Source organism: Vreelandella gomseomensis (assembly GCF_031451645.1).
Lineage (GTDB): Bacteria > Pseudomonadota > Gammaproteobacteria > Pseudomonadales > Halomonadaceae > Vreelandella > Vreelandella gomseomensis.
This window is the reverse complement of sequence record NZ_JARWAI010000006.1, coordinates 1-56,511: the sequence shown is the minus strand read 5'-3', so window position 1 is coordinate 56,511 and position 56,511 is coordinate 1. Positions and strand designations below refer to the sequence as shown.

Annotated in this window: 50 protein-coding genes and 2 tRNA genes (1 of these 52 only partly in view); 30 read left to right on the top strand and 22 right to left on the bottom strand. The window is 61.2% G+C overall.

The window, feature by feature from the left end; all coding sequences use genetic code 11:
• From dnaK to QC815_RS09065, 3 genes are all read left to right on the top strand, one after another.
• Positions 1 to 1,411, top strand: partial view of a molecular chaperone DnaK gene (gene dnaK, locus QC815_RS09075; protein WP_230447774.1) — the 3' portion only. Its footprint begins 521 nt before the window's first position; the window shows 1,411 of its 1,932 coding nt (coding positions 522-1,932); its start codon lies beyond the left edge, outside the window; the stop codon is at positions 1,409 to 1,411.
• Between the two features lie 124 nt (positions 1,412 to 1,535).
• Positions 1,536 to 2,687 carry a molecular chaperone DnaJ gene (gene dnaJ / locus QC815_RS09070; RefSeq protein ID WP_230447775.1) on the top strand — a complete coding sequence of 384 codons (1,152 nt, stop codon included), beginning with the start codon at positions 1,536 to 1,538 and terminating at the stop codon, positions 2,685 to 2,687.
• A gap of 88 nt (positions 2,688 to 2,775) precedes the next feature.
• Entirely contained in the window at positions 2,776 to 3,675 is a 900-nt protein-coding gene (locus QC815_RS09065) for a DMT family transporter (protein ID WP_230447776.1), read from the top strand.
• Here the strand turns inward: QC815_RS09065 and QC815_RS09060 are convergent.
• The 3 genes from QC815_RS09060 to QC815_RS09050 are packed head-to-tail and all read right to left on the bottom strand — an operon-like array spanning position 3,653 to position 6,583.
• Positions 3,653 to 4,402 carry an ABC transporter ATP-binding protein gene (locus tag QC815_RS09060; RefSeq protein WP_230447777.1) on the bottom strand — a complete coding sequence of 250 codons (750 nt, stop codon included), beginning with the start codon at positions 4,400 to 4,402 and terminating at the stop codon, positions 3,653 to 3,655. The two genes, QC815_RS09065 and QC815_RS09060, sit on opposite strands and share 23 nt — an antisense overlap.
• Entirely contained in the window at positions 4,396 to 5,466 is a 1,071-nt protein-coding gene (locus tag QC815_RS09055) for a FecCD family ABC transporter permease (RefSeq protein WP_230447778.1), read from the bottom strand. The genes QC815_RS09060 and QC815_RS09055 overlap by 7 nt, the downstream gene beginning before the upstream one ends.
• Entirely contained in the window at positions 5,456 to 6,583 is a 1,128-nt protein-coding gene (locus QC815_RS09050; RefSeq protein ID WP_309768123.1) for an ABC transporter substrate-binding protein, read from the bottom strand. The genes QC815_RS09055 and QC815_RS09050 overlap by 11 nt, the downstream gene beginning before the upstream one ends.
• A gap of 295 nt (positions 6,584 to 6,878) precedes the next feature.
• Here QC815_RS09050 and QC815_RS09045 point away from each other — a divergent pair, with 295 nt between their 5' ends.
• The 3 genes from QC815_RS09045 (at position 6,879) to QC815_RS09035 (ending at position 8,826) form a co-directional block, all read left to right on the top strand.
• Positions 6,879 to 7,160, top strand: a complete 282-nt coding sequence (locus QC815_RS09045) for a DUF2218 domain-containing protein (protein WP_230447780.1) — start codon at positions 6,879 to 6,881, stop codon at positions 7,158 to 7,160.
• Positions 7,161 to 7,259: 99 nt separating this feature from the next.
• Positions 7,260 to 8,066, top strand: a complete 807-nt coding sequence (gene dapB / locus QC815_RS09040; protein ID WP_309768121.1) for a 4-hydroxy-tetrahydrodipicolinate reductase — start codon at positions 7,260 to 7,262, stop codon at positions 8,064 to 8,066.
• A 19-nt stretch (positions 8,067 to 8,085) separates the two neighbouring features.
• Entirely contained in the window at positions 8,086 to 8,826 is a 741-nt protein-coding gene (locus QC815_RS09035) for a PmeII family type II restriction endonuclease (RefSeq protein WP_309768119.1), read from the top strand.
• A gap of 21 nt (positions 8,827 to 8,847) precedes the next feature.
• Here QC815_RS09035 and QC815_RS09030 read toward each other — a convergent pair whose 3' ends face one another.
• On the bottom strand, positions 8,848 to 10,260 hold the full coding sequence (locus tag QC815_RS09030) for a DNA cytosine methyltransferase (RefSeq protein WP_309768117.1): 1,413 nt from the start codon (positions 10,258 to 10,260) through the stop codon (positions 8,848 to 8,850).
• Between the two features lie 448 nt (positions 10,261 to 10,708).
• Between QC815_RS09030 and carA the strand changes: the two genes are divergently transcribed.
• From carA to greA, 3 genes are all read left to right on the top strand, one after another.
• The gene (carA, locus tag QC815_RS09025) at positions 10,709 to 11,854 is read left to right on the top strand and encodes a glutamine-hydrolyzing carbamoyl-phosphate synthase small subunit (RefSeq protein ID WP_309768338.1); all 1,146 of its coding nucleotides are present in this window, start codon (positions 10,709 to 10,711) and stop codon (positions 11,852 to 11,854) included.
• A 62-nt stretch (positions 11,855 to 11,916) separates the two neighbouring features.
• Positions 11,917 to 15,147 carry a carbamoyl-phosphate synthase large subunit gene (gene carB / locus QC815_RS09020; RefSeq protein WP_309768115.1) on the top strand — a complete coding sequence of 1,077 codons (3,231 nt, stop codon included), beginning with the start codon at positions 11,917 to 11,919 and terminating at the stop codon, positions 15,145 to 15,147.
• Positions 15,144 to 15,620 carry a transcription elongation factor GreA gene (greA, locus tag QC815_RS09015; RefSeq protein WP_230447783.1) on the top strand — a complete coding sequence of 159 codons (477 nt, stop codon included), beginning with the start codon at positions 15,144 to 15,146 and terminating at the stop codon, positions 15,618 to 15,620. The genes carB and greA overlap by 4 nt, the downstream gene beginning before the upstream one ends.
• Positions 15,621 to 15,727: 107 nt before the next feature.
• Here the strand turns inward: greA and yhbY are convergent, their stop codons facing one another.
• Positions 15,728 to 16,054 carry a ribosome assembly RNA-binding protein YhbY gene (gene yhbY / locus QC815_RS09010; protein WP_230447784.1) on the bottom strand — a complete coding sequence of 109 codons (327 nt, stop codon included), beginning with the start codon at positions 16,052 to 16,054 and terminating at the stop codon, positions 15,728 to 15,730.
• Between the two features lie 110 nt (positions 16,055 to 16,164).
• Between yhbY and rlmE the strand changes: the two genes are divergently transcribed.
• The 16 genes from rlmE to QC815_RS08930 all read left to right on the top strand — a co-directional run bounded on the left by rlmE (position 16,165) and on the right by QC815_RS08930 (position 33,161).
• Positions 16,165 to 16,815: a 23S rRNA (uridine(2552)-2'-O)-methyltransferase RlmE gene (gene rlmE / locus QC815_RS09005; RefSeq protein WP_309768111.1), complete on the top strand. Its 651-nt coding sequence runs from the start codon at positions 16,165 to 16,167 to the stop codon at positions 16,813 to 16,815.
• Between the two features lie 202 nt (positions 16,816 to 17,017).
• The gene (gene ftsH / locus QC815_RS09000; RefSeq protein ID WP_230447786.1) at positions 17,018 to 19,018 is read left to right on the top strand and encodes an ATP-dependent zinc metalloprotease FtsH; all 2,001 of its coding nucleotides are present in this window, start codon (positions 17,018 to 17,020) and stop codon (positions 19,016 to 19,018) included.
• A 107-nt stretch (positions 19,019 to 19,125) separates the two neighbouring features.
• Complete coding sequence (gene folP / locus QC815_RS08995) at positions 19,126 to 20,043, top strand: dihydropteroate synthase (RefSeq protein ID WP_309768108.1); 918 nt, start codon at positions 19,126 to 19,128, stop codon at positions 20,041 to 20,043.
• Positions 20,040 to 21,386, top strand: coding sequence for a phosphoglucosamine mutase (gene glmM / locus QC815_RS08990; RefSeq protein WP_309768105.1), 1,347 nt, complete (start codon positions 20,040 to 20,042; stop codon positions 21,384 to 21,386). The genes folP and glmM overlap by 4 nt, the downstream gene beginning before the upstream one ends.
• 83 nt (positions 21,387 to 21,469) lie before the next feature.
• The gene (gene tpiA, locus QC815_RS08985) at positions 21,470 to 22,219 is read left to right on the top strand and encodes a triose-phosphate isomerase (RefSeq protein ID WP_230447789.1); all 750 of its coding nucleotides are present in this window, start codon (positions 21,470 to 21,472) and stop codon (positions 22,217 to 22,219) included.
• Positions 22,220 to 22,223: 4 nt separating this feature from the next.
• Entirely contained in the window at positions 22,224 to 22,583 is a 360-nt protein-coding gene (gene secG, locus QC815_RS08980) for a preprotein translocase subunit SecG (RefSeq protein WP_230447790.1), read from the top strand.
• 34 nt (positions 22,584 to 22,617) lie between these two features.
• A tRNA-Leu gene (locus QC815_RS08975) sits at positions 22,618 to 22,704 on the top strand.
• A gap of 181 nt (positions 22,705 to 22,885) precedes the next feature.
• A tRNA-Met gene (locus tag QC815_RS08970) sits at positions 22,886 to 22,962 on the top strand.
• A gap of 290 nt (positions 22,963 to 23,252) precedes the next feature.
• Positions 23,253 to 23,714: a ribosome maturation factor RimP gene (gene rimP, locus QC815_RS08965; protein WP_309768102.1), complete on the top strand. Its 462-nt coding sequence runs from the start codon at positions 23,253 to 23,255 to the stop codon at positions 23,712 to 23,714.
• A 72-nt stretch (positions 23,715 to 23,786) separates the two neighbouring features.
• Complete coding sequence (gene nusA, locus QC815_RS08960; RefSeq protein WP_230447792.1) at positions 23,787 to 25,301, top strand: transcription termination factor NusA; 1,515 nt, start codon at positions 23,787 to 23,789, stop codon at positions 25,299 to 25,301.
• Positions 25,302 to 25,328: 27 nt separating this feature from the next.
• Positions 25,329 to 27,878: a translation initiation factor IF-2 gene (gene infB, locus QC815_RS08955; RefSeq protein WP_230447793.1), complete on the top strand. Its 2,550-nt coding sequence runs from the start codon at positions 25,329 to 25,331 to the stop codon at positions 27,876 to 27,878.
• 17 nt (positions 27,879 to 27,895) lie between these two features.
• Positions 27,896 to 28,309: a 30S ribosome-binding factor RbfA gene (gene rbfA, locus QC815_RS08950; protein WP_230447794.1), complete on the top strand. Its 414-nt coding sequence runs from the start codon at positions 27,896 to 27,898 to the stop codon at positions 28,307 to 28,309.
• Positions 28,309 to 29,232 carry a tRNA pseudouridine(55) synthase TruB gene (truB, locus tag QC815_RS08945; protein ID WP_309768099.1) on the top strand — a complete coding sequence of 308 codons (924 nt, stop codon included), beginning with the start codon at positions 28,309 to 28,311 and terminating at the stop codon, positions 29,230 to 29,232. Before rbfA ends, truB begins: the two co-directional genes overlap by 1 nt.
• A gap of 106 nt (positions 29,233 to 29,338) precedes the next feature.
• Positions 29,339 to 29,608, top strand: a complete 270-nt coding sequence (gene rpsO / locus QC815_RS08940) for a 30S ribosomal protein S15 (protein ID WP_230447796.1) — start codon at positions 29,339 to 29,341, stop codon at positions 29,606 to 29,608.
• Between the two features lie 138 nt (positions 29,609 to 29,746).
• Positions 29,747 to 31,915 (top strand): polyribonucleotide nucleotidyltransferase, encoded by a 2,169-nt coding sequence (gene pnp, locus QC815_RS08935; RefSeq protein WP_230447797.1) that lies wholly within the window; start codon positions 29,747 to 29,749, stop codon positions 31,913 to 31,915.
• Between the two features lie 79 nt (positions 31,916 to 31,994).
• Complete coding sequence (locus QC815_RS08930) at positions 31,995 to 33,161, top strand: MFS transporter (RefSeq protein WP_309768097.1); 1,167 nt, start codon at positions 31,995 to 31,997, stop codon at positions 33,159 to 33,161.
• 65 nt (positions 33,162 to 33,226) lie between these two features.
• Here the strand turns inward: QC815_RS08930 and QC815_RS08925 are convergent, their stop codons facing one another.
• The 11 genes from QC815_RS08925 to dksA form a co-directional block, all read right to left on the bottom strand.
• Positions 33,227 to 34,405 carry an acetyl-CoA C-acetyltransferase gene (locus QC815_RS08925; RefSeq protein ID WP_309768096.1) on the bottom strand — a complete coding sequence of 393 codons (1,179 nt, stop codon included), beginning with the start codon at positions 34,403 to 34,405 and terminating at the stop codon, positions 33,227 to 33,229.
• A 184-nt stretch (positions 34,406 to 34,589) separates the two neighbouring features.
• The gene (gene panD / locus QC815_RS08920) at positions 34,590 to 34,970 is read right to left on the bottom strand and encodes an aspartate 1-decarboxylase (RefSeq protein ID WP_066316103.1); all 381 of its coding nucleotides are present in this window, start codon (positions 34,968 to 34,970) and stop codon (positions 34,590 to 34,592) included.
• 28 nt (positions 34,971 to 34,998) lie between these two features.
• On the bottom strand, positions 34,999 to 35,868 hold the full coding sequence (panC, locus tag QC815_RS08915) for a pantoate--beta-alanine ligase (RefSeq protein WP_230447800.1): 870 nt from the start codon (positions 35,866 to 35,868) through the stop codon (positions 34,999 to 35,001).
• A gap of 55 nt (positions 35,869 to 35,923) precedes the next feature.
• Positions 35,924 to 36,715, bottom strand: coding sequence for a 3-methyl-2-oxobutanoate hydroxymethyltransferase (gene panB / locus QC815_RS08910; RefSeq protein WP_230447801.1), 792 nt, complete (start codon positions 36,713 to 36,715; stop codon positions 35,924 to 35,926).
• A 134-nt stretch (positions 36,716 to 36,849) separates the two neighbouring features.
• Positions 36,850 to 37,356, bottom strand: coding sequence for a 2-amino-4-hydroxy-6-hydroxymethyldihydropteridine diphosphokinase (gene folK, locus QC815_RS08905; RefSeq protein WP_230447802.1), 507 nt, complete (start codon positions 37,354 to 37,356; stop codon positions 36,850 to 36,852).
• 8 nt (positions 37,357 to 37,364) lie between these two features.
• The gene (pcnB, locus tag QC815_RS08900; RefSeq protein WP_309768091.1) at positions 37,365 to 38,750 is read right to left on the bottom strand and encodes a polynucleotide adenylyltransferase PcnB; all 1,386 of its coding nucleotides are present in this window, start codon (positions 38,748 to 38,750) and stop codon (positions 37,365 to 37,367) included.
• Between the two features lie 811 nt (positions 38,751 to 39,561).
• Complete coding sequence (locus QC815_RS08895) at positions 39,562 to 40,950, bottom strand: sigma-54-dependent transcriptional regulator (RefSeq protein ID WP_230447804.1); 1,389 nt, start codon at positions 40,948 to 40,950, stop codon at positions 39,562 to 39,564.
• Positions 40,928 to 43,876 (bottom strand): ATP-binding protein, encoded by a 2,949-nt coding sequence (locus QC815_RS08890; protein WP_230447805.1) that lies wholly within the window; start codon positions 43,874 to 43,876, stop codon positions 40,928 to 40,930. Before QC815_RS08890 ends, QC815_RS08895 begins: the two co-directional genes overlap by 23 nt.
• Entirely contained in the window at positions 43,866 to 44,042 is a 177-nt protein-coding gene (locus QC815_RS08885) for a hypothetical protein (RefSeq protein ID WP_027337667.1), read from the bottom strand. Before QC815_RS08885 ends, QC815_RS08890 begins: the two co-directional genes overlap by 11 nt.
• 1 nt (position 44,043) lies before the next feature.
• Positions 44,044 to 44,943, bottom strand: a complete 900-nt coding sequence (gene gluQRS, locus QC815_RS08880; RefSeq protein WP_230447806.1) for a tRNA glutamyl-Q(34) synthetase GluQRS — start codon at positions 44,941 to 44,943, stop codon at positions 44,044 to 44,046.
• 75 nt (positions 44,944 to 45,018) lie between these two features.
• On the bottom strand, positions 45,019 to 45,456 hold the full coding sequence (dksA, locus tag QC815_RS08875) for an RNA polymerase-binding protein DksA (RefSeq protein WP_027337669.1): 438 nt from the start codon (positions 45,454 to 45,456) through the stop codon (positions 45,019 to 45,021).
• A gap of 186 nt (positions 45,457 to 45,642) precedes the next feature.
• Between dksA and QC815_RS08870 the strand changes: the two genes are divergently transcribed.
• Both QC815_RS08870 and sfsA read left to right on the top strand, forming a co-directional pair.
• Complete coding sequence (locus QC815_RS08870; protein ID WP_230447807.1) at positions 45,643 to 46,803, top strand: aminotransferase class I/II-fold pyridoxal phosphate-dependent enzyme; 1,161 nt, start codon at positions 45,643 to 45,645, stop codon at positions 46,801 to 46,803.
• The gene (sfsA, locus tag QC815_RS08865; RefSeq protein ID WP_230447808.1) at positions 46,800 to 47,591 is read left to right on the top strand and encodes a DNA/RNA nuclease SfsA; all 792 of its coding nucleotides are present in this window, start codon (positions 46,800 to 46,802) and stop codon (positions 47,589 to 47,591) included. The genes QC815_RS08870 and sfsA overlap by 4 nt, the downstream gene beginning before the upstream one ends.
• Here sfsA and metW read toward each other — a convergent pair.
• The 5 genes from metW to QC815_RS08840 form a co-directional block, all read right to left on the bottom strand.
• Complete coding sequence (gene metW / locus QC815_RS08860; RefSeq protein WP_230447821.1) at positions 47,538 to 48,131, bottom strand: methionine biosynthesis protein MetW; 594 nt, start codon at positions 48,129 to 48,131, stop codon at positions 47,538 to 47,540. The genes sfsA and metW overlap by 54 nt on opposite strands.
• Positions 48,131 to 49,327, bottom strand: coding sequence for a homoserine O-succinyltransferase MetX (metX, locus tag QC815_RS08855; RefSeq protein WP_230447809.1), 1,197 nt, complete (start codon positions 49,325 to 49,327; stop codon positions 48,131 to 48,133). Before metX ends, metW begins: the two co-directional genes overlap by 1 nt.
• Positions 49,328 to 49,382: 55 nt before the next feature.
• Complete coding sequence (locus QC815_RS08850; RefSeq protein WP_230447810.1) at positions 49,383 to 49,976, bottom strand: YggT family protein; 594 nt, start codon at positions 49,974 to 49,976, stop codon at positions 49,383 to 49,385.
• Positions 49,977 to 50,005: 29 nt separating this feature from the next.
• Positions 50,006 to 50,830 (bottom strand): pyrroline-5-carboxylate reductase, encoded by an 825-nt coding sequence (gene proC, locus QC815_RS08845; RefSeq protein ID WP_230447811.1) that lies wholly within the window; start codon positions 50,828 to 50,830, stop codon positions 50,006 to 50,008.
• Between the two features lie 71 nt (positions 50,831 to 50,901).
• Positions 50,902 to 51,606: a YggS family pyridoxal phosphate-dependent enzyme gene (locus QC815_RS08840; protein WP_230447812.1), complete on the bottom strand. Its 705-nt coding sequence runs from the start codon at positions 51,604 to 51,606 to the stop codon at positions 50,902 to 50,904.
• A gap of 33 nt (positions 51,607 to 51,639) precedes the next feature.
• On the opposite strand from QC815_RS08840, the gene QC815_RS08835 reads away from it, so the two are divergent.
• Positions 51,640 to 52,683 carry a type IV pilus twitching motility protein PilT gene (locus QC815_RS08835; RefSeq protein ID WP_230447813.1) on the top strand — a complete coding sequence of 348 codons (1,044 nt, stop codon included), beginning with the start codon at positions 51,640 to 51,642 and terminating at the stop codon, positions 52,681 to 52,683.
• A 2-nt stretch (positions 52,684 to 52,685) separates the two neighbouring features.
• Positions 52,686 to 53,855: a PilT/PilU family type 4a pilus ATPase gene (locus QC815_RS08830; RefSeq protein ID WP_230447814.1), complete on the top strand. Its 1,170-nt coding sequence runs from the start codon at positions 52,686 to 52,688 to the stop codon at positions 53,853 to 53,855.
• Positions 53,856 to 53,857: 2 nt separating this feature from the next.
• On the opposite strand, the gene QC815_RS08825 is transcribed toward QC815_RS08830, so the two are convergent.
• Positions 53,858 to 55,000, bottom strand: a complete 1,143-nt coding sequence (locus QC815_RS08825; protein WP_309768079.1) for an anhydro-N-acetylmuramic acid kinase — start codon at positions 54,998 to 55,000, stop codon at positions 53,858 to 53,860.
• A gap of 114 nt (positions 55,001 to 55,114) precedes the next feature.
• On the opposite strand from QC815_RS08825, the gene tyrS reads away from it, so the two are divergent.
• Entirely contained in the window at positions 55,115 to 56,314 is a 1,200-nt protein-coding gene (gene tyrS, locus QC815_RS08820) for a tyrosine--tRNA ligase (protein WP_230447816.1), read from the top strand.
• Positions 56,315 to 56,511 lie beyond the last annotated feature (197 nt).

Here is a 56,511-nt window from a genome sequence, read left to right as displayed (position 1 = left end):
AGCGGCGCTCGCCTACGGCATGGACAAGTCGCGCGGTGACAAGACTATCGCGGTATACGACCTGGGTGGTGGTACCTTCGATATCTCGATCATCGAAGTGGCCGATGTCGACGGTGAAACCCAGTTCGAAGTGCTCGCGACCAACGGCGATACTTTCCTGGGCGGCGAAGACTTTGACCTGGCGTTGATCAACTACCTGGTCGACCAGTTCAAGTCTGACAGCGGTATCGACCTGTCCGGCGACAACCTGGCCATGCAGCGTCTGAAAGAAGCGGCCGAAAAAGCCAAGATCGAGCTGTCCAGCGCCCAGCAAACCGACGTTAACCTGCCGTACATCACGGCGGATAACACCGGGCCGAAGCACCTCAACGTCAAGGTCACTCGTGCCAAGCTGGAATCGCTGGTGGACGACCTGGTGCAGCGCTCGATGGAGCCGTGCAAGGTAGCGTTGAAAGATGCTGGTCTGTCGGCGTCTGAAATCGACGACGTGATCCTGGTCGGTGGTCAGACCCGCATGCCGCTGGTTCAGCAGAAAGCCGCTGAGTTCTTCGGCAAGGACGCACGCAAAGACGTGAACCCGGACGAAGCCGTGGCCGTCGGTGCAGCGATCCAGGGCGGCGTTCTGGGTGGTGACGTGAAAGACGTGCTGCTCCTCGACGTGACCCCGCTGACCCTGGGCATCGAAACTCTGGGTGGCGTCATGACGCCGCTGATCGAGAAGAACACCACCATCCCGACCAAGAAGACGCAAACCTTCTCCACGGCGGATGACAACCAGACGGCGGTGACCATCCATGCCGTTCAGGGTGAGCGCAAGCAAGTGTCGCAGAACAAGTCGCTGGGTCGTTTCGATCTTGCCGACATTCCGCCGGCGCCGCGCGGTGTGCCGCAGATCGAAGTGGCTTTTGACCTGGATGCCAACGGTATCCTCAACGTCTCGGCCAAGGACAAGGCGACCGGTAAAGAGCAGTCGATCGTCATCAAGGCGTCCAGTGGCCTGTCCGAGGAAGAAGTCGAACAGATGGTGCGCGATGCCGAAGCCCACGCCGACGAGGACAAGAAGTTCGAGGCGCTGGTGCAGCTGCGCAACCAGGCCGACGGCATGATTCACGCCACGCGCAAGACGCTGGAAGAAGCGGGTGACAAGGCCACCGATGACGAGAAGCAGTCCATCGAAACGGCCATCACCGAGCTGGAAGAAGCCACCAAAGGCGACGACCAAGAGCTTATCCAGCAAAAGCTCGACGCCTTGACCGAAGCCTCCGGCCAGCTGGCGCAGAAGATGTACGCCGAGCAGGCTGAAGGCGCCGAGCAGCCAGGCGAAGAGGGCGCTGAGCAGGCTAGCAAGCCCGAGGAAGACGTGGTTGACGCCGAGTACGAAGAAGTCAACGACGAGCAGAAGAAAAAGTAAGCCCTCTTTCTGCCAAGGAAAGCGGTGACGCGGGAGCTAACTCCCGCGTTGCTGTTTCCGCGGCCAACACGCACACAGTTAAATGTGCAGTTGCATGCATAGCTAACCAGGAGGCGTAGGACCCATGTCCCAGCGCGATTATTACGAAGTCCTGGGTGTCGAGAAAGGGGCTGATCAGAAAGAGATCAAGAAGGCCTACCGTCGCCTGGCGCAAAAGTATCACCCCGATCGAAACCCCGACGATGACACCGCGGCGGAAAAATTCCGTGAGGTATCGGAAGCCTACGAAGTCCTCACCGACAGCGAAAAACGCGCGGCCTACGACCAGTTCGGTCATGCCGGCGTCGACGGTCAGGGTGGTGGCTTTGGTGGCGGTGGTTTCGGCGGCGGTGGCGCCGGCGATTTCAGCGACATCTTCGGCGATGTGTTTGGCGATATCTTTGGTGGCGGCGGACGCCGGCGTGGCCCCAATGCGCCCGCACGCGGCTCCGATCTGCGCTATAACCTAGAGCTGGATCTGGAAAACGCGGTGGGAGGTACCACCGTCGATATCCGCGTGCCGCGTCATATCGAATGCGATCGCTGCGACGGCGGCGGTGCCGAGCCGGGGTCAAGCAAGGATACCTGCCCCACGTGCCACGGCCACGGCCAGGTGCGCATGCAGCAGGGCTTTTTCGCGGTTCAGCAGACCTGCCCCACGTGCCATGGCTCAGGTCAGCACATCAAGGTGCCGTGCCATAAGTGTAACGCTGAAGGGCGCGTGCGCGAGACCCGTACGCTGTCGGTGAAGATTCCGCCCGGCGTGGATACCGGCGACCGTATCCGTCTCAATGCGGAAGGCGAAAGCGGCATCAACGGTGGCCCGCCCGGCGACCTGTATGTCCAGGTGGCTATCAAGCCGCACCATATCTTCCAGCGCGACGGCAAGCACCTGCAGTGCGACGTGCCGATCAACTTCGTTGATGCCGCCCTCGGCGGCGAGCTGGAAGTGCCGACGCTCGACGGCCGTGTGAAGCTGAAGATTCCGCCCGAGACCCAGACCGGCAGGCTGTTCCGGCTGCGCGGTAAAGGCGTCAAGCCCGTGCGTGGCGGTACCCCGGGCGACCTGCTGTGCAAGGTCGTGGTGGAAACGCCGGTCAACCTCAACGACGAGCAGCAAGACCTCTTGCGTCAGCTGCAGAAGAGCCTGGACGGCACCAACAGCCACAGCCACTCGCCCAAGAAAACCGGCTTCTTCGACAGCGTGAAGAAGTTTTTTGAAGAGATGAAGCCGTAAGGCTCAGCGAGTGCCATTTAGCTAAGTGTTGGGTTCAAAAACCCCCGGTTCGTCCGGGGGTTTTTGCCGTTTGGGAAGAGTGATCGCCATGGATAACCGTCAGGAAAGACCCGTCAGGGGTATCTTGCTCAGGGTGCTGTCAGGGGCGCTGTTTACCGGCATGCTGGTGTGCATCAAGGCCGTCAGTGACGAGGTGCCGGTCGGGCAGTCGGTGTTTTATCGTTCGCTGTTTGCGCTCGTGCCCATCGTGGTGTTTCTGGTGCTGCGCCGGGAGTTTCCCGGCGGGCTGGCCACGCGTCGGCCGCTGGGGCATGCGCTGCGTTCCGGCTTGGGGGCTGCCGCCATGTTTGCCTCCTTTGCGGCGGTGGCACTGTTGCCCGTGGCGGAAACCACGCTGCTCGCGCAGCTGACGCCGGTGTTCATGGCTGTTGGCGGGGTGGTGTTGCTGGGCGAGCGCTTCTCGTTCTATCGCGCGGGCGCGCTGGGGTTGGCGCTGGCGGGGGTGGCCGTGCTGGTGCTGCCGGGGCTCGAAGCGAGCCGCGCGCATGGCCAGCTGGCCGGCTATGCGCTGGGCGGGCTGAGCGCACTGCTGACTGCCGGCGCGCTGCTGACCGTCAGGCGTATTTCACGCACCGAGACGGCAGCGTCCATCGCGTTCTACTTCATTCTGGTAGCGGCGCTGGCGGGGCTGGCAACCCTTCCGCTGGGCTGGGCATCGCTGACGCAGACAGCGTTTGCTCTGTTGGTGCTGTCGGGGTTGTTTGGCGGGGCGGCGCACATTGCGATGACGCTGGCGCTCCGCTACGCCGAAGCCTCGCGTCTGGCGCCTTATGAGTACATCGCACTGGTGTGGCCGGTGTTGGCGGACTGGCTACTGTTTGGCCTGCCGGTGTCCAGCGGCTTTATATTGGCCCTGCCGCTGCTGCTTGGCGGGGTGGGGCTGGCGACCCTGGAAGGCCGCCGTGCTAAACGGCTTCTTCGACAATAAGCTGAGGACGGCCCCTTGAGCACGGCTCGATGCGCGCTTCCACGCGGTAGACCTGGCGCAACAGCGCCGGGGTTATCACCTCGGCGGTATCGCCGCAGGCTATCAGGCGACCGTTTTCCAGCATCATGGCGGCATCGGCGAAGCGCAGCGCGTGTCCCAGATCGTGCAGGGCGACCATGATCAGCATGTTGCGTTCGTCGGCCAGGCGCCTGAGTACGCCCAGCAGGTTGATCTGCCGGTTGAGATCCAGCGCCGAGGTGGGCTCGTCCAGCATCAGGATCTCGGGTTCCTGAACCAGCGCCTGGGCGGCGCTCACCAGCTGGCGCTGCCCGCCGCTGAGGTCGCCGATATCGCGCTCGCCAAGCCCAGTAATGTTCAATTCCTCGAGCGCGCGGTCCACCTGGGCCAGGTCGTCGGGCTGCACTTTCAGGCTACGCCCCTGCATGCGCGCCAGCAGCACCGACTCATACACCGTGAGCACCGCTCTTGCGCCGGTTTCCTGGGGCATGTAGGCCACCGGGCGCTCGACGCTGGTGCCGCTGATAACCACGTCGCCGTCGCCTTTCAGCAGGCCGAGAATGCGCCGGAACAGCGTTGACTTGCCGGCGGCGTTAGGCCCCAGCAGGGCGACCACCTGCCCGCCCTGAAAGCACGGCGTGGTGATGTCCTCGATGATGGATTGACGCCCGTAGCGAGCGGAAACGCGATTCAGCTGTAGGGTTACCATGAGGCCTTCTTGTGGTTGAGCACGAGGAACAGAAAGAAGGGAATGCCCACGAGCGAGGTAATGATGCCGATGGGAATAATGGTGCCCGGAATGATGATCTTGGAAATCACCGAGCCCACCGACAGGATCAGTGCGCCACACAGCGCCGAGCCGGGCAGGAAGAAGCGCTGATCCTCGCCGAGCAGAATGCGTGCAATGTGCGGCCCGACGAGGCCGATAAAGCCGATGGTGCCGACAAACGCGACGGCAATTGCGGCGAGCAGCGACACCAGCACCAGCACTTCCAGGCGCAGCGCGCGGGGGTTCACGCCCATGCTTTCGGCCTTGGCATCGCCTAGTCGCATGGCGGTGAGCGCCCAGCCGTGACGTGCCAGCAGCGGCATCACCATGGCCAGGATGCTCAGCGCGATCCAGAATTTCGGCCAGGTCGCCTTGGTCAGGCTGCCCATGGTCCAGAACACCACCGCCGCCACGGCCTGCTGGCTGGCGAAAAACTGGATCAGCGCCATCAGCGAGTTGAAGATGAACACCATGGCGATACCCAGCAGCACGATGGTTTCCACTGTCACCCCGCGCTTGAGGCTCAGGGCGTGAATCAGAAAGGCGGTGACCATGGCCATCAGGAACGCATTGATGGGTATTACGTACTCGATGGCGGCGGGGATGATGGCCACACCAAACGCCAGTCCCAGAGCGGCGCCAAAGCTGGCGCCCGCCGAAATACCCAGGGTGAACGGGCTGGCCAGCGGGTTGCTCAGGATGGTTTGCATCTGCGCCCCAGCCACCGAGAGGCTGGCGCCTACCACCAGCGCCATCAGGGCCACCGGCATGCGAATTTCCCAGAGGATGACGCGTGCCTGCTGGCTGACGCTGTCAGGGGTAAACAGCGCGGCCATGACCTCGCCCAGGCTATAACGCGCCGGTCCCAGAGCAAGATCGACACACAGGCTGAAGAAGAGCGCAACGACCAGTACCGCCAGAATCATCTGGCGGCGGAAGACCTGGCTGCGATAGAAGGCGCGCCCCTGGGAGTCGGGCGCGGCCGTCATGGTGTCACTCGTCATTCAATGAGATCCAGTAGCCGGGTTCGTAGTCGATGGGCAAGAAGCGCTCGTGCAGCTCACGCATGGTGGCTTCCGGGTCGAGGTCTTCAAACAGCTCGGGGTGCAGCCACTTGGCCAGCTGTTGAACCGCCACGAAATAGTAGGGACTGTTGTAGAACTGATGCCAGATGGCGTGGACGTTGTCTGATTCGACCGCGCGAATCCCGGTCATGGCCGTGCGTTCGGTAAGGGCCTCGAGCTTTGCGCGGGCTTTATCCATGTCCGCGCCCGGGCCCATGCCGACCCAGTCGCCGCCGGGCACATAGGCGTCCCAGTTGCCGCCGGTGACCACCACGTGTTCTGGGTCGGCGGCAATGATCTGTTCAGGGTTCAGGTTGCCGAAGCTATTGGGGATAATGCCCTCGGCGATATTGCGCCCGCCCGCCAGGGTGACATATTCGCCAAAATTGGCCGGGCCGAAGCTCATGCAGCACTCGTCGGAGTAGCCGCCCGCCCGGTCGATAAAGACGCTGGGGCGTTCAGGGTCGGCGTCTTCGATAACGTCGGTGACCCGCGTCATCTGCGCTTCGGCAAAGTCGATAAACGTCTCGGCGGCGGCTTCATCACCCATCAGCTGGCCGATGATGCGCATGGACGGGATGGTGTGCGCGATAGGGTCTTCGCGGAAATCCACATAGACGATGGGAATATCCAGCTCGGCCAGCTTGTCGTCGTAGCCGGCATCTTCGGTGGCCGCCTTGGCTTCGATATTCATCAGCACGACGTCCGGCGTGAGGGACGCTGCCTGCTCGACATCGAAGGTGCCGTCCTTGAAGCCGCCGAAGGTGGGCAGGTCTTCGATTTCCGGGAAACGCTCGGCGTAGCGCGCATAGTTATCGGGGTCCGCCTGGGAAAAGTCTTCCCGCCAGCCCACTACATGGTCAAAGGGGGCCTCGGGTTCCAGCAGGCCCAGCAGATAAATTTGCCGACCTTCGCCCAGGATCACCCGTTCAGCCGGGGCGTCCAGGGTAACCTGGCGACCGGTAACGTCGGTGACGGTGATATCGTCGGCGACAGCGGCGCTGCAGCTCAAGGCGGCGAGTGCGCCCAGTAACAGTTTGGAAACGTGGCTAGCCATAAATCCCTTTCCCTTCATCAACCGGTTAAGTAACAAGTGGTGGAGTCGCACAGGGGTGCCCAGCGGAGGAGTGGGCGGGTAACAAAACCTGTTGTGCGTATAATTCGCATTCTCAGAAGGCGCTATTATTGCCGAAACGCCGCCGCCTGTCGATACGTCTCGCCATGGGATTGGGGGTCGCCCAAGCACGCCGTTGAACGCGCTGTTGCGGCCAGCGACCATTCGTTGCTTGGCGCCGGGCATTGCGCGCATTACGCTAGTGGGTACTAACTCGCTACCGACGCGGAGACGCCCCATGCCTTTATCCCGTGCTGAAATCGCCACGCCCTCCGGTGAACGCCTGATGAAACGCCTGTGCAACCACTGGTCGCACAAGTTTGACGTTGAACGCTCGGGGCAAGAGGCAAGAATTGCCTTTGTCACGGGCACCTGCCTGATGCGCGCCGATGCGGCGTCGCTGGCGGTGGCGATCGAGACCCTGGAAGAAGAGCACCTGGATGAACTGGAGGGCGTCGTGGAGCGCCATCTGGTGCGGATGGCCGGCGATGAAGAACTGGTCATCGTCTGGGAGAACTAACCGCCTCCGACGGCGCGGATTCCCGCCGCGCGTCTGCTATAATCGCGGCCACGTTAGATACCCACTTTGATGCTGAAAAACGCAAGCGCAGGAGTTTCGATGACCCGAGTTGCCATTGTAGGCGTCGCCGGCCGGATGGGCCGCACGCTGGTAAATGCTGTTGAACAAGAGACGGATGCGACCCTGGCGGGCGGTATTGTGGAGCCGGGCAGTTCCTTGGTTGGCGCTGATGTCGGCGAGCTGGCGGGCATTGGCAAGCGCGGCGTGGCGGCGGTGGATGACCTGAGCGATATCGTCGACGATTTTGACGTGCTGATCGATTTCACCGCCCCTCAGGTGACGCTTGCCAACCTGGCGTTTTGCGCCGCGCATGGCAAGCGCATCGTGATAGGCACCACGGGCATGAACGATGACGAGCTGGCTCAACTGGATAGCTTCCGCGATCGCGTTGCCATGGTGTTCGCGCCGAACATGAGTGTGGGCGTGAACCTGACGCTCAAGCTATTGGAAACCGCCGCCAAAGCGCTGGGCGATGAGGGGTACGACATCGAGGTGATCGAGTCCCATCACCGGCACAAGGTCGATTCACCTTCCGGCACGGCAATTAAGATGGGCGAAGTGGTTGCGGCAAGCCTGGATCGCACGCTCAAGGAGCACGGTGTGTTCGAGCGGGTGGGGCAGTGTGGTCCGCGCCGTGATAAAGAGATCGGTTTCGCCACCGTGCGGGCAGGCGATATCGTCGGCGAGCACACGGTCATGTTTGCCACCGAAGGCGAGCGCATCGAAATCACCCACAAAGCCTCAAGCCGGATGACCTTTGCCAAGGGTGCCGTGCGCGCGGCGCGCTGGGTCACGGGAAAAGAGAACGGCCGATACGATATGCAGGATGTATTGGGGCTTATTTAGCAGGCTGGGGCAGGGATAAATGATGAAGCCGTTGTGCCTTGATGACGTTACAGAATACGTGTCTGAAAATATTGGGTCTTTTCATCAAAAGCGGATTGATCGCCTTGCCCGGCTCAAGCTCAAGGATGTGTTGAAGCGAAAAAACCCTTACTTGTTTAAAGCCAAAAATGTTCAAACGGCTGAGCAGATCGTTCGAGGAATTCTGGAAGCTCATATTTCATCGAATGAGGAGACGCTGTTTGGTGATTGGCTTGAAGGCTTGGCCATCTTCATCAATGGGCAGACATACGGTGGATGGAAGTCAGGTATTACCGGCGTGGACCTCGAGTTTGACCATGATGGACGCCGCTATATTGTGGCCATCAAATCAGGCCCTAATTGGGGTAACAGTTCGCAGATTGGCCAGATGAAAGCTAATTTCAAGACGGCTCAGAGAACATTGAGAACCAGCCAGTCGGGGCTGAACATCATGGCGGTGAACGGTTGCTGTTACGGAAGGGATAATCATCCGGACAAGGGTGACTACGTTAAGTATTGCGGCCAACGGTTTTGGGAGTTCATCTCTGGCAACGCTGACCTGTATGTTGAACTGATAGAGCCGCTGGGCAGCAAGGCGCGCGAACGCAACGACGAGTTTCAGGTATCCTACAGCCGCATGGTGAACAAGTTTACCCAAGAGTTCATTGCGGAGTTCTGCACGGAAAGCGGTGATATCGACTGGGCACGGTTGATAAAACTGAATTCATCCTTGGCGGGATAGGGAGGGATGCCCCTCCCGACGTTAAAACAGGGATAGCGTGGGTTGAGCGACTTTTTGCTGACGTTCGAAGGCCTGGCGCCACTCGTAGTGAGAGGTTTCACGATATCGGGAAAATTTAAAATCATCAGGCGGTGCCGTCGCCTGATTGTCGAGCAGATCCTTGATCAGCTTGCCCACGGCATATCCCAGGCTGGCAGGTACCGCGTTACCTACCTGCTTGTACTGCTGAACCAATGGCCCGGCCAGCTGCCAGGAATCGGGAAATTCCTGGAGTCTCTTGTATTCTTCTATTGATAGAGGGCGATTTTCTTCCGGGTGTGCCAGATCCGTAGCGGGCATGGCCGGGTGGGTCACAAGAGTCGGCGCCGGTTTGTCCCAGCTCAATCGCCTCAAGAAACCGGTTTTACCACCGCCCGAGAAGAAAGACTTTCCTAATGCCTCCTGTTGCATGGCGGTGGGTAGCGCGCGCCAGTTTTGCCCGGCCTGGAGGTGCCGATAATACTTTAGGCGTTTTTCCGGAAAATGGAGGTGCGTATGGGTCTTCAAGCCAGCCACCGCCTCTCTGAAGGTTTTCCACCTGGGCAGTCCATGGGTGCCCTCTTGAGCATGGGTTGGCTGGAGGAAAGGGGCGGGGTTGCCATCCCGTGAGCAGATGATGATGACCCGTTCCCGGGTTTGCGGCGTGCCAAAATTGGCAGCGTTATAGAGGTTGAAGGTGCAGGCGTACCCGGCCTTTTTCAGTAAGCACAAGACGAAATTGAGCGCACCGCCTTTCATTTCATCCAGCGAAAGGTCGGGAAACCCTGGGCCGCGTTGGTTGTGGGGCCTGTGATCCATGGGGCATGAAAGCAGTCCGCGTACGTTCTCAATGACGAGATAGCGTGGCTGCAGCTCGATAGCTAGATTGATAAATGCGAGAAAAGCGTTGCCGCGATCATCATTGAAAGCCTTGCGCTTGCCTGCGGTGCTGAAGGCCTGACAGGGTGGGCCGCCCACCATCAGGTCAACGCTTGCGGTGCCTAGCTGTGCAGCCTCGACAATTTGCGATGCCGAATAAGCATGAATATCCCCAAGCAAGGCGGTGTTAGGGCGATTGAGTAATATTGTCTCGCGGCAGTATTTGTCGAATTCGCAAGCCAGGCGTATGTCGAATCCCGCTTTTTCAATGCCCTGGTCAAGGCCCATTGCGCCTGAAAAAAAACTCAGCGCGACAGGCTTGTCCACACTGCCGGCAGTGTCGAAGTAGGCTGGGTGATCCTCGGCGACAGCGTGCCCAGCTCTGGTTTTGTAATGTGCAACGCTTTCAGCATCGACCGCCCAGGTATTGCCGATTCTGTCTGCCTTGAGTGTTTTTTGTCGACACAGGCGGCGGGTGTATTGGGGGCTTACTTGAAGCGCTGCAGCGGCATCGTCGATGCTGATAGGGGTACCCATGACCAGTTTCCTTTGCGAAACCTATTGCGAGTACCTATGGTCGCCGTATTGATACCAGGTGTCAACTGGCGCGGGGCTAGTCTTCTGTCAGTAATTCCTGTAAAATTTCAAAAATTTTGGCCGGGTGGCTGCTGAAACGCAGCAAAATAACGGTAGCGAAAGCCCCGCGCTTGTTGCACTGGCCCCAAGTAATAAAAAGTCAGCTCATTGCTGCGCCATGACGATCGAACATGGACATGGAAGAGAACAACAAGCGGGATGAATCCGATTTATTTTTTATCGGCTTCGTCCCGCTTTTTTACGGCCCCAGTTTTATTAATAAACAGTTTTGATAATGAATGGTTTTGGTCGCGATAGTGTTACGCGTCGTGGATAACGAAGACATTGCTGAGCCTGCGCCCACAGGCTCCCACCAGCATGGGAGGATCTTGTTTTGAATAACCCCGCATTGAGCAAACCCGCAATATTGGCCCTGGAAGATGGTAGCGTGTTCCACGGCATCGCCATTGGGGCGGATGGATTAACCAGCGGCGAGGTGGTGTTCAATACGGCCATGACCGGCTATCAAGAAATCCTCACCGACCCCTCCTACACCCGCCAGATCGTCACGCTTACCTATCCCCATATCGGCAATACCGGCGTCAACGCCGAGGATGTGGAATCCGCCTCGATTGCGGCGGCGGGCCTGGTGATTCGCGACCTCCCTTTGCTGGCCAGCAGCTTCCGTTCCGAGCAAACCCTCTCCGATTACCTGAAAAGCCAGAACGTCCTGGGCATCGCCGATATCGACACGCGCCGCCTGACGCGCATCCTGCGCGATAAAGGCGCTCAGAACGGGGCCATTCTGGCGGGCGCTGAGGCCGAGGGTGAAGGCGCCGTGGCGCGGGCGTTGGCGGCGGCGAAGGCGTTTCCAGGGCTGAAGGGCATGGATCTGGCCAAAGATGTCTCGTGTAAAGAAGCCTATGAATGGTCGGAAGGCGAATGGACCCTGGGTGACGGCTACGCCGATGCGGCCCAGGGCGAGCGCCCTTACCATGTGGTGGCCTACGATTACGGGGTGAAGTTCAATATCCTGCGCATGCTGGCCGCGCGCGGCTGCCGTCTGACGGTGGTGCCCGCGCAAACGTCTGCTGCCGAGGTCATGGCGCTGAACCCGGATGGCGTCTTCCTGGCCAACGGCCCGGGCGACCCGGAGCCCTGCGACTACGCTATCAAAGCCATTCAGGACGTGCTGGAAACCGACACGCCGGTGTTCGGTATTTGCCTGGGCCACCAACTGCTGGCGCTGGCCTCGGGGGCGAAAACCGTCAAGATGGGCCACGGCCATCACGGTGCCAACCACCCGGTGCAGGACCTGGATAGCGGCGCGGTGATGATCACCAGTCAGAACCACGGTTTCGCGGCGGACGAAGCGACACTGCCGGCCAACGTTCGGGCCACGCACCGCTCGCTGTTCGACGGCACGCTGCAGGGCATTGAGCGTACCGACCGACCGGCGTTCAGCTTCCAGGGGCACCCGGAAGCCAGCCCCGGCCCGCGCGATGTGGCGCCGCTATTTGATCGCTTTATCGCCATGATGCAGGCGCGCCGCTAACGCCGCCGATTGCCGCATCGCCGAATGTTTCGCTCATTGTCACTTTTTCAGCGGGAACCGTTATGCCCAAGCGTACCGACATCAACAGCATTCTCATTATTGGCGCTGGCCCGATTGTCATCGGCCAGGCCTGCGAGTTCGACTACTCCGGCGCCCAGGCGTGTAAAGCGCTCCGCGAAGAGGGCTTCCGGGTTATTCTGGTCAACTCCAACCCGGCCACCATCATGACCGACCCGGCCATGGCCGATGCCACCTACATCGAGCCGATTACCTGGCAGGCGGTCGAGAAAATCATCGAAGCCGAAAAGCCCGACGCCATCCTGCCCACCATGGGCGGCCAGACCGCGCTGAACTGCGCGCTGGATCTGGAAAAGCATGGCGTGCTGGCCAAGCACGGCGTCGAGATGATCGGCGCCAACGCCGATGCCATCAATATGGCCGAAGACCGTGATCTGTTCGACCAGGCCATGAAGCGGATTGGCCTGGAATGCCCGAAAGCCAAAGTCGCTCATACCATGGAAGAAGCCTGGGATATCCAGGCGGAGCTTGGCTTCCCGACGATTATTCGCCCGTCCTACACCATGGGCGGCTCCGGCGGCGGCGTGGCGTACAACAAGGAAGAGTTCGAGGAAATCTGTATCCGTGGTTTCGAGCTCTCCAACAACCACGAGCTGCTCATCGACGAGTCGCTGCTGGGCTGGAAAGAGTACGAGATGGAGGTTGTGCGCGATAAGAACGACAACTGCATCATCGTCTGCGCGATCGAAAACTTTGACCCCATGGGCGTGCATACCGGCGACTCCATCACCGTGGCCCCGGCGCAAACGCTGACGGATAAAGAGTACCAGATCATGCGTGACGCCAGCCTCGCGGTGCTGCGCGAGATCGGCGTGGAAACCGGCGGCTCCAACGTCCAGTTCGGCATGGATCCCCAGACCGGCCGCCTGGTGGTGATCGAGATGAACCCGCGGGTGTCGCGTTCGTCGGCGCTGGCCTCCAAGGCCACCGGTTTCCCGATCGCCAAGATCGCCGCCAAGCTGGCGGTGGGCTATACCCTGGATGAACTGCAGAACGACATTACCGGTGGCCGTACGCCCGCGTCGTTCGAGCCGTCCATCGACTACGTGGTCACCAAGATTCCGCGTTTCACCTTCGAGAAATTCCCCCAGGCCAACGACCGTCTGACCACCCAGATGAAGTCGGTGGGCGAAGTGATGGCGATCGGCCGGACTTTCCAAGAGTCGCTGCAAAAAGCCCTGCGCGGCATGGAAACCGGCAACGACGGCCTCGACCCGATTATCACCGACTTCACGCCGGACAACATGGCGATTATCCAGGGCGAGCTCCAGGCCGCCGGTGCCGAGCGTATTTTCTACGTGGCCGATGCCCTGCGTGCCGGGATGAGCGTCGAGGAAGTGTTCACGCTGACCAATATCGACCGCTGGTTCCTGGTCCAGCTGGAAGACCTGATCGTGACCGAGGCCGCGATAGCTAAGCGCTCCTTGAGCGACTTTTCCGCCCGCGAGCTGTATCAGCTCAAGCGCAAAGGCTTCTCGGACGCCCGCCTGGCCAAGGTGCTGGGGGTGGCGGAGAAAGACTTCCGCAAGACACGCCAGGCCGCCGGCATCCGCCCGGTGTACAAGCGCGTGGATACCTGTGCGGCCGAGTTCGCCTCGGATACCGCTTACATGTACTCCACCTACGAAGAGGAGTGCGAGGCGGAGGTGTCCGACCGCCAGAAGATCATGGTGCTGGGCGGTGGCCCCAACCGGATCGGTCAGGGTATCGAGTTTGATTACTGCTGTGTGCACGCGGCGTTTGCAATGCACGACGACGGCTATGAAACCATCATGGTCAACTGCAATCCCGAGACGGTCTCCACCGACTACGACACCTCCGACCGGCTCTACTTCGAGCCGGTGACTCTGGAAGATGTGCTGGAGATCGCCGACAAAGAAAAGCCGGCGGGCGTGATCGTCCAGTTTGGCGGCCAGACGCCGCTCAAGCTCGCCCGCGAGCTCGAGGCGGCGGGCGTGCCGATTATCGGTACCACCCCCGACGCCATCGACCGCGCCGAAGACCGCGAGCGCTTCCAGCAGATGATCGACAAGCTCGGCCTGAAGCAGCCGCCCAATGCCACGGCGCGCAGCTTTGACGATGCTTTCGCCAAGGCCGAAGCCATTGGCTACCCCTTGGTGGTGCGGCCAAGCTACGTGCTGGGTGGCCGGGCCATGGAGATCGTCTACGACGCCTCCGAGCTCGAGAACTACATGACCAACGCGGTGAAGGTGTCCAACGATTCGCCGGTGCTGCTGGATCACTTCCTGAGCGCGGCGGTGGAGATCGATATCGACGCGGTCTCCGACGGCCGGCAGGTGGTCATCGGCGGCATCATGCAGCACGTCGAGCAGGCGGGCGTGCACTCTGGTGACTCGGCCTGTTCGCTGCCGCCTTACTCGCTGCCCGCCGACGTCCAGGATGAGATGCGCAATCAGGTCAAGAAGATGGCCGTGGAGCTGGGCGTCAAGGGCCTGATGAACGTCCAGCTTGCCTGGCAGGACGGCGAGATCTACGTGATCGAGGTCAATCCGCGTGCATCGCGTACCGTGCCGTTTGTCTCCAAGTGCATTGGTACCTCGCTGGCCCAGGTCGCGGCGCGCTGCATGGCCGGTCAAACCCTTGCTGAGCAGGGCTTCGATCATGAAATCGTGCCGCATTTTTATAGCGTCAAGGAGGCGGTGTTCCCGTTCAACAAGTTCCAGGGCGTGGACCCGATCCTGTCGCCGGAAATGAAGTCCACCGGCGAAGTGATGGGCTCGGGCGACACCTTTGCCGAGGCGTTCTTCAAGGCGCAGCTGGGCGCGGGCGAGGCGATCCCTGCCTTGACCGGCGAGCGCAAGGCATTTCTGTCGGTACGTGAACCGGACAAGCAGGGGATTATCGAAGTGGCCCGTTCTCTGCTAACATTAGGCTTTACTCTTTGTGCGACGCGTGGCACGGCAGCGGCTCTCGAAGCGGCTGGCCTGGCAGTGGAGCACGTCAATAAAGTCTACGAAGGTCGTCCCCATATCGTCGATCTGCTCAAGAACGACGAAATCGCCTACATTGTGAACACCACCGAGGGTCGTCAGGCCATCAATGACTCCTCGGTCATTCGCCGTACTGCTCTCGCGCGCAAGGTGCCCTATGCGACCACCTTGGCGGGCGCTAATGCTGTTTGCATGGCGCTTGAGTACGGTAGGGAGATTACGGTGCGGCGCCTTCAGGATCTGCATGCAGGAGCAAGTCAATGAATAAGGTCCCGATGACGGTAGCGGGCGAAAAAAGTCTTCGCGATGAACTGAATCAGCTCAAGGGCGAAGCGCGCCCCGAAGTGATTGCGGCTATCGCCGAAGCACGTGAGCACGGCGACCTTAAGGAAAATGCCGAATATCATGCCGCGCGTGAGCAGCAAGGGTTTATCGAAGGGCGTATCCAGGAGATCGAAAGCAAGCTCTCGGGTGCCCAGGTGATCGATGTCACCAAGCTGCCCAAGACCGGCAAGGTGATCTTTGGCGTGACCGTGTCACTGCTCAATCTGGATACCGACGCGCGGGTGACTTATCGCATCGTTGGCGAAGATGAGGCTGACATCAAGTCGGGGCGTATTTCCGTCACGTCGCCCATTGCCCGCGCGCTGATCGGCAAGGAAGAAGGTGACGTGGTCGGCGTCAAGACGCCGGGCGGCGACGTCGAGTACGAAATCGAGAGCGTCGAGCACCTGTAAGCGAGCGAAAGGCGGGGATCCGCCTTTCACTGCCCGCATGGCCAAAAAAAGCCCGCGACACGGTGTCGCGGGCTTTTAACGCTCCGGCGCAGTCGCTGAATAAATGCTCAGCGACGGCCGTGATGGTTTTCGAAGCGCTTGATGTTGGACAGCTTGGGATTACCCTTCGGGTTCGGGCGGTAGAGCAGCGCCGTCTTGCCGATGGATTGCACCAGTTCCGCCTGACTGTCGTTGATCAGCTCTTCAAGCATTGCGGCGCGGTCATCGCGCTCGGGCAGTGCGAGCTTCACCTTGATGAGCTCGTGGTCGTTGAGTGCCCGGCCGAGTTCAGCGAGTAAATTGTCGGAAACGCCATTTTCGGAAACGGTGACCACCGGATTGAGGTAGTGGCCAATGCTGCGAAATGCTTTCTTTTGTGCCTGTGACAAGCTCATGGTATCTTGCGGTATCCCAGTTTGCGCTTAACGTTCCATCTTACGGTGAAACGTCACCGAGTGAAAGCCATCGTGTGAAAGCGCCCATCGCTCCTTCAGTGTCAGATTGTATGCAGCAAACGCCTCCGGGCCGAAAACGGCCATCAAGTAAAACCAGCGCAAGCTGGATGAAAGAGCATTTTGACGATCAGTACGTCAAGCAGAGCTGGCAGGATGGTTATCGCTCTCGGGCGAGCTACAAGCTGCTGGAAATCGATGAAAAAGACAAGCTGCTGCGCCCCGGCATGACGATCATTGACCTGGGCGCTGCACCGGGTGGCTGGAGCCAGATTGCCGCTGAGAAAGTGGGGTCGCAGGGCCGGGTGATTGCGTCCGATATCCTGGAGATGGACAGCCTTGCGGATGTGACGTTCATCCAGGGGGATTTCACCGAAGAAACGGTGCTGAACGCCATCCTCGAGCGTCTCGAAAATCGCCCGGTCGACCTTGTGATGTCGGACATGGCCCCCAATATGAGTGGCATGGCGGCGATTGACCAGCCGCAAGCCATGTATCTGGTGGAACTGGCCCTCGAGCTTGCCCGGGAAACACTGTCGCCGGGCGGCAATTTGCTGGTAAAGGTATTTCAGGGGGAAGGGTTCGACAGCTACCTGAAAGAGCTGCGTAACAGTTTCAAGCGGGTGGTAACGCGCAAGCCCGGTGCTTCCCGTGCACGTTCACGGGAAGTGTATCTACTGGCGGAGGGGTTTCGGGGTTCGTGACCGCCCGCCGGCTTATCGCCAGGATTTATCACCGCGATAGCCAGACAGACAGTTGCAAAGTGTGTCACATTGGGCCAATAGGCGAGCGTGGCACAGATGGCCCAAGACATTAGGCGTCTTGGCAATGGTTGAACGCTTGAGGCTGATGTAAGGTCTCACTATCAGGGTTTAACTGACAGATTCTTGTAATGAGGGTAGCCCCTTGAATGATATGGCAAAGAACCTGATTCTGTGGTTGGTCATCGCGGCCGTGCTACTGACAGTGTTCAATAATTTCAGTACTGAAAGCGCGCCTCAGACGATGAACTACACCCAGTTCGTCGAGCAGGTGCAGGAACAGCAGGTACGCAGCGTCACCATTGATGGCTATACCATCACCGGTGAGCGTTCGGACGGGTCACAGTTCCAGACGATTCGTCCGGCGGCAGAAGACCCCAAGCTGATGGACGATCTGCTGAGCAATGACGTGACGGTTATCGGCAAGGAGCCGGAGCAGCAAAGTATCTGGACACGCCTGCTGATCGCCAGCTTCCCGATTCTGCTGATCCTGGCCATCTTCATGTTCTTCATGCGCCAGATGCAGGGCGGTGCCGGCGGTGGCAAGGGCGGCCCGATGAGCTTTGGCAAGTCCAAGGCCAAGCTGCTCTCGCAGGATCAGATCAAGACCACCTTTGCGGATGTCGCGGGCTGCGACGAAGCCAAAGAGGAAGTCGAGGAACTGGTCGACTTCCTGCGTGACCCCACCAAATTCCAGCGTCTGGGCGGCACTATTCCCCGTGGCGTATTGATGGTGGGCCCGCCGGGTACCGGTAAGACGCTGTTGGCCAAGTCCATTGCGGGTGAAGCCAAGGTGCCGTTTTTCTCGATTTCCGGTTCGGACTTCGTCGAGATGTTCGTCGGCGTGGGCGCCTCGCGCGTTCGCGACATGTTCGAGCAGGCCAAGAAGCAGGCGCCGTGTATCATCTTTATCGACGAGATCGACGCCGTGGGCCGTTCGCGGGGCGCCGGCATGGGTGGCGGTAACGACGAGCGCGAGCAGACGCTCAACCAGCTGCTGGTCGAGATGGATGGTTTCGAGGCCAATGAAGGCGTCATCGTGATTGCCGCGACCAACCGTCCTGACGTGCTCGACCCGGCACTGCTGCGTCCCGGCCGTTTCGACCGCCAGGTTACGGTTGGCCTGCCAGACATTCGTGGCCGCGAGCATATTCTGGGCGTCCATCTGCGCAAGGTGCCGCTGGGTGACGACGTGAAACCGCAGATCATTGCCCGCGGTACACCGGGCTTCTCCGGCGCCGATCTGGCTAACCTGGTCAATGAGGCTGCCCTGTTCGCCGCTCGCCGTAACAAGCGGTTGGTCAGCATGGAAGAGCTGGATCTGGCCAAGGACAAGATCATGATGGGTGCCGAGCGCAAATCCATGGTCATGACCGACAAGGAAAAGCTGAATACGGCTTATCATGAGTCGGGCCACGCCATTATCGGCCTGGTCGCACCGGATCACGATCCAGTCTACAAGGTAACGATCATTCCGCGTGGCCGCGCGCTGGGTGTCACCATGTTCCTGCCGGAAGAAGACCGCTATAGCCTGTCTCGCCAGCAGATTCTCAGCCAGATCTGTTCGCTGTTCGGCGGCCGTATCGCCGAGGAGATGACGCTCGGTGCGAACGGTGTGACCACGGGTGCATCCAACGATATCAAGCGTGCTACCGAGCTGGCCCACAATATGGTCGCCAAGTGGGGGCTCTCGGACGAAATGGGGCCGATCATGTACGACGAGGACGAGTCTCATCAGTTCCTCGGCGGTCCGGGTCAGGGCGGCTCGAAGATGAAGTCGGGCGAAACCACCACGCGCCTCGATAAAGAAGTGCGCAAGATCATTGATGATTGCTACGAACAGGCGCGTCAGATCCTGACCGACAACCGCGACAAGTTGGATGCCATGGCGGAAGCATTGATGAAGTATGAGACCATCGATGCCGACCAGCTCAAGGACATCATGGATGGCCGTGATCCGCGTCCGCCGGAAGGCTGGAACGATGGCGACTCTTCGGGTGGCGGAACCCCTGTGGGTGACGATCAGTCCACCGCCTCGTCCAGCGATAACCGCAGCAGCGACGCGTCAGGTGACGACGGCGATGCAGACGATGAAGAGCCGCGCCGTCGGCCTTCGGATCCGCTGGGCGGGCCTGCTGGCTCATAACGCAGCATCCGGCCATTCGGCTATTGAGAAGGCGTCCCCAAAAGGGACGCCTTTTTGTTATGCTGTGTGGCTACAATAGCGATACGTTTTTTCGACCAGGCGGCAGCATGACTTCTACGGCACGTCCTACTCCTTCGGCACCGGTGACCCCGACGTCTTCGCAGCTTCGCTGCGGGCGGCACTTGCTCGACCTCTCCTTTCCCCGCGTCATGGGGGTCTTGAACGTAACCCCTGACTCCTTTTCGGATGGCGGTCAGCATGTGGCCGTGGACGATGCGCTGCGGCGTGCGGAGCAGATGGTCGCCGAAGGTGCCTCCATCATCGATGTCGGCGGTGAATCGACGCGCCCCGGGGCGTCGCCGGTGGCCGAGCAGGAAGAGCTCGACCGTGTCGCCCCGGTCATTGAAGGTCTGGTGCGCGAGCTCGACGCCCTGGTCTCGGTGGACACCAGCTGCCCGGCGGTGATGCGCGAAGCAAGTACTCTGGGGGCGGGCATGATCAATGACGTGCGCTCTCTCGAGCGGGAGGGGGCTCTTGCCGCCGCTGCGGGAAGCGGTCTGCCGGTGAGTCTGATGCATCGCCAGGGCGAGCCCCAGCACATGCAGCAGGCGCCTGCCTACGAGCAGCCGATCGAGGAGGCAGTGATCGAGTATTTGACGGCGCGTATTGCCGAGTGTGAAGCCGCGGGGCTGCGCCGCCATCGACTGCTGGTGGATCCCGGCTTTGGGTTTGGCAAGACCGTCGAGCATAACCTGCGCTTACTGAATCAGATGGCCGCGCTCCAGACGCTTTCCCTGCCGGTGCTGGTCGGGATGTCGCGCAAGAGCATGATCGGTAAAGTCTTGGGGCGCGCCGTTGACGAGCGGCTTCCCGGTGGCCTGGCGCTGGCGGCCATGGCGGTTGAGCGCGGCGCCGGCATCGTGCGCGTGCATGATGTAGGGCCTACGGTAGACGCCGTCAACATGGCCTGGGCAGTGCTCCAGGAAGGCTGCGAGCCCCCTTTACATGAGGAAAACCGCGCATGAGCAGACGTTACTTCGGCACCGACGGTATTCGTGGAACGGTCGGTCAGTCGCCGATCACCGCCGATTTCATGCTCAAGCTGGGCTGGGCCGCAGGTCAGGTGCTGCGTCGCGAAAAAGGCCGCACGCGGGTATTGATCGGCAAGGATACGCGTATCTCGGGGTACATGTTCGAGTCGGCCCTGGAGTCGGGGCTCTCGGCGGCAGGGGTTGATGTGGCATTGCTTGGGCCGATGCCCACGCCAGGGATCGCCTATCTCACGCGTACCTTTCGCGCCGATGCGGGCATCGTGATTTCAGCCTCGCACAACCCCTTTGAAGACAACGGCATCAAATTTTTCTCGGCCGAAGGCAAGAAGCTGGCCGATGACATCGAAGACCGTATCGAAGTCATGCTCGAGGCTCCGCTGACCACGGCGGATGCTTCTCAGTTGGGCAAGGCCACGCGGATTGATGATGCGGCCGGTCGCTATATCGAATTCTGCAAGTCGACCCTGCCCGACCGCCTCAGCCTGCATGGCTTGACCATTGTGCTCGACTGCGCCCACGGCGCCACCTACCACATTGCCCCCAGCGTTTTCCGCGAGCTTGGCGCCGAGGTGAGCGTGATCGGTGGCTCGCCTGATGGTCTGAATATCAATCAGCAGGTGGGCTCGACGCACCCCGCGGCGCTGCGCGCCGCGGTGATCCAGCAGGGCGCTGATCTGGGGATTGCGTTTGACGGCGACGGTGACCGGGTGCTGCTGGTCGATTCGGACGGTCGCGAAGTGGACGGGGATGACATCCTGTATCTGATTGCCCGGGATCGCCGCGCGCGGGGCCAACTGCAAGGCGGCGTGGTGGGTACGCTGATGAGCAATTTCGGCCTCGCCATGGCGCTGGAAAAGATGGGTATCCCGTTCGAGCGTGCCAAGGTCGGTGACCGTTATGTGATGGAGCGCATGGCGGCCAACCAGTGGGAGCTGGGCGGCGAATCCTCGGGGCATATTGTGTGCAGCCATGTGCAGACCACCGGCGACGGCATCGTGTCAGCGCTGCAGGTGCTCGCCCTGATGATGCGCGAGCAGCAGTCGCTGCCTGCCCTGCTGAGGGGGCTTGAGAAGGTTCCGCAGTCGCTGGTCAATGTCAGGTTGCCCCCCGGTACCGATGCCAAAGAGGTGATGGCCTCCGAGCCGCTTCAGCAGGCGATCACCGCGCTCGAGCGCGAGCTGGGCGACGAGGGGCGTGTCCTGCTCAGGGCGTCGGGCACCGAACCGTTGATCCGCGTGATGGTCGAAGGTCGTGCGCATCTTGACGTGGATCAGCTGGCAGGTCGACTGGCCGAACAGGTCAGGGCGCTGCTTTAATAGCCCGGGCGGGCAGATAACAGCGGTTGTCTTGACAAGTCCGCTCCTATACCATTTCGCTCCACCTTGAGTGAGGAGAGTCCATGCGTAGGCCCTTAATCGCCGGCAACTGGAAGATGAACGGTTCGGCGGCACTGGTTGAAGCGTTCGGTAAGGTATTCGCCGACGCAAAGCTGCCGGCGGACGTTGATATGGTCGTGATTCCGCCGTTTCCCTACCTGGATGCGGCGCGGCATGCCTTCAGCAACACCCCGCTACGGCTCGGTGCGCAGACGCTCAATCCGCTGCACTCCGGGGCGCACACCGGCGAGGTAAGCGGCCGCATGCTCAAGGAGTTTGACGTGGCCTACGCCCTCGTCGGTCACTCAGAGCGGCGGCAGCTGTATCGGGAGACCGACGAGCAGGTGTTTGAACGCCTGATGGCTGCGCTTGAGGTCGGAATGTCACCCATCCTGTGCGTGGGGGAGACCCTGGAAGAGCGTGACGCGGGCCATACCATGGACGTGGTGCTGCGCCAGGTGGGGCATGTCATGGCGCGCCTGGAAGCCGCACAGCGCTGCGAGGTGATTATCGCCTACGAGCCGGTATGGGCCATCGGGACGGGGCGTACCGCCACGCCCGAGCAGGCTCAGGACGTCATGGCAGGCATTCGCGCCTATCAGGCGTCCTTCGATACCTCGCTTGCCGAGCAGCTCAGGTTGCTTTACGGCGGCAGCATGAATGCAAACAACGCGGCTGAGCTTCTAGCGCAGCCGGACATCGACGGCGGTTTGGTGGGCGGTGCTTCGCTCAAAACCGACGATTTTTATGCCATTTGTCAGTCAGCAGGATAACGCCATGCAAGTTGCAATTCTTATGGTTCATGTGGTGATTGCGATCGCCCTGGTTGTGCTCATCCTGCTTCAGCAGGGGAAAGGTGCCGAAGCGGGCGCGGCCTTTGGCGGCGGTGCGTCGCAAACGGTATTTGGGTCACGCGGCAGCGGTAACTTTCTGGCCCGTTTCACGGCGCTTCTGGCCGCAGGCTTTTTCGTCACCTCGATGGCGCTGGCGTACTTTGCGACCCAGGCAGGCCAGGCGCCGGAAGCCGGTATTCCCGATGCCAATCTCATTGAGCAGCAGCAAAATGCACCAATGCTTGACGAGGGCAGCGAAAGTGCGGATAATGCTGCGCCAGTGCTAGAGGAAAGCGGCGAGTAACTGCTTGATTTCGCTTTCTCGAGCCTCCCCCGATGCCGAAGTGGTGGAATTGGTAGACACGCTATCTTGAGGGGGTAGTGACCTTACGGTCGTGCGGGTTCAAGTCCCGCCTTCGGCACCATCTGATGTACTGGTTCGCCAGTTCTCCAGAGCAGTATGCACTAAGCGTGAAGAAGCTGTTTTATCGCTACCGTCAGGCAAGAATGACGCAGGCGATGCCAGAGACAGTGAGTGCGCTGGTTACGATAAAAGTCAGCTTGACGAACGATGTTCAAGCGTCTATTATCTGCCACCTAGATTGATGCGGGGTGGAGCAGTCTGGTAGCTCGTCGGGCTCATAACCCGAAGGTCATCGGTTCAAATCCGGTCCCCGCTACCACTTTCTGGCGATAAGCACGTATGTGTGAGCGTTTCATGAAACAAGAGGTGACGCCACCATTAAGGGTTTTCCCGTTGCTTGCCGCCATGTTGGTGTAACAGGTTTCTTTCAAAAAGCCCCTTCCTGTGAAGGGGCTTTTTGTTAGCAGCTTTTCGTTAACAAGCGTGTCTCAAGGGCGGACGCCCATCGGCTAGCCGGAGACACATTTCCGGGTAACGCCAATCAGCCACCTAGCTTTTCATATGTCTCCTGGCCAGGTGCCTGATGCAACGGCTATAGGAGCACTGTCTGTGGCCACAAAACATGCGGCGCTGCACGCGCTGATCGAACCTGTTGTCGCTGCCATGGGCTTTGAACTATGGGGCATCGACCATCTTTCACAGGGTAAGCACTCGCGCCTGGTGATTTATATTGAGCGTGACAGCGGTGTGAATGTTGAAGACTGCGCCGATATCAGCCGCCAAGTCAGTGCGATTCTGGACGTTGAGGATCCCATTCCAGGTGAGTATCGCCTGGAAGTTTCCTCGCCGGGCATGGCGCGCCCGCTCTATACCCTGGATCATTTTTCCCGTTTTCAAGGACATCATGTCGCCCTCAAGCTGCGCGCTCCTTTTGACGGGCGGCGCAAGTTTCAGGGACTGCTGGCAGGCGTCGAAGGCGACGAAATACTGCTGCAGATAGACGGCGAAGAATATTGCTTTCCTGTCGAAGGCATTGATTCTGCGCACATCGTACCGCAGTTCGACGATTAACCGGGTGGCGTGGTGGCCGGCAGGCAGCTGGCACGATGCACATAAGGACAGGTTTTCTGGCGAGGCAAACGCATGAGTAAAGAAATTTTAATGGTCGTTGACGCGATCTCTAACGAAAAAGGTGTTCCCCGCGACATTATTTTCGAAGCGGTGGAAGCTGCTCTTGCGAGCGCGTCACGCAAACGGTTTGATAACGAAGAAGCCAACGTGCGGGTGCATATTGACCGTCGCACGGGTGATTACGAAACGTTCCGCTATTGGACGGTGGTTGAAGACGACGAATTCGAAACGCCGGATTACGAAATCAAGGAAACCATTGCCGAGCAGCGTGATCCGCCGCTCAAGCTGGGCGATGTGGTCGAGCAGAAAATCGAGAATGCCGTGTTCGGGCGGATCGCTGCGCAAACGGCCAAGCAGGTCATCGTCCAGAAAGTTCGCGAAGCTGAACGCGCCGAAGTGGTGCGTCAATACGCCGACCGCGAAGGCGAACTGGTTGCAGGCATCGTCAAGAAAACCACGCGCGACGGTTTGATCATTGATCTGGGCGACAACGCCGAAGCTTTCTTGCCGCGCAACGAAATGATTCACGGCGAGCGCTACCGCATGAACGAGCGCGTTCGCGCGCTGCTGGTCAAAGTCGACCCCGACGCGCGCGGTGCGCAGCTACAGCTGTCGCGGACCTGCCCCGAGCTGATTATCGAGCTCTTCAAGATTGAAGTGCCGGAAATCGCCGAGCAGCTGATCGAAATCAAGGGAGCCGCCCGGGATCCCGGTTCGCGGGCTAAAATAGCCGTGAAAACCAACGACCGTCGCATCGACCCGGTGGGTGCCTGCGTCGGCATGCGCGGCTCGCGCGTGCAGGCCGTCTCGACGGAGCTGCAAAACGAGCGGGTCGATATCGTCCTGTGGGACGACAACCCAGCGCAGCTGGTGATCAATGCCATGGCGCCGGCCGACGTGGCGTCTATCCTTGTCGACGAGGATGCTCACGCCATGGACGTTGCCGTTGCTCAAGACAACCTGGCGCAGGCGATTGGCCGTAGCGGCCAGAACGTACGCTTGGCCTCTGAGCTGACCGGCTGGCGAATCAACGTCATGACCGAAGACGAAGCGGACGCCAAGCGCGATCAGGAAATCGATAGTCTGGTGGATTCCTTCGTGCACCATCTTCAGGTCGATGACGATGTTGCCCGCCTGTTGGTGGAAGAAGGGTTCACCACCCTGGAAGAAGTTGCCTACGTGCCGCTGGAAGAAATGCTCGAAATCGAAGAGTTCGACGAGGAGCTAGTGGAAGCGTTACGTGCACGGGCGAAAGACGAGCTACTGACGATGGCCATTGCCTCGGAAGAAGCGCTGGACGGTGCCCAGCCGGCAGATGACCTGCTGGCGATGGACGGAATGGAGCGCCATCTGGCCTTCATCCTCGCCAGCCGCGGCATTGTCACCATGGAAGATCTCGCCGAGCAGTCTGTCGACGATCTGGTCGATATCGAGGAGTTGGACGAAGCGCGCGCAGCGGCATTGATCATGACTGCCCGTGCGCCCTGGTTTGAAGACGATGACGCGTCGGATTCGAACACACAGTAAACAGGTCACGGGCTGAGGAGGGTCAATATGTCAGATATGACAGTTAAAGATTTCGCAGTAAAGGTGGGCCGCGATGTGCCCCGCCTGCTAGAACAGATGAAAGAAGCCGGTTTGCAGCATGCCTCTGAAAACGATGCCGTTTCCGAAGAAGATAAGCGCACGCTGCTTAACTTTCTGAAGAAGAGTCACGGTGGCGATGAAAGCGATACGGGCAAAAGCCGTATTACCTTGACGCGCAAGACGCGCAGCCGGATCAAGACCGGGGAGCGCGGCAAGACCATTGAGGTTCAGGTTCGCAAGAAGAAAACCTACGTCAAGCGGTCTGAAGAAGAGGATAAGCCCAAGGCGCCGGAACCCCAGCATTCGGGGCCGCGCCAGCTGGTAGGCGATATGGCGGAAGCCGAAGCCGAAACCAAGGCGCGCGAAGCCCGTGAAGCAGAAGAAAAGGCCGCAGCGGAAAAAGCCAAGGCCGCCGAAGAGGCCGCTCGCAAAGAGGCTGAAAAAGCCTCGGAGCAAGCTGCACAGGCGGCGCCGAAAGCCGCCGACGTGGACGTGCCGGAGCTGCAGATCGAAGAAGCGCCGTCCAATGACGATATGCCGCCAGCGCCGCCGAAAGAAGGCCGCTCCGATCGTCGTACGGCGCCACCCAAGAAAGCAGCGGCAAAAAATAAAGGTCGTCGTGACGAAGAGGAGCGTGGCGATCGCGAAGAGCGCAAGCGCGGCGGCGGCAAGAAAGCCAAGCGTGCCGAGCGTCGCGGCGGCCGTCGCGGTGGTGCCGGCGCTGGCAATGGCAAGCATGGCTTCCAGAAGCCGACCCAGCCGATCGTTCGCGAAGTCTCGATTCCTGAGTCGATCAGCGTGGCGGATCTGGCCGACAAGATGTCGATCAAGGCCAACGAAGTCATCAAGGCCATGTTCAACATGGGCGCGGCGGTGACTATCAACCAGACCATCGATCAGGATACTGCAGCGATCGTGGTGGAAGAGATGGGTCACAAGGTCAAGCTGGTGAAAGATGACGCCCTGGAAACGGAAATGCTCGAGGGCATCTCCTACGAAGGCGACGAAATCACCCGTTCACCGGTCGTGACCGTCATGGGCCACGTCGACCACGGTAAGACGTCGCTTCTCGACTATATCCGCAAGGCCAAGGTGGCAACCGGCGAAGCGGGGGGGATTACCCAGCATATCGGTGCCTACCATGTGGAAGACGAGCATGGCGGCGTGACGTTCCTGGATACGCCAGGCCACGCGGCGTTTACCGCCATGCGTGCCCGCGGTGCCCAGGCGACCGACGTTGTCATTCTGGTCGTGGCGGCGGATGACGGTGTGATGCCCCAGACGGTCGAGGCGATCGAGCACTCCAAAGCGGCGGGCGTGCCGATGGTAGTGGCGGTCAACAAGATCGACAAAGAGGGGGCTGACTTCGACCGCATTCGTAACGAGCTCTCGCAGCACGGCGTGATCTCGGAAGAGTGGGGCGGCGATACTCAGTTCGTCCACGTGTCTGCCAAGAGCGGTGATGGCATTGAGGAGCTGCTGGAAGCGATCCAGCTGGTCTCTGAAGTGCTCGAGCTTAAAGCCGTGCCTGAAGCACCGGGTAAAGGTGTCGTGGTTGAGTCGCGCCTGGATAAAGGCCGTGGCCCCGTGGCGACCGTGCTGGTTCAGAACGGTACGCTCAAGAAAGGCGATATCGTCCTGGCCGGGCTGCACTACGGTCGCGTGCGGGCGCTAACCAACGAACTTGCCAAGCAAGTGGACGAGGTGGGCCCGGCCATGCCGGTCGAAATCCAGGGCCTGGACGGTACGCCGGACGCCGGTGACGACTTCATGGTGGTGGCCGACGAGAAGAAAGCCCGCGAAGTGGCCAACTTCCGTCAAGGCAAGTACCGCGAAGTACGCCTGGCGCGTCAGCAAAAGGCCAAACTGGAGAACATGTTCAGCCAGATGGGCCAAGACGAAGTGGCCAAGGTCAACATCGTCTTGAAAGTCGACGTCCAGGGCTCGCTGGAAGCCATCAAGGGTGCGTTGGAAGAGCTCTCCACCGACGAAGTCGAAGTGGCGGTTGTGTCCTCGGGTGTGGGCGGTATCACCGGTACCGATGCCAACCTGGCGCTCGCCTCCGAAGCCATCGTGGTCGGCTTCAACGTGCGTGCCGATGCTGCCGCCCGCGAAATCATCGAACGTGAAGGCCTGGATCTGCGCTACTACAGCGTCATCTACCAGCTGATCGACGAGGTCAAGCAGGCGATGAGCGGTATGCTTGCGCCCGAGTGGAAAGAAGAAATCGTCGGTATTGCCGAAGTACGCGATGTCTTCCGCGCGCCGAAGATCGGCGCGATCGCCGGCTGTATGGTGGTCGAAGGCACCGTGCACCGGAACAAGAAGATTCGCGTGCTGCGCGATGACGTGGTGATCTACGAAGGCGAGCTCGAATCGCTACGCCGCTATAAGGACGACGTTCAGGAAGTACGTAGCGGCGTCGAGTGTGGCATCGGCGTGAAGAACTACAACGATGTTCAGGTCGGCGACAAGATCGAAGTCTTTGACCAAGTGAAGGTCGAGCGCAGCCTCTAAGGCCGCGAGGAGCAATCATGCGCGAATTCAAGCGTACCGACCGAGTAGCCGACCAGCTCCAGAAGGAGCTGGCGGTACTGATCCAGCGCGAAGTGAAAGACCCGCGCCTGGGCATGGTCACGGTCAGCGGGGCCACCGTCAGCCGTGACCTTGGTTACGCCGATATCTACGTCACCCTGCTGGGTGAGCAAGACCCCGAGCGTATCAAGGAAAACCTGCAGGTGCTGAAGCGGGCAGCAGGTTTTCTGCGCAGCCAGATTGCCAAGCGCATCAAACTGCGTCACGTGCCGGAGCTGCGCTTTCATTTCGACGAAAGCGTCGTCCGCGGTCAGCAGCTTTCTTCGTTGATCGAGGAAGCGGTGTCGACCGACCGCGCTCGCCAATCTCAGGACGATGAGGGCGTTGACGAGCCGGGTGAGGAGACCCGCTAATGGCGCGTCGCCGTCGTGGTCTGCCGGTTAACGGCATTGTGCTACTGGACAAGCCGAAAGGTCTGTCCAGCAACCATGCCTTGCAGCGGGTGCGGCGTCTGTTCGACGCGCAAAAAGCGGGGCACACCGGCACGCTGGATCCGATGGCCACCGGCCTGCTGCCGATCTGCCTGGGCGAGGCGACCAAGTTCTCCGCGCACCTGCTGGAAGCCGACAAGGTCTATCGCACCCGGGTCGAGCTGGGCGTGATCACCGATACCGGCGATGCAGAAGGCACGGCGATCGAACGCCACGATGTCCCCGAGCTGGCGGCACAGGACATCGAAACGGTGCTCACTCGCTTTCGAGGCGAGATTGATCAGGTGCCTCCGATGTACTCGGCGCTCAAGCACCAGGGTAAAAAACTCTACGAGCTGGCCCGCGAAGGCAAGCAGGTTGAGCGTGCAGCCCGCCGGGTAAGCGTGTATGATGCCCGCCTGCTGTCATTTGAAGGCACCGCCTTCGAGCTGGAAGTCAGCTGCAGCAAAGGCACTTATATCCGCACCCTGGCCGAAGATATCGGCAAGGCGTTGGGCTGTGGTGGTCACATCAGTCAGCTGAGAAGGCTCAAGACAGGTCCTTTTGATGGCGATGCCATGTGGACGCTGGAAGCCCTTGAAGCGCTGGCAGACCAAACTGCGCGCGAAGCCGAGCTGATGCCGGTCGATGTGCTGGTCGATCATCTGCCGTCGCTTGTGGTGGATGAGTCGGGCTATGGACGGCTGGCCCACGGTCAGTCGGCCCGCCTGGCCATCGGTGACGCACTGCCGCCCGAGGCACTGGCAAGGCTTTATTACGCCGAGGCGTTCATTGGGCTCGGCGTGGTGAAAGGGGCCCAGGAAGTGGCGCCCAAGCGACTGTTAAGTACGGTCGCCATCTCGTAATACGTTGCATGGATGCTGCGATTTACGCGAAAATAGCGACTTGAGACTGCAAATATGCGTGGTCTCACCCATTCATTGTTAGGCATATTGCTTACTGGAGAGACAGATGGCATTAACCGCTGAAAAGAAGGCCGAAATCGTCAACGAATACGGCCGCGGCGAGAACGACACCGGTTCACCTGAAGTACAGGTAGCCCTGCTGAGCGCCAACATCAACGGCCTGCAGAGCCACTTCAAGACCAACAAGCAGGATCACCACTCGCGTCGTGGTCTGATCCGCATGGTAAACCAGCGTCGTAAGCTGCTGGATTACCTGAAGCGTAAAGATTTCGAACGCTATCAGTCTCTGATTCAGAGCTTGGGTATCCGCCGCTAAGTTATTGCTGGCGAAGGTCTAGAAACGGGCAGCTCCATGCGAGCTGCCCGTTTTTTTGTTACTGGTAGCCCTATCGCGCGGCAACGCCTAGAATAGTGGCGAGTCAAAACGACCAAACGAAAAGACAAGTAGCAATTAATGTTAAAGGAAGCCGCCGTGAATCCGGTCAAGAAAACGTTCCAATACGGTCGCAGCACCGTCACGCTAGAAACTGGGCGCATTGCTCGCCAGGCCACCGGCGCCGTTATGGTGACCATGGATGATACCGTTGTCCTGTGTACCGTCGTGGCCAGGAAAGAAGCCAACCCCAATCAACCCTTTTTCCCGCTCTCGGTGCACTACCAGGAGAAAACCTACGCGGTCGGCAAGATTCCTGGCGGCTTCTTCAAGCGTGAAGGCCGTCCCACCGAGAAAGAGACGCTCACCTCGCGTTTGATCGACCGTCCGATCCGCCCGCTGTTTCCCAAGGGCTTCATGAACGAAGTGCAGGTCATCTGTACCGTTCTGTCCACCGATCGCAATCACGACCCGGATGTGGCGGCGATGCTGGGCACCTCGGCGGCGCTGTCCATTTCGGGCGTCCCCTTCAGCGGACCGATTGGCTGTGCCCGGGTGGGCTTTAACGAAGAGCAGGGCTACTTCCTGAATCCGACCGTCGAAGAACTGAAGAGCTCGGAACTGGACATGGTCGTGGCCGGTACCGATAAAGCCGTGCTGATGGTGGAGTCGGAAGCCCAGGAACTGCTCGAGGACGAGATGCTTGGCGCCGTGTTGTTTGGCCACCAGGAAATGCAGGTCGCCATCAGTGCGATCAACGAACTGGTCGCTGAAGCCGGTAAGCCGCGTTGGGACTGGCAGCCGCCCGAAGAAAACGTGGCGCTGAAAACCGCCATGGCCGACGCCTTCGAAGCCAAGGTCGGCGAAGCCTATCGCATTACCGATAAAATGGCCCGTCAGGATGCGCTCTCTGCACTGAAAGACGACGCGGTTGCGCAGCTGGCTGCTGCTGAAGACGAAGATGCTGACGGCAAGTTTGCCAAGGATGACGTCAAATCCGCGTTTGCCGGTCTCGAGAAGCGCGTCGTGCGCTCGCGGGTCATCAAGGGCGAGCCGCGCATCGATGGCCGCGACAATGCCACCGTGCGTCCGCTGGACATTGAAGTGGGCACCCTGCCGAAAACTCACGGCTCGGCCGTCTTCACCCGCGGCGAGACCCAGGCGATCGCGATTGCCACCCTGGGAACGCTGCGCGATTCGCAGCTTATCGAATCGCTGGAAGGCGAACGCAAAGACCGCTTCATGCTGCACTACAACTTCCCTCCGTACTGCGTAGGTGAAGCGGGCTTCTTTGGTGGTCCGAAGCGCCGTGAAATCGGCCATGGCCGCCTGGCTCGCCGGGGTGTGCAGGCCATGCTGCCCGCGGAAGATGCCTTCCCCTATACCATTCGCGTGGTGTCGGAAATTACCGAATCCAATGGTTCGAGCTCGATGGCGTCGGTGTGCGGTTCCTCCCTCGCGCTGATGGACGCCGGTGTGCCCCTGAAAGCCCCGGTAGCCGGTATTGCCATGGGGCTGGTCAAGGATGCGGACGGCTACGCCGTATTGACCGATATCCTGGGCGATGAAGATCACCTGGGCGATATGGACTTCAAGGTTGCCGGTTCTGAAGAGGGCGTGACCGCCCTGCAGATGGACATCAAGATCGAAGGCATCAACGAAGAGATCATGGAAAAGGCGCTGCAGCAGGCCCATGCTGCACGTCTTGGCATCCTCGAGCAGATGAATGCCGTGATTGCCCAGAGCCGTACCGAAGTATCGGATAACGCCCCGTCCATGGCGACCATCAAGATCGACCCGGACAAGATCCGTGACGTGATCGGTAAAGGCGGCGCCACCATTCGTAAAATCTGCGAAGACACCGGCGCGTCCATCGACCTGGACGATGACGGCACCGTGCGGATTTATGCCGAAGACAAGGCGGCCGCGAAAAAAGCCATCGATACCGTGCTGGCGATTACCGCCGAAGCGGAAATCGGCAAGCTGTATAAAGGCAAGGTGGTACGCATTGCCGACTTCGGTGCCTTTGTGAACATCATGCCCGGCACCGATGGCCTGGTGCATATCTCGCAGATTATCCAGGAGCGGGTGAACAACGTGCGCGACTTCCTGAATGAAGGCGACGATGTCATCGTCAAGGTGCTGGATATCGACAATCGCAATCGCGTGAAGCTGTCGATGAAAGAAATCACCGAAGAAGAGAAAGCGGCGTTCGAAGCGCAGGAAGCGGAAACCGAAGCGACGATCTAACTCGCCCTTTCGGTGTCTGACACCGCCCTCGTCGCCCATGGCGTCGGGGGCGGCGTCGTTTCAGCAGGGAGCAATCGTAATGGAGCAGGTGGAAACGCCACGCTGGCGGGCCGTGGTGGCGGTGATGATGGGCATCTTTCTGCTTGTGACCGCCGAGCAATTGCCGATTGGCCTGCTGTCCCAAGTGGCCTCGAGCATGGGTGTGACCCCCGGGATGGCGGGTTTGATGGTCACCGTGCCGGGCGTCGTGGCGGCCTTTTCGGCGCCGCTGCTGCCCGTAGCCGTGGGGCGGCTGGACCGGCGAGTGATGCTGACGCTGTTGATGGCCGTCATGGTGGTCGGCAGTGTGCTGACGGCGCTGGCCAGCAGCTTCGTGTTGCTGCTGGCATCCCGTGTGCTGGTAGGCGTCAGCATCGGCGGGTTCTGGGCGGTCGCCGGCAGTATCGCGCCGCGCCTGGTGCCGGCGGGTCAGGTCTCCAAGGCGATGACCATCATCTTTGGCGGCGTCGCCGCCGCGTCGGTGCTGGGCGTGCCGTTGGGCACGTTGCTGGGTGACTTCAGCAGTTGGCGGGTCGCCTTTGCGACGCTTGGCGGCCTGAGCCTGCTGACGGCGGCCGCGCTTTGGGTCTGGCTGCCGCCGCTGCCGCCCAGAGAGCCCGTGCGACTGGCCGTGCTGGCCGAGCAGTTCGGCAGCCAAGGGGTGCGTGTGGCGGTGCTGACCACCGGCTTTGTTGTCGTTGGGCATTTCGCCGCCTATACGTTTATCAGCCCGGTTCTCCAGGACATCAGTGGTATTGCCCAGCGCCATGTGGGCAGCCTGCTGCTGCTTTACGGTGCCGCGGGGATACTGGGCAATATCGCTGCGGGACTCTATGCCGGGCGTCATCCTTATCGCGCCGTGCTGGCGATCCCCTGCGTGTTGCTGCTCGTCGTCGCGGCCTTCCCCTGGCTGGGCGTGACGCCGACCAGTGGCGTGGCGTTGTTGATGGTGTGGGGCGCGGTGTTCGGCAGCGTGTCGGTGAGCATTCAAACCTGGATTCTGCGCACGGCCCCGAACACCGAGGCGGCCACCGCGCTGATGGCGTTTACCTTCAACCTGTCGATCGGGTTTGGAGCGATGGTCGGCGGACGGATTGTCGACGGCACCAGCCTGCCGGTGGCGATGTGGGCCGCGTCGGGGCTGTTTTTGCTGGGTACGCTGCTGGTGTTGCGAACGCCGTCGCGGATCGTCGGCGCTAGGCGGTAAAAAAATGCCCCCGCCAATGGCGGGGGCATACATGCAGACAACGAGTCGTTAATGACCTGCCGCCGTTAGGGTCGCTCAATCGCCAGGGCGACACCCTGGCCGCCGCCAATACACAGCGTCGCGAGGCCTTTCTTCGAATCGCGGGCGATCATCTCATGGAGCAGCGTTACGAACACGCGGCAGCCCGAGGCCCCGATGGGGTGGCCCAGGGCTATCGCGCCGCCGTTGACGTTGACCTTGCTGGTATCCCAGCCGAGCTCTTTATTGACCGACAGCGCCTGGGCGGCAAAGGCTTCGTTGGCTTCAACGAGGTCGAGGTCGTCAAGACTCCAGCCGGCTTTTTCCAGGCAGCGGCGGGTGGCCGGTGCCGGGCCGATACCCATGATCGCCGGGTCGACACCCGCGTTGGCGTAGCCGGCAATACGCGCCAGCGGTTCGAGGCCGAGCTGCTTGGCTTTTTCCGCCGAGCAGATCATGACCACCGCGGCACCATCGTTGAGTGCCGACGCGTTGCCCGCGGTCACGGTGCCGTCTTTCTTGAACGCCGGACGCATGCCGCCGAGTTTTTCGGCGGTGACTTCGCGTGGGTTCTCGTCGGTATCGAACACCAGCGGGTCACCTTTGCGCTGGGGAACTTCCACCGGCACGATCTGGCCCTTGAACTTGCCTTCCCGAATGGCGGCGGCGGCCTTTTGCTGGGAGGCGGCGGCAAATTCGTCCATGGCTTCCCGGGTGATGCCGTACTTCTCGGCGAGGTTCTCAGCCGTTATGCCCATGTGATAGTTGTTGAACGCGTCCCACAGGCCGTCGTGGACCATGGAGTCGATGGCCTTCCAGTCGCCCATGCGCTGACCGTTGCGCGAGTTGGGCAGCACGTGGGGAGACGCCGACATGTTTTCCTGGCCACCGGCCAGAATCAGCTCGGCATCGCCACAGCGGATCGCCTGGGTGGCCAAGTGAAGGGCCTTGAGGCCAGAGCCGCAGACCTTGTTGATGGTCATGGCCGGAACGGCTTCGGGCAGACCGGCCTTGATGGATGCCTGACGGGCAGGGTTCTGGCCGACGCCGGCGGTCAGCACCTGGCCCAGTAGCACCTCATCTACCTGGTCGGGGGCAACGCCTGTGGAGGAAAGGATATCCTTCATGACCAGCGCGCCCAGATCGCTGGCCGCAATGCCGGCGAGTGAGCCACCAAAGGCACCGACCGCGGTACGGCGAGCCGCGACAATCACTATTTCTTGCATAACAAGACTCCTGGTCTGAGGAACGTCGACGGAAAAGCGTCAGCGTTCGTGTCTAGCGTTGTTGTTACTGTCATGGTCTCAGCATAGGGGAAGGGTGCGCATGGCGGCAATACGCTTTTTGAACCAAATAAAAACGGGCCAGTGTATGGCCCGTTATTCAAGGTTCTCCGGCGTGTCCGATGGGTCAGGCAAGCTGGACGGGAATGGCGTTGCTGGTATGGCTGACGTGATTGCCTTCCTGGAGGTAGACCAGGGCAGGCTGATGGTTGTCCAGCTCGGCTTCCGAGTAGTGGGCATAGCTACAGATGATGATGCGGTGCCCCGGTGATGCCAGATGCGCAGCGGCGCCGTTGATCGAGATCAGCCGCGAGCCTTCTTCACCGCGAATGGCGTAGGTGGTGAAGCGCTCGCCGTTTTCTACGTTGTAGATCTGGATCTGTTCGTTCTCGCGGATGCCGGCCATATCCAGCAGGTCGCCGTCGATGGCGCAGGATCCTTCATAGTTGAGCACCGCATGGGTAACGCGGGCCATGTGCAGCTTGGCTTTTAGCATGATGGTATGCATGGAAACTCCTGAAAATGAGGCGAGCCGCTTAGCGGCCAGAAGCGCGAGCAGCGTCGGGAAGCCGCACGCTCAGGTTATCAATCAGCCGGGCGGGGCCCAACTGGGCGGCGGCCAGCAACACGGCGTCGCGGGTGGCGTCACGGACGGCGCCAAGCGCTGGGTCGCGCAGTTCGAGGTAGTCGGGCACAAAGCCGGCATCATACAACGCCGCTTTGCCCTGGTGTAGTGTCTGGTCGATCGATTCGCCCTGTTCAAGGGCGTCGCGCAGCGTGCACAGCGTACGATACAGCGTGGGCGCGATGGCGCGCTCCTCCGGGCTCAGGTAGCCGTTGCGTGAAGACAGTGCCAAGCCGTCATCGGCGCGCACGATGGGCACGCCGATGATCTCGATGGGCAGGTGCAGGTCGCTGACCAGCTTGCGGATCACCGCAAGCTGCTGGTAGTCCTTTTGGCCGAAACAGGCGATGTCGGGCTGCACCAGGTTGAACAGCATGCTGACTACGGTGGAAACGCCATCGAAGTGGCCCGGTCGCGACCCGCCACACAGCCCGGCGCCCACCTCGGGTACATGCACCCGGGTCTGGGTGGTCAGGCCGTTGGGATACAGCGCGCTGACCGCGGGCGCGAACAGGATATCGCAGCCCGCCTCAACAAGCTGCGCCTGGTCAGCCTCGAAGGTACGCGGGTAGGCATCCAGGTCCTCGCCGGGGCCAAACTGCAGCGGGTTGACAAACAGGCTGGCGACCACGACATCGGCATTGGCACGGGCGCGGGTGACCAGGGCCAGATGCCCGGCGTGCAGGTTGCCCATGGTGGGCACCAGGGCAATCCGCTGGCCGCGCAGCCGGTGCTCACGCAGCGTGCGGCGCAGCTCGGAGATATCTCGCAATGTATGCATAACAGTCATGTCGTCTTTCACGGGCGTTGCAATGACTCCTGCCTTGGAACACCGCTTAAAAGCAGTGTTCCGGCGCGGGGAAAGTCCGGGTTTTGACCGCTTCGTGATAGTGCTGAAACGCCGACTGAATGCTGTCTGCGCTTGCCATGAAGTTTTTCACGAAGCGTGGTGTGCGGCCATGGGTAACGCCGAGGACGTCGTGCATGACCAGGATCTGGCCGTCGGTGTCGGGGCCGGCGCCGATGCCGATCACCGGTACGTCGAGGGCCTCGGTCACTGCTTTGCCCAGGCTTGCGGGCACGCATTCCAGCAGAATGACCGACGCGCCTGCCTCAACCAGCACTTTCGCGTCGTTGATGATCTGCTCGGCCTGGACGGCTTCCCGGCCCTGCACCTTGTAGCCTCCAAGCTGATAAACCGTTTGCGGCGTCAAACCAAGGTGCGCGCACACCGGTACGCCCCGTCGCGTCAGTTCACGAATGCCGTCAGCCATCCAGGCGTCGCCTTCCACCTTGACCAGTTCGGCGCCGGCGCGCATCAGGGCGGCCGCGTCATCCAACATCCGCGCGGTGGTCGCGTTGCTCATGAACGGCAGGTCGACCATCAGCAGGCTATGGCCTTTGCCGCGCGCCGTGCAGCGGGTGTGGTAACAGATATCGTCAATGGTCACCGGCAGGGTGCTGTTGTGGCCCTGCAAGACCATGCCCAGCGAGTCGCCGACCAGCAACACATCGATCCCTGCGTGGCTGGCGGCGTGGGCAAAGGAGGCATCGTAAGCGGTCAGGCAGCTGAACGTTTCGCCGGCGCGCTTATGCGCCTGCAGCGTGCTCAGGGTGACGGTTTTCATGGCGTGCTCTCATTGTCTACGTGAGGCCGACGCGGCATCGGCGTTCGGCCATTGTTAACGCCGCCGTGCGGCGGATGCTGAGTGGCGTAACCGGCAATTGTTACCTGAATGCGGGCTCGGTGTCGAGAATTGTGTCAGATGGTAGCAGTCGTTGTTACCTCTGCGTCGCTCAGGCGACGGATTAGGGTGCTATCCACCTCGGTGAGCCAGTCGCTGAGCGGCCGGTGGTGCAGCGTCAGGGTCGGGGCGAGTTCGTGCAGCGGCACCAGCACAAAGGCGCGTTCGTGCATGTGTTGATGGGGTACCCGCAGGCGTGGAGAGGTGCACGGTTGTTGAGCGTAGAGCAGCAGATCCAGGTCGAGCGTACGGGGGCCCCAGTGACGCTGCCGCCGGCGTCGATGACGTTGTTCCAGCGCCTGGAGCTGGTCAAGAAGGGCAAGCGGCGATAGCCGGGTTTCGAGCGCCGCGACCGCATTGATGAAGTCGGGCTGATCCTGGGGGCCCACCGGCGGGGTTGCATACAGTGACGAGGCGCTGACCAGATGGCTGAGCGGCAGCCGAGCCAGCGCCTGCAGTGCCTGGCGCAGCTGGTTCACGGGATTCTCCAGATTGCTGCCCAGGCCGATATAGCAAAGCGCCATGCGCCGTTCTACTCCTCGCTCTTGCGCGGTTTACGCCGGCGCTTGCGGCGGCGGTCGCCCTGACTGGCAGGATCGCCTCCCACCTTTTGCAGCAGGCGACGCTGGTCGTGCTCGTCGCCCTGCTGGAAGGCGCTCCACCAGTCGCCCAGGCCGCGCGGTATTTCGCCGGCCTGTTCGCGCAGCAGGAGCAGATCGTACGCGGCACGGAAGCGTGGGTGCTCGCGGGTTTGAAACGCTTTCTTGCCGCGCCGCAACGGGAGCCGCCCCTGGAGTTCCCAGATGTCGCGCATCGGCATGCCGAAACGCTTGGGAATCGAGATATGCTGAAGCTGGCGTGTTACCACCTGCTGAGCGGCGGTCTGCAGCGCGGGAATTGACGGCATGCCGTCACTTTCGAGCTCGGCCTGGCGGTGCGCGACGGGCGCCCATAAAAACGCCGCCAGCAGGAAAGCGGGAGTCACCGGGCGTTCTTCGGCAATGCGCTTGTCGGTATTGGCCAGCGCCTGTTCGATGAGCTCTTCGGCCCAGGCGGCATCCGCCATGGCTTCTTCCGCCTCCGGGAACAGCATGCCAAACAGACCGTAGTGACTCAGCATCCTGAAAGTGACCAGCCCGTGACCCGACATGAACAGCTTGAGGACCTCGTCGAATAGCCGCGCCGGCGGGATGCTCAGCAGCAGTGGCGCCAGGTCGTACATGGGCGCCTCGGTCTCTGCCTCGATGGTAAAGCCGAGCTTGGCGGCAAACCTGACCGCTCGCAGCATGCGCACCGGATCTTCGCGGTAGCGCGTGGCGGGGTCGCCGATCAGGCGCAGCGTCCTTGCTTCGATATCCCGCGCGCCATTGGCAAAGTCGTGGATCGTGAAGTCGGCGATATTGTAGTACAGCGCGTTGACGGTGAAGTCACGCCGCAGGGCGTCTTCTTCGATATTGCCCCATACGTTGTCGCGTAGCAAAAGGCCGTCGTCCGACTGTTGGGCAATGTGGTCGCCGTGTTCGTCCTGGGGCTTGCCCCGGAAGGTGGTGACCTCGATGACTTCGCGACCAAAGCGCACATGCACGATGCGGAAGCGGCGTCCGATCAGGCGAGAGTTGCGGAAAAGGTCGCGCACCTGTTCAGGGGTGGCATTGGTGGCAACGTCAAAATCCTTGGGCATCTTGCCCAGCAATGCGTCGCGAATGCAGCCGCCTACCAGATAGGCATCAAAGCCCGCCCCGTTGAGGCGATAAAGCACCTTGAGAGCGGCCTCGCTGATCTGCTTGCGAGAAACGGGATGCTCGGAGCGAGGTATGACACGAGGACTAAGCACGTTGGCGGTGCTTTGTTGGGGTTCGAGCAGGGATTTCAAATGCTCTCCCGGGCTATGTAAGAAACGGGTAAATCCTTTGAACATGCGACGATATCGACTCGCAGGGTATCGAAAAAGTGGCCGTAACGTAAGCGATAAGTCGCTGAGTGTAGCCGACCCCTTGACGCTTGCAAAGTCTCGGGAGGGTTGTGTAACCGCCAGATACGGAAAGGGGAGGCTAAAAGGGCCTCCCCTGTACAGGTAGATAATCAGCTTCCGTTGCTGCTGTTTTTCTTCATGATGGCACATCGCCCTGAATACGCACCGCAGTCGGTAGGCGTGGCAATCACGTGGATTCCGACCGCCTCGTATTCAAAACAATAATCCAACCGCGAACTTTTCTCTCCCCGGCGCGTTGTTGTTGTTTCCGGGGTGTACACACTCACTGCTGTTGTTCTTGTTGGGGCGCAGATCTTTCGGTGTACGTCGCGTCCATTTTGGGCACTTGCTATGACATTATTATTGTTCGGTGCGCTTATCGTGCTCCACGCAAGCAAGTATCGAGATGCAAGCCTATTGTTCTTGTTGGTGCCGTTATCTCTGCCTGGCCATGTTGTTCTTGTTGTGGCTCAGGTCTAAGCGGTGTCATGTTGTTTTTGTTGGCGACTTACCGCGTTGCCCAGTTTGTTTTTCTTACCCAGATATATTGCACTCGCCGTGCCAGCTGTTTGATAGCGTTTTAAATTCAGCAAGTTGGCATTTTTTGGTCATGCCAGGGAACTATCGAGGCGAAAAAGTGTTACCCGTTTTGGGCGCATTGCTGTGTGGGAAGGTAACAGTGTGCGGGTAACGGCGTTCGGGATATTTTTCAAATAAATCAGCGTATTAGACGTTAGTCGAAGATGGCGTCGCGGACTCATTGAGGACGCCTCGCCGTCTTCTTGCGCGGGATGCCCAGGCGCTGACGGCGCTCCCAGAGGTTCTTGCGGCTGATGCCCAGCTTCTGTGCCAGCTCGGTCTCGCTCATCTGATCCTGGTGCTCCAGCACGAAGTGCTGGAAGTAGTCCTCCAGCGACAGGTCGTCCTCTTCTCCGCCGGGCTGGGAGGCATCGGCACTGCTCGGCGGGGGCGCCGGACTTGCTGTCGGCCCCGGTCGGTGGGCGACCGGGGCCAGCCCCAGATCATCCGGGTGGATCAAGTGCCCCTCGGCCAGAATGACGCCGCGCTCCAGGGCGTTCTCCAGCTCGCGGACGTTGCCGGGCCAAGGGTAGTCGCGGAGTTCCTGGCGGGCCGCGCGGGACAGGCGTAGCCCCGGTCGTTCGTGCCGCTGGCAGGCCTTGTCGAGCAGAATGTCGGCAATTTCCAGCACGTCGTCCTCACGCTCGCGCAGCGGCGGCAGCTCTATTTGCATGACGTTCAGGCGGTAATACAGATCCAGGCGGAAATCGCCGCTCTTGGACAGCGCGCGCAGGTCGCGGTGGGTGGCTGCGATCAGTCGAACATCCACGTGGCGGGTTTCCACCGAGCCGATCTTACGGATCTCGCCTTCCTGAAGTACGCGCAACAGCCGGGCCTGGGCGTCGAGAGGCAGCTCGCCGATCTCGTCCAGGAACAGCGTGCCGCCATCGGCGGCTTCTACCAGCCCGGTGCGGGCGGCGCTGGCACCGGTAAAGGCGCCTTTTTCATGGCCGAAGAGCTCCGACTCGATCAGCGTTTCGGGAATGGCGGCGCAGTTGACGCAGATCAGCGAGGCCTGGGCACGCTTGCTTTGCTGATGCAGCGCGCGGGCAACGAGTTCCTTACCGGTGCCGGACTCGCCCAGAATCAATACCGTGACGTCGGCCGGGGCTGTCTTGCGGATGCGCGAGTAGACCAGCTGCATGGCGGTGCAGTTACCGATCATGGTCTGTCGACCGCCGCCGTCATCGGTGACGTCGGGGGGCGGACTGCGCTGCATGGACTGCTGGTGGAGAATGCGCGATACGGTTTCCAGCAGTTCGGCGTGGTCAAAGGGTTTGGCCACGTAATCCACGGCGCCCTGTTTGAGGGAGTCGACCGCTGAGCGCATGCTGGCATAGCTGGTCATGATCAGCACCGGTGCCGGAGCCGCGGCCTCAATCAGCTGGGTGCCCGGCTCACCAGGCAGGCGCAGGTCGCTGATGATCAGGTCAAAACCGGCCAGCTCAAGCTTGCCGGCTTCTTCAGCGCTGCCCGCTTCGCTGACCTCGTAGTCGTGACGTTCGAGCAACCGCTTGAGTGCACTGCGAATGATCGCTTCATCTTCAACAATCAGAATCCTGGACATGGGGCAGCTGGTCATCCTGTTGGTAAAGCGGTAGCCAGAGCGTAATGGCCGTTCCGCGAGACGTCCCGGGCGGTGGCGACGCCACCTCTATTCTGCCCTGGTGCTCATTGATAATTTGATAGGCCAGTGATAATCCGAGTCCTGTCCCTTCACCCGCTGACTTGGTGGTGGTGAAGGGCTCGAACAGGTGGTCACGCACCGAAGGGTCAATGCCCTGGCCGTCGTCGGTGATGCGCCACCAAGCCTGTTCCGAATGCTCGCCCGCTGCGATGTTCACCCTGCCCGTTGGCCGGCAGGCATCGCGTGCGTTGCTCAGCAAGTTGACCATGACCTGCGTCAGGCGCTGGGCGTCACCCTGCACGATAATCGCTTCCGGGCAGGTATTGGTGAACGTAACATCCTCGCCCGAGCGGGCCAGGTGGATCAAGTGTAAGGCATCGTCGGTGATCGAGCTAAGCGCAACGGGGGAACGTGGCAGCGCTTGAGACGCGCTTCCGGCATGGGCAAAGCCGACCAGCGAGTTGACGATCCTGGTGACCCGCCCGGTCAGCTGCTGGATATGGTCAGCGGTTTCCAGCAGGGCGGGATCCTCGGTGTCGTAGCGCAGGTTTTGCGCCAGCGACGAAATGCCGGTGATCGGATTGCCGATCTCGTGGGCCACGCCCGCCGCCAGCTGACCGATCGATGCCAGGCGCGCAGCGTGCACCAGCTCGTCTTCCAGCCATTTCATCTCGGTGTGATCCTCGACCAGGATGACGCTGCCGCCGCGGCTATCGTGACCGCTGAGCTCAGCTTTATGCAGCGTGAGGTAGTAGTCCTTGCCGTGGAGCCTCACAGCTTGTTTGTACAGCGGCGAAGGCCCTTCGCTCAGCACGCTGCCCAGCAGGCGTGGCCAGGGGGCGGGCAGGCTGTCCCGGCGCGAGCCGATGACGCTTTCACCGCTGATGCCGGACAGCTGTGAAAGCGCCTGATTCCACATCACCAGCTCGTCGTCGTCACCCAGCACGCAAAGCCCGACGGGCAGATAGGCAAGCGTCTGGCGGTGGTGGCGGCGCAGACCGTCGAGCTCGCGGGCCAGCCCCGTGAGCCGCGAGCGATAGGCCTCCAAACGGCTTTCCACGAAATGAATGTCATCGGTAATCGGCGCGTCGTCGTGGCGGTAGGGCAGGTAGCGGTCGACGATATCACGCGCCACCGAGGGGCCCATCAGGCCGGACAGGTTCGCCTGTATCCGGTCGCGCAGTCGCCGCAGGGCGTAAGGACGACGTTCCTGAGGCGTCAGGTTGAGGGCCTTGAGCGCGCGGTCGACTTCGCGATGGGCGGCGTCATCGCCGAGCGCCTGCGCCAGATGGGGGGGAAAGTCAGCCGCAGTGGCGGCTTCCAGCGGTAAACGTTTTGAACGAATCACCGCATCCACCGAGCAGGCCTCGGCGGCGGATCTTTCGCCGTCGGACGTGCGTGTGAAGAGCGATACCACGATCAGCAGCAGGATATTGGTCGCCAGCGACAGCAACGTGACGCTATACCAGATAGGCGCGTCGCCGGGCGTCAGCGGCGTCAAGGGCAGCGCGGGCGGCGCATAGCCAGCGACCAGGGGAAGCCATAGCCACCACAGCCAGGCCGCGATACCGCCGATCAGGCCGGCGACCATGCCTTTGCGATTAGCCCCCGGCCAGTAGAGCAGCGCCAGCATACCCGGCAAGCACTGCGCCATGCCGACGAAGGCGGCCAGCCCGAGGCTGGTCAGCGGATAATGCCGCCCCACCCACTGGTAAAACAGCCAGCCACCTAGAATGACCCCGACCACCAGCCCGCGACGCAGCCATAGTAGCCAGCCGTAAAGGTCGCTGCGCGCCTCGGGGGGGCGGGCTACCAGCACGATGTGATTCAGCACCATGCCGGAAAGCGCCAGCGCAATCAGCATCATGGTACCGCTGGCCGCAGCAAGCCCGCCGATAAAGGCCAGCGTGCCGACCCACCAGTGCTCGCTCAGCACATAGGCGGCATACGCGGCCACGGGGATGTCATTACCCAGTGACTGGGCGGCCCACCAGATCAGCGGGACGGGCAACGCCATCAGCAGCAGAAACAGCGGCAGGGTCCAGCTGGCCTGCAGCAGCGTGTTGGGCGACAGGCTCTCGGCGAAGATGATATGAAACAGGTGCGGCATCATGAAGGCCGCCGCAAAGAACAGCAGCAACAGCGTGCGCCACTGGGCGGGGTCAAAGCGTGCGGTGTGCGCCTGGGCAAGGTACCCCGGCCCTTCGAGCCACTGCTGCAGGTCGCCGGGGCCGCTGAACACCAGCCACAAGGCCACAGCGCCGAGCCCCAGCATGGCCAGCAACTTGACGATCGATTCAATGGCGATGGTGCTTAACAGGCTGTTGTGCCGGCTGTGCCCATGGCTGTGGCGGGCCCCCAGCATCACCGCCAGCGCGGCGATGGCCGTGCAGAATATCAGCGACACCACCGGCCCCGCCCGAGTTTGGGTGAACAGGTTGACCGCCTCGCTCATGGTCTTGACCTGAATGCCCAGCAGCGGCAGCACCGCCAGCAGGCTGACCACGGTGACCAGGGTGCCCGCCCAGCGGGAACGAAAGCGAAACGCAAACAGGTCGGCCAGCGAGGCAAGCTGATAGGTGCGGGTAATCCGCTGGATGGGTACGAGCAGCACCGGCGCGAGCAGAAACGCCCCGGCGGCGCCCAGGTAGTAGGCGAGATAGCCAAAGCCGACGTTGGCGGCAAGCTCAATGCTGCCATAAATCGCCCAGGCGCTGGCATAGACGCCCAGTGACAGGGTGTAGACGGCAGGGTGACGGCTGATACGCAGCGGTATCCAGCCACGCTCCACGGCCAGCGCCGCGCCGAGCAGCAGGGCGAGGTAGCCCAGGCCCAACATGACGACACCGACAACCTCAACGCTCATCCAGCTTCCTCTTCTGTTCAAGCCACAGCGTCAGGGCAATCAGCCCGCCCCAGATGACAAAGGGGCGGTACCAGGCCACCGTCGGGTCGCTCCAGCCGTCCATCAGCAAGGGCGATAGCAGGTAGCCGCCAAACACCAGAAACAGCATGATGCGGTAGACGTACATGTCAGGACTCCTGGGGCAGTTCGCGATGTGCTGACGGTGCCAGACGGGCTACCGACCAGTGCGCTACCGCCCAGTCTAGCTGGGTCGTGACAGGGGCACGCGACAGTTCATGGGGCGGCGCCTGGTCGAGTGCCTGAAGCGCCTGAAACAGCTGCTGGCGAATGCCCGGCTCGTCATCGGCGAGCGCCGGCGCGAGATTCTGTTTGGAAAGCTTCTGGCCTTGCGGGGTGACCACCAGCGGCAGGTGCAGGTAACGCGGTTCATCAAGCGCCAAGGCAATTTGTAGCTGGCGCTGCCAGGGGGTGTTGTCGAGCAGATCGAAGCCCCTGACCACATCCGTGATCCCCTGCGCGGCGTCGTCCACCACCACGGCAAGCTGGTAGGCCCAGAGCTCATCCTTGCGCTTGAGCACGACATCGCCGAGCGTTTCAGGATCGAACTGCTGCCAGCCAAACAGGCGATCCTGCCAGCCGATGGGACGCGTGGCCAGATCGCTGCGCAGCCGCCAGGCGACCGGTTTGGTGGGGTCGCGCAGGCCCTGGCGGCACCAGCCGGGGTAGACCGGGAAAGGCTGCCATTGCTTGCGCGAACAGCTGCACGGGTAGGCCAGGCCCAGGGCGGCCAGACGATCCAGCGCCTGCTGGTAAGCGGCGTGACGGTCATGCTGCCAGTGAACGGTGGCGTCCCAGGTGAGCCCAAACGCCTCCAACTGACGCAGGATCGTGCTGTCGGTGCCGGGCGGACAGCGCGGAGGGTCGATATCTTCAATCCGCACCAGCCAGGTGCCGTTTGCCGCCCGCGCGTCAAGATAGCTACCCAACGCCGCCACCAGCGAACCAAAATGTAGCGGCCCTGACGGGGTGGGGGCAAAGCGCCCACGGTAGCGAGTTGATTGCGTCATCGAAGCCTTCCAGAAAGCAAAACGGGCACCTGAGGGTGCCCGCAGTCAAGCATCGCGTACAGTCTTGCCGCCGGCTTAGCCGCCGAGCTGTTTTTCCTTGAGTTCGGCCAGCGTCTTGCAGTCAACGCACAGCGTGGCCGTGGGGCGGGCTTCAAGGCGGCGAATGCCGATTTCCACACCGCAGGCCTCGCAGAAACCGTAATCGTCTTCGTCGATCTTTTCGATGGTTTCGTTGATTTTCTTGAGCAGCTTGCGCTCGCGGTCACGGGTGCGCAGTTCGAGGCTGAAGCCTTCTTCCTGGGTCGCCCGGTCGGCGGGGTCGGCGTAGTTGTTAGCATCTTCCTGCAGGTGGCGTACGGTACGGTCCACCTCTTCCATGAGGTCTTGTTTCCAGTCCAGCAGCAGCTGGCGGAAGTGCGCGAGCTGCTGATCGTTCATATATTCTTCACCCGCTGCCGGTTCATACGGAGTGAAGGGCTTGGACGTTTCCGGTTTTTTTTCCGCTACTGGCATGGGAGTGCCTCTTACGTATGTGACTGCTGATCGACCATGAGTGTGTATCAAGATCTCACGCCAAAGGGATGCTTGTTTAGCTGAAAATTGGCTGCGTTGCAAGCATAATGGATTGCTTTCTACCATGATCTTGCTCCCAGTGCGACCAAGGTCATGTTTTTACTACCGCTAGGTGAAGGAGCCGCTATGGCCTGGAATACGCGTGTCGATCACGTCGCCCCCTTTCGCGTGATGCACTTGCTGGAAATGGCCCAGGCTCGCGAAGCCGAGGGACACGATGTGATCCATCTCGAAGTGGGCGAGCCGGATTTCGCCACCCCTGAGCCTATCGTAGCGGCCGGCCAGCAGGCGCTGGCGCAGGGCAAGACGCGCTATACCCCAGCCGCCGGTCTGCCCGCGCTGCGCGAGGCGATTGCCGGGCATTATGCCGAGCACTTCAATGCCGCGGTGGATCCGTCGCGCATTCTGGTCACGCCCGGGGCGTCGGGAGCGCTGTTGCTGGCCAGCCAGTTGCTCATCGAGGCGGGCGACCGGGTAGTGATGGCCGACCCCAACTATCCGTGTAACCGCCACTTCATGGCCCTGGCCGGCGCCGAGGTGGATGCCGTTGCCGTGGGGCGTGACAGCGGCTGGCAGCTGGATGCTGCGCTCATTCGCAAGCACTGGCAAGCCCGCACTAGGCTTGCCATGCTGGCGTCGCCCTCCAACCCCACCGGGCATACCCTGGATGCCGCGTCGCTCAACGAGGTGTTCTCGGCGGTGGCCGAGCGTGGCGGCGAGGTGCTGGTCGACGAGATCTATCAGGGCCTCAACTACGACGATGCGCCGCTGTCGGCGACCTCGCTGTCAGATAATGCCTTTGTGGTGAACAGTTTCTCAAAATATTTCGGCATGACCGGCTGGCGCCTGGGTTGGCTGGTGGCTCCCGAGCATGCGGTCGAGCCGCTGACCCGGCTGGCGCAGAATGTCTTCCTGGCCGCGGCCACGCCCTCGCAGCATGCCGCGCTGGCCGCGTTTACGCCCGAATGCCGGGATATTCTGGAAACCCGCCGGGCCACCCTGAAACAGCGCCGCCAGGTGCTGCTGGAGGGCCTGGCGCAGCTCGGCTTGGCGCCGGACTTGCCGCCCCAGGGCGCGTTTTACCTGTGGCTGGATATTTCCCGCTATAGCCGCGACAGCCAAGCGTTCTGCGAGCGGCTGCTGCGCGAGGAGAACGTGGCGATTACCCCCGGCATTGATTTTGCCGTCCAGGGCGGCGAGCACCACGTGCGTATTGCCTTCACCAACGACGTCGAGCGGCTGGCAGAAGCCGTGGTGCGCATCACGCGCTTTGTGAGCCGGCTATGAGCCTCGCCTACAACGGCCTGGTGCCGGGCACGCTGCTGCGTCGCTACAAGCGCTTTCTGGCCGATGTGCGCCTGGACGACGGTCAGGAAGTCGTCGCCCACTGCCCGAATACCGGTTCGATGAAAGCGGTCAACGTCCCCGGCTGTCGGGTGTGGCTGTCGCAAAGCGATAACCCCAAGCGCAAGCTGGCCTGGACTTGGGAATGGATCGAATTGCCGCAGCCGGATGGCACGCTAGCGCTGGCTTCGGTGCACACCGGGCGCGCCAACCGCATCGTCGAAGCGGCCATCAATGCCGGCGATATCTTGCCGCTGGCGGGGTATCAAACGCTCAGGCGCGAGGTGAAAGTGGCCGACGCGCGGCTCGATTTCCGCCTGGACGACCCTGGCCGTGGCGCCGTCTTCATTGAAGTGAAGCAGGTGACGCTGAAGGAAACCGACGGGCACGGCTACTTTCCCGATTCGGTCAGCGTGCGCGGCGCCAAGCATCTGCGCTCGCTGCAGGCATTAGCCGAGCAGGGCGAGCGGGCGGTGTTGCTGTTCTGCGTGGCCCATGAGGGCATTGGCGATGTGGCGCCCGCCGCGCATATCGACCCGGCTTACGCGGCGGCGCTTGTGGAAGCGGCCAGGGCGGGGGTCGAGGTACTGGCGTACGGAGTAGACGTGCAGTGGGCCGCCGGCAAGCCCGCAGCAGTGCGTCTGACGCGAGCCTTGCCGATACGCTGGCCGGTGCCCTCAGCGGCGACGCACGCGGAAAATGGCGATTTCACCGAACAGGTTGGGCCATAGGCGCGACGTCCAGTGCCCGCGGTGGTCGCCCACGCCTACGGCGCGGTCGACAATCATCAGGCCTTTTTCACGGCACAGGTGTTCAAAGTCGTTGAAGGTCGAAAGATGAATGTTGGGCGTGTCGTACCAGGCGTGGGGCAGCGACTTGGATACCGGCATGTAGCCGCGCAGCCCCAGATGAATACGGTGACGCCAGTAGGCAAAGTTGGGGAAGGTGATGATGCCTTCCTCGGCGACGCGCAGCATTTCATCGAGCATCTTGTCGGGGCGACGCAGGGCCTGCAGGGCCTGGGTCATGATCACCTGGTCGTAGCTGTTGTCGCAGAAGCTGCCCAGGCCATCGTCGAGGTTGTGCTCGATGACGTTGACGCCGCGGGTCACGCAGCCGGTAATTCCGTCGTGGTCGATTTCCAGCCCGTAGCCCGTGACGTTTTTATCCCTGGCCAGCGCCTCGAGCAGTACGCCATCGCCGCAGGCGAGGTCCAGCACGTGCGCGCCCTCGGGGACCCAGTCATAAATCAGTTCCAGATCAGCGCGCATCATGGGGTCTCCTCGGCGGCTATCGGGGTCAGCTTGAGGTCGCGAGCCACGCGGTTCATGAAGGCGCCGAATACCGCATCGTAACGGGGCTCGTGTAGCAGGAAGGCGTCGTGGCCGTGCGGTGAGTCAATGTTGGCGTAGCTGACTGATTTACCCGCTCGCGTCAGGGCATCCACCAGCTCGCGGGAGCGGGGCGGCGGGAAGCGCCAGTCGGTGGTAAAGCTGACGATCAGGAACGGGCATTGCGCCGGGGCAAGGGCCTTGGCCAGATCCCCGCCTTGGGTGGCCGCCGGGTCGAAGTAGTCCAGCGCCTTGGTCATCAGCAGGTAGGTGTTGGCGTCAAAGGCGGTGGAAAAGGTATCGCCCTGATAGCGCAGGTAGGATTCCACCTGAAACTCGACGCCGAAGCCGAAATTCAGGTCGTTGCTGCGCAGGTCGCGGCCAAACTTGCTGCCCATGGCGTCTTCGGAGAGGTAGGTGATATGACCGACCATGCGCGCCAGCTTGAGCCCGCGCTTGGGCACGGTGTCATGCTCGGCGTACCAGCCATCAAAAAAGTCTGGGTCAGAGCGAATCGCCTGACGGGCCACCTCGTTAAAGGCGATATTTTGCGCCGAAAGGCGCGGCGTGGCGGCAATCACCACCGCATTGCCCACCCGTTCCGGGTAGGTCATCGTCCACTGCATCACCTGCATGCCGCCCAGGCTTCCGCCGACCGCCGCCGCCCAGCGTTCAATCCCCAGATGGTCGGCCAGGCGGGCCTGGCTGGCCACCCAGTCGCTCACCGTGACCATCGGAAAGTCGGGGCCCCACTGGCGGCCCGTTTCCGGGTTGTGACTGACCGGGCCGGTACTGCCGTGGCAGCCGCCCAAATTGTTCAACGACACGACGAAAAAGCGATTGGTGTCGATGGGTTTGCCAGGGCCGATGTGCGCATCCCACCAGCCGGGTTTGCGGTCGTCTTCGCTGTGAAAACCGGCCGCATGGTGGTGGCCCGATAGCGCATGGCAGATCAACACCGCATTGTTACGCTCGGCGTTGAGGGTGCCGTAGGTCTCATAGATCAGCTCGTACTCGGGCAGCACTTTGCCGCAGGCGAGCGGCAGCGGCATGTCGAACTTGGCGACATGCGGGGTGACCAGGCCGACGCTATCCGTCGGTCGGTCAGCAAAAGCAAGCGTGTCTGAATCGGGCATCGAAAGCGTTAGTCCTGCTGAGTCAATCGGAATGAGTAAGCCTTGGCGTTGATCATTACAGGCCGACCAGCGCGCCGGAAATGCCGGCGGCGCGAATCAGCGAGCCGACCAGCAGCCCATCCACCAGATTAATAGCGATAAACACCACAATGGGAGATAAATCAATCATGCCCAGTGGTGGAATCACCTTGCGTACCGGGGCCATGATGGGTTCCACCAGCTGCATGATTAATAGCGCGCCGGGGTGGCTGGCATTGGGCGCGACCCAGCTCAGGATGATCATCACGATCATGGCAAAGAAGTAGATCTTCAGAATGGCGTTGGCCAGCGCCGCGATGCCGGCAACCAGCAGCCCGGGAATAGGTGGCATGCCGACGCCGATGACCATGAAAATGGCGACGATGCTGACGACCTTGAGGACGAACCCTGCCGCCAGGGTCGCGAGGTCAAAGCGGCCGGCAACCGGCCCCAGAAAGCCCTGGAAAAGCCCCACCACCGGCTGGGTAATCTTGACCACCGACTGGCTCAGCGGGTTGTAGTAGTCGGCCCGCGATGCCTGCAATAAAAACCGCAGCATGAGTAAAAACAAGTAAATGTTGATCAACGAGTTAACAAGCATTAACCCGGCGCTGCCCAATTCGTTGCCCATGGCTGTTTCTCCTATAAAATCCGCATTGATTAGTGACCGCTCAGTTCCCTGGACATCGCTTGGGCTCGCTTGGCGCAGGCCTGCATCGCATCGGCGATGGTCGTCCTTAGCTTTGCATCTTCCATGTGCTGGATCGCCCGTTCGGTGGTGCCGCCGGGCGACATCACGTTCTGTTTCAGCGTGGCCGGATCCTTGTCGCTTTGCTGCGCCATGGTGGCCGCGCCCAGCGCCGTCTGGATGGCCAGGCGACGCGCGGTGTCAGCGGGCAGACCCAGCGTCACGCCGGCGTCCTCCATGGCTTCCAGCATCAGGAAGAAGTAGGCCGGTGCACTTCCTGAGACCGCCGTCACGGCGTCGAGCAGCGGCTCCTCATCGACCCATTCGACGATCCCCACCGCTTCCATGAGCTGGGTTGCGAGTGCGCGCTGATCATCGCTGACCCGCGCATTAGCATACAGACCGCTCGCCCCACGGCCTACCAGCGAGGGCGTATTCGGCATGCAGCGCACCATGGCGTTATCACCGCCCAGCCATTGATCGATGGTGGCAGCATCAAGGCCGGCGGCAATCGACATCACCAGGGGCTTATGCTTGCCGATCGTGTCGCTGAGGTCTTCGCACACTTCGCGCATGATCTGAGGCTTGACCGCCAGCACCACGACGTCGGCCTGGCTCGCGGCGGCGTTATTGTCGGTTTGCGTCGTGATCCCCAGGCGCGACCGCAGGCTCTCCAGTTCGCTTTCCCGTGGTGCCGTGGCGGTGATGTCGGAAGGCGTGACACCGCTGTCGATCAGGCCGCCAATGATGGCGCTCGCCATATTGCCTGCGCCAATGAAGGTGATCTTGTTCGCCATGTGGGTATCCTCTTTTAAAAATGGGCTGCGCTTGGCAGCGTAATGGCATCGGCCGGACGATGCGTGGCGGTTCAGGTCGTGTTGCGCGCGCCAAAAATCGCCGTGCCGAGGCGCACCAGGGTGGCGCCTTCCAGTACCGCAGCTTCCAGGTCATCGGTCATGCCCATGGAGAGCGTATCCAGGGGGGCGTCGGGCAGTGATGTCTGCAACGCCTGCAGCAATTCACGCAGCTGGGCCAGGGGCGCCCGCTGGGCGTCCAGCCCTTCGGCGGGCGCGGGAATGGCCATCAGCCCGCGCAGCGCTAAATTCGGCAGGCTGGCGATTGCCTCGGCCAGGGGGGCGACGTCGTCGGGCATGACGCCGGACTTGCTCTCCTCGCGGCTGATATTGACCTGGATGCAGACGTTGAGCGGCGGCAGGTGCTCGGGGCGCTGTTCGCTGAGCCGCTTGGCGATCTTCAGGCGGTCGACGCTGTGCATCCAGGCAAAGTGCTCGGCCACGGCACGCGTCTTGTTCGACTGCAGGGGGCCGATGAAATGCCACACGATGTCGTCCAGGTCGACGAGCTCCGCCTGCTTGTCCAGCGCTTCCTGCAGGTAGTTTTCGCCAAATTCCCGCTGGCCCAGAGACCAGGCCTGACGAATCATCGCGGCCGGCTTGGTTTTACTCACGGCGAGCAATGAGGCATCGTTTTCCGGACGCTGGGCGTCGATCAACGCATGCGTCAGACGTTCACGCGCATGGGTCAGTGACGCTGAAAGCGCGTTATCTGTCATACTCAAGCACCTTACCGCAGCTGGGGAAGAGAGATGGATATTACCGAACTGCTGGCATTCTCGGCAAAGCAGAATGCATCCGACCTGCATTTGTCCGCTGGCCTGCCTCCCATGATACGGGTTGATGGCGATATCCGTCGGCTAAATGTGCCCGCCATGGATAACACCGCCGTGCGTGGGCTGATCTACGACATCATGAACGATCGTCAGCGCCGCGACTATGAAGAACACCTCGAAGTCGATTTCTCTTTTGAAGTGCCGGGCGTGGCGCGTTTCCGCGTGAACGCCTTCAATCAGGCCCGCGGTGCCGGGGCGGTGTTCCGCACCATTCCCAATCAGGTGCTGTCGATGCAGGCGCTGGGGCTTGGCGAGGTGTTTGAACGCCTGTCGATGCTGCCCCGCGGGCTGGTGCTGGTGACCGGGCCCACCGGCTCGGGCAAGAGCACCACCCTTGCGGCGATGATCGACTACATCAACGATCATCGGTTTGAGCATATTCTGACTATCGAAGACCCCGTGGAATTCGTCCATGCCAGCAAGCGCTGCCTGATCAATCAGCGTGAGGTTCATCGCGATACGCACAGCTTTGCCGAGGCGTTGCGCAGCGCGTTACGCGAAGACCCCGACGTGATTCTGGTCGGCGAACTGCGCGACCTGGAAACCATCCGCCTGGCGCTGACGGCGGCGGAAACCGGGCACCTGGTGTTGGGGACGCTGCACACCACTTCGGCTGCCAAGACCATCGACCGGATCATTGATGTCTTCCCGGGCGAAGAAAAAGCCATGGTGCGCTCCATGCTATCGGAGTCGCTTCAGGCGGTGGTCTCGCAATCGCTGCTGAAGCGTCAGGGCGGTGGTCGGGTGGCCGCCCACGAGATCCTGATTGCCACCTCGGCGGTGCGTAACCTGATTCGCGAAGACAAGGTGGCGCAGATCTACTCGGCGATTCAGACCGGCGGCAGCCTGGGGATGCAAACGCTCGATGCCTCGCTCAAGCAGCTGGTCAGCGACGGTCACGTCAGCATGGAAGACGCCCAGGCGCGAGCCAAGGGTACGCTTGCTTCACAGGAGACGTAGCGATGGCACGTGACGACGCCGCAGCGCTGACCCCCACCCAGTGGTTGCATCAGTTGCTGGATATCATGGTGCAGCAGCAGGCCTCTGATCTGCTGATTACCGTCGGCGCACCGCCCAGCCTCAAGATGAACGGCGGCCTGGTGCCGCTGGGGCAGCAGTCGCTGAACGCGCACCAGGTCAACGAGCTGGTGGCGCATACGGTGCCCGAGGGGCTGCGCGAGCGCTTCGGACACGAACAGGAAGCCAACTTTGCGCTTGGCCTGGACGAGAAAGGACGTTTTCGTGTCAGTGCTTTTCAGCAGCGCAATCAGCCCGCCATGGTGATTCGCCGGATTGCCCAGCAGATTCCCACCCTTGGGTCGCTCGGCGTGCCGGATTCCTTGAGCGGCCTGGCGCATGCCAAGCGAGGCCTGGTGCTGGTAGTGGGCGGCACCGGGACGGGGAAATCCACCACCCTGGCGGCGATGGTGCAGGAGCGCAACGAGCACGTTGGCGGTCATATCATCAGCATTGAAGACCCCATCGAATACCTGCACCCGCACAAGCGGGCCATCGTCAATCAGCGGGAAGTGGGCATTGATACCGAGTCGTTTGAAGTGGCGCTTAAAAACACCCTGCGTCAGGCGCCCGACGTCATTTTGATCGGTGAAATACGCAGCCGGGAAACCATGGAGCACGCGCTGACCTTCGCCGAAACCGGGCATCTATGTCTGGCCACGCTGCACGCCAACAATGCCAACCAGGCGTTGGAGCGGATTATTCATTTCTTCCCCCACGAGCGCCACGAACAGATCTGGATGGATCTCTCGCTCAACCTGCGAGCGGTCGTCGCTCAGCAGCTGCTGCCGATGCGCAGCGGCGGTCGTTGTGCGGCGGTTGAGGTCATGCTTCAGTCGTCGCGGATTGCCGATCTGATTCGTAAAGGCCGGGTTGCCGATATAAAGGCCGCCATGGCCGCGTCTCGGGATCACGGTATGCAGACCTTTGACCAGGCACTGTTTGACCTCTATCAGGCCTCGCAGATCAGTCAGGAGGTGGCGCTTGCCCACGCCGATTCGGCCAACGACTTGCGGCTGATGCTGAAGTTGGGGGGCGACCAGTCGCGGCAGCACTCGCTGGAAGAGCGCGTACCGTCGCATTTGACCCTGCGTGACCGTGACGACCCCGTGTGACCTCAGGGAGCGTAAATGCCGCCGAGTATGCGTGGCCCGCTGGCGCCGGTCACCGAGGGCAGGTTGCCGGGCAGCTGATGGAGACGCTGGTGGGCCAGCCAGGCAAATGCCCCGGCCTCGATCCAGTCTTCAGGCCAGCCGTAGGCCGATGGCGATGTAAAGGTCATATTGGGTAAGTAGGCCGCAAGCCGGGCCATCAGGTGCGCGTTATGCGCCCCGCCTCCACAGGTGATCAGCGTGACGTCCGGGTGGCTGAGGGGTAGTTGCTCAATACCCTGGGCCACGCTGGCCGCCGTGAGCTCGGCAAGCGTTGCCTGCACGTCGTGGGGGGGCTCATGGCCGGTCAAGTGGCTTGCCAGCCATGGCAGGTGAAATAGCTCTCTTCCCGTGCTGCGCGGTGGTGGCTGATGAAAGAAGGGCGCTGCCAGCAGTCGCTCCAGCAGGCGTGGGTCGACCCTGCCGCTGGCGGCCCAGGCGCCGTCGCGGTCAAACCGGCCCTGCTGATGCTTGGCAAACCAGGCGTCCAGCAAGACGTTTGCCGGCCCGGTATCAAACCCGGTCACGGGGGCGTCTGGGTTGCTGGGTAGCCACGTGAGGTTTGCAAAGCCGCCCAGGTTCAAAATAAGCTGCTCGCCTTCCCGGCGCCCGAAAAGCGCCTGATGAAACGCCGGGGCAAGCGGTGCTGCCTGACCGCCGGCCGCCAGGTCTCGGCGGCGGAAGTCGGCGACCACGGTGGCACCGGTCAGTTCGGCCAGCAGGCTCGGGTTGTCGAGCTGCAGGGTGTAAGCCGGTCCGCCCGCATGCCCGCTCGGTGCGTGCTCGATGGTTTGTCCATGGCTGCCAATGGCGGCCACCTGGTCGATTGATACCCCCTGCTGACGTAATAAGGCCTTAACCGCGTCCGCCTGCATCTGACAAAACGCCGCTTCCGCCCTGGCCAAGGTGGCAAAGCTGACCTTCTCAGCGTGGCAGAGCTGCAAGAGTTCATTGTGGAGCGCCTCCGGCATGGCGCTTGCGTGGCTGGCCACCAGCGTGGGCGGGGTATTGGAGGCAATGGCCACCAGTGCCGCGTCAATCCCGTCCAGACTGGTCCCCGACATCAAGCCGATATAGTAAACAGGCGTGTCAGTCGTTGAAGTTGTCATTGCAGTGGTATCCAAAGTAAGACGAAGGCTCAACCAAGGCGAGCGAGCATGATAACATCGCTCACTATTTATCATCCGAACGCCCGCAAGGCGATGCTTACGTGGAGAAAAGCAATGAGTGAGGTGGATCAGGCGCTAGCGTTGTTATCGCGCGGAACGCATGAGATTTTGGTCGAGGACGAGCTGCGCCAAAAGTTGGCTTCCGGACGCAAGCTGCGTATCAAAGCGGGGTTTGATCCCACCGCACCTGATCTTCATTTAGGGCATAGCGTGTTGCTGACCAAGATGCGTCAATTTCAGGATCTGGGGCACACGGTTATTTTCCTGATTGGTGATTTTACCGGCCGCATCGGCGACCCCACCGGTAAAAACGTGACCCGAAAACCGCTCACCGAAGCCGACGTTAAAGCCAACGCCGATACCTACCGGGAGCAGGTGTTTAAAATCCTCGACCCTGAAAAGACCGAAGTGCGCTTCAATGCCGAGTGGTTTGGTGAACTCTCCGCAGCCAAGATGATTGAGCTGGCAGCGCAGAGTACCGTCGCGCGCATGCTCGAGCGGGACGACTTTGAAAAACGCTACAGAGCCAATCAGTCGATTGCCATCCACGAATTTCTCTACCCGCTCGTTCAGGGGTATGACTCCGTCGCGCTGGAGGCGGATGTCGAGCTTGGCGGCACCGACCAGAAGTTCAACCTGCTGATGGGCCGTGAAATCCAGAAGCATTTCGGCCAGGAACCGCAGGTGGTGATCACCATGCCGTTGCTGGAAGGGCTGGACGGCGTTCAGAAGATGTCCAAGTCGCTTGGCAACTATGTCGGCGTCGATGAAAGCCCCGGCGCGATGTTCAACAAGCTGGTATCCATGCCGGATAGCCTGATATGGCGTTACTTCGAGCTGCTGTCGTTGAAGTCCAACGAAGACCTCGAAGCACTCAAGCAGAGCGTTGAGCAAGGAGCCAATCCGCGCGATGTCAAAATGGCGTTGGCGCGCGAGTTGATTGCTCGCTACCACGGCGACGAAGCGGCGGCCAACGCGCATAAATCCGCCGGCAATCAGTTGGCGGATGGTGAGCTGCCCGACGACCTGCCCGAGGTCGAGGTGGATTTTGAAGGCAGTGCCGATGCGCCGATTGCTGCAGTGCTGAACCGGTCGGAGTTAACCAAGAACAGCGCCCAGGCCAAAGACATGCTGAAAAATGGCAGCGTCAAAGTAGATGGCGAGGTGGTAGCGCAAGACACCATGCTACCCACCGGCAAGGCGTACGTTATCCAGGCGGGCAAGAAACGTTACGCCCGTGTGACACTGCGCTAATTTTTTCGCCCGCCCCCTTGCCAACCCGGCAGCAACACCGTAAAGTACGCATCCGCTGCCGGGGACGCCAGGCGTTGCCAGCGGTGAATGAGGTGTAAAAACCTCGGTTTGTCAGTAGGTTAGGCAAATAGCGGGAAGGAAAATCGCATCAAACATTTCCTTCGCTTCTGCCAAACAGCCATTGACAAACACTGAGA

Excerpts from the sequence above, each read along its gene's own strand:
- pnp (WP_230447797.1), top strand. The coding sequence starts at position 29,747 with ATGTTAAAGGAAGCCGCCGTGAATCCGGTCAAGAAAACGTTCCAATAC.
- dksA (WP_027337669.1), bottom strand. The coding sequence starts at position 45,456 with ATGCCAGTAGCGGAAAAAAAACCGGAAACGTCCAAGCCCTTCACTCCG.
- panC (WP_230447800.1), bottom strand. The coding sequence starts at position 35,868 with ATGCATACATTGCGAGATATCTCCGAGCTGCGCCGCACGCTGCGTGAG.
- tyrS (WP_230447816.1), top strand. The coding sequence starts at position 55,115 with ATGAGTGAGGTGGATCAGGCGCTAGCGTTGTTATCGCGCGGAACGCAT.
- rpsO (WP_230447796.1), top strand. The coding sequence starts at position 29,339 with ATGGCATTAACCGCTGAAAAGAAGGCCGAAATCGTCAACGAATACGGC.
- QC815_RS08895 (WP_230447804.1), bottom strand. The coding sequence starts at position 40,950 with ATGTCCAGGATTCTGATTGTTGAAGATGAAGCGATCATTCGCAGTGCA.
- panB (WP_230447801.1), bottom strand. The coding sequence starts at position 36,715 with ATGAAAACCGTCACCCTGAGCACGCTGCAGGCGCATAAGCGCGCCGGC.
- metX (WP_230447809.1), bottom strand. The coding sequence starts at position 49,327 with ATGCCCGATTCAGACACGCTTGCTTTTGCTGACCGACCGACGGATAGC.
- QC815_RS09045 (WP_230447780.1), top strand. The coding sequence starts at position 6,879 with ATGCCTTTATCCCGTGCTGAAATCGCCACGCCCTCCGGTGAACGCCTG.
- QC815_RS09035 (WP_309768119.1), top strand. The coding sequence starts at position 8,086 with ATGATGAAGCCGTTGTGCCTTGATGACGTTACAGAATACGTGTCTGAA.
- QC815_RS08830 (WP_230447814.1), top strand. The coding sequence starts at position 52,686 with ATGGCACGTGACGACGCCGCAGCGCTGACCCCCACCCAGTGGTTGCAT.
- QC815_RS08870 (WP_230447807.1), top strand. The coding sequence starts at position 45,643 with ATGGCCTGGAATACGCGTGTCGATCACGTCGCCCCCTTTCGCGTGATG.
- sfsA (WP_230447808.1), top strand. The coding sequence starts at position 46,800 with ATGAGCCTCGCCTACAACGGCCTGGTGCCGGGCACGCTGCTGCGTCGC.
- QC815_RS08835 (WP_230447813.1), top strand. The coding sequence starts at position 51,640 with ATGGATATTACCGAACTGCTGGCATTCTCGGCAAAGCAGAATGCATCC.
- secG (WP_230447790.1), top strand. The coding sequence starts at position 22,224 with ATGCAAGTTGCAATTCTTATGGTTCATGTGGTGATTGCGATCGCCCTG.
- QC815_RS08840 (WP_230447812.1), bottom strand. The coding sequence starts at position 51,606 with ATGACAGATAACGCGCTTTCAGCGTCACTGACCCATGCGCGTGAACGT.
- glmM (WP_309768105.1), top strand. The coding sequence starts at position 20,040 with ATGAGCAGACGTTACTTCGGCACCGACGGTATTCGTGGAACGGTCGGT.
- nusA (WP_230447792.1), top strand. The coding sequence starts at position 23,787 with ATGAGTAAAGAAATTTTAATGGTCGTTGACGCGATCTCTAACGAAAAA.
- truB (WP_309768099.1), top strand. The coding sequence starts at position 28,309 with ATGGCGCGTCGCCGTCGTGGTCTGCCGGTTAACGGCATTGTGCTACTG.
- QC815_RS09055 (WP_230447778.1), bottom strand. The coding sequence starts at position 5,466 with ATGACGAGTGACACCATGACGGCCGCGCCCGACTCCCAGGGGCGCGCC.
- metW (WP_230447821.1), bottom strand. The coding sequence starts at position 48,131 with ATGCGCGCTGATCTGGAACTGATTTATGACTGGGTCCCCGAGGGCGCG.
- proC (WP_230447811.1), bottom strand. The coding sequence starts at position 50,830 with ATGGCGAACAAGATCACCTTCATTGGCGCAGGCAATATGGCGAGCGCC.
- QC815_RS09030 (WP_309768117.1), bottom strand. The coding sequence starts at position 10,260 with ATGGGTACCCCTATCAGCATCGACGATGCCGCTGCAGCGCTTCAAGTA.
- tpiA (WP_230447789.1), top strand. The coding sequence starts at position 21,470 with ATGCGTAGGCCCTTAATCGCCGGCAACTGGAAGATGAACGGTTCGGCG.
- carB (WP_309768115.1), top strand. The coding sequence starts at position 11,917 with ATGCCCAAGCGTACCGACATCAACAGCATTCTCATTATTGGCGCTGGC.
- panD (WP_066316103.1), bottom strand. The coding sequence starts at position 34,970 with ATGCATACCATCATGCTAAAAGCCAAGCTGCACATGGCCCGCGTTACC.
- yhbY (WP_230447784.1), bottom strand. The coding sequence starts at position 16,054 with ATGAGCTTGTCACAGGCACAAAAGAAAGCATTTCGCAGCATTGGCCAC.
- folP (WP_309768108.1), top strand. The coding sequence starts at position 19,126 with ATGACTTCTACGGCACGTCCTACTCCTTCGGCACCGGTGACCCCGACG.
- QC815_RS08825 (WP_309768079.1), bottom strand. The coding sequence starts at position 55,000 with ATGACAACTTCAACGACTGACACGCCTGTTTACTATATCGGCTTGATG.
- rbfA (WP_230447794.1), top strand. The coding sequence starts at position 27,896 with ATGCGCGAATTCAAGCGTACCGACCGAGTAGCCGACCAGCTCCAGAAG.
- QC815_RS09050 (WP_309768123.1), bottom strand. The coding sequence starts at position 6,583 with ATGGCTAGCCACGTTTCCAAACTGTTACTGGGCGCACTCGCCGCCTTG.
- QC815_RS08925 (WP_309768096.1), bottom strand. The coding sequence starts at position 34,405 with ATGCAAGAAATAGTGATTGTCGCGGCTCGCCGTACCGCGGTCGGTGCC.
- rlmE (WP_309768111.1), top strand. The coding sequence starts at position 16,165 with ATGCAGCAAACGCCTCCGGGCCGAAAACGGCCATCAAGTAAAACCAGC.
- QC815_RS09060 (WP_230447777.1), bottom strand. The coding sequence starts at position 4,402 with ATGGTAACCCTACAGCTGAATCGCGTTTCCGCTCGCTACGGGCGTCAA.
- dnaJ (WP_230447775.1), top strand. The coding sequence starts at position 1,536 with ATGTCCCAGCGCGATTATTACGAAGTCCTGGGTGTCGAGAAAGGGGCT.
- pcnB (WP_309768091.1), bottom strand. The coding sequence starts at position 38,750 with ATGTTCAAAGGATTTACCCGTTTCTTACATAGCCCGGGAGAGCATTTG.
- infB (WP_230447793.1), top strand. The coding sequence starts at position 25,329 with ATGTCAGATATGACAGTTAAAGATTTCGCAGTAAAGGTGGGCCGCGAT.
- folK (WP_230447802.1), bottom strand. The coding sequence starts at position 37,356 with ATGGCGCTTTGCTATATCGGCCTGGGCAGCAATCTGGAGAATCCCGTG.
- QC815_RS08890 (WP_230447805.1), bottom strand. The coding sequence starts at position 43,876 with ATGAGCGTTGAGGTTGTCGGTGTCGTCATGTTGGGCCTGGGCTACCTC.
- QC815_RS08850 (WP_230447810.1), bottom strand. The coding sequence starts at position 49,976 with ATGGGCAACGAATTGGGCAGCGCCGGGTTAATGCTTGTTAACTCGTTG.
- QC815_RS09065 (WP_230447776.1), top strand. The coding sequence starts at position 2,776 with ATGGATAACCGTCAGGAAAGACCCGTCAGGGGTATCTTGCTCAGGGTG.
- greA (WP_230447783.1), top strand. The coding sequence starts at position 15,144 with ATGAATAAGGTCCCGATGACGGTAGCGGGCGAAAAAAGTCTTCGCGAT.
- gluQRS (WP_230447806.1), bottom strand. The coding sequence starts at position 44,943 with ATGACGCAATCAACTCGCTACCGTGGGCGCTTTGCCCCCACCCCGTCA.
- QC815_RS08930 (WP_309768097.1), top strand. The coding sequence starts at position 31,995 with ATGGAGCAGGTGGAAACGCCACGCTGGCGGGCCGTGGTGGCGGTGATG.
- dapB (WP_309768121.1), top strand. The coding sequence starts at position 7,260 with ATGACCCGAGTTGCCATTGTAGGCGTCGCCGGCCGGATGGGCCGCACG.
- QC815_RS08885 (WP_027337667.1), bottom strand. The coding sequence starts at position 44,042 with ATGTACGTCTACCGCATCATGCTGTTTCTGGTGTTTGGCGGCTACCTG.